At 37.4% G+C, this 57,671-nt stretch carries 50 protein-coding genes and 4 tRNA genes (1 of these 54 running past the window's edge); 47 read left to right on the top strand and 7 right to left on the bottom strand.

Features of this window, described 5'->3' with window-relative positions; genetic code table 11:
* The 4 genes from ACMKPP_RS02850 to ACMKPP_RS02835 all read left to right on the top strand — a co-directional run.
* Positions 1–191, top strand: partial view of a S1C family serine protease gene (locus tag ACMKPP_RS02850; RefSeq protein WP_004698370.1) — the end only. It extends 907 nt beyond the left edge of the window; only the last 191 of its 1,098 coding nucleotides appear in the window; its start codon lies off the left edge, out of view; it ends in the stop codon at positions 189–191.
* 359 nt (positions 192–550) lie between these two features.
* Complete coding sequence (locus tag ACMKPP_RS02845; protein WP_077708187.1) at positions 551–880, top strand: PadR family transcriptional regulator; 330 nt, start codon at positions 551–553, stop codon at positions 878–880.
* Complete coding sequence (locus ACMKPP_RS02840) at positions 867–1,442, top strand: DUF1700 domain-containing protein (RefSeq protein WP_008602778.1); 576 nt, start codon at positions 867–869, stop codon at positions 1,440–1,442. The genes ACMKPP_RS02845 and ACMKPP_RS02840 overlap by 14 nt, the downstream gene beginning before the upstream one ends.
* A 9-nt stretch (positions 1,443–1,451) precedes the next feature.
* Complete coding sequence (locus ACMKPP_RS02835; protein ID WP_077708188.1) at positions 1,452–1,814, top strand: transcriptional regulator; 363 nt, start codon at positions 1,452–1,454, stop codon at positions 1,812–1,814.
* Between the two features lie 276 nt (positions 1,815–2,090).
* Here ACMKPP_RS02835 and pyrE read toward each other — a convergent pair whose 3' ends face one another.
* Positions 2,091–2,678, bottom strand: coding sequence for an orotate phosphoribosyltransferase (gene pyrE, locus ACMKPP_RS02830; protein ID WP_008602774.1), 588 nt, complete (start codon positions 2,676–2,678; stop codon positions 2,091–2,093).
* The gene (gene pyrF, locus ACMKPP_RS02825) at positions 2,675–3,394 is read right to left on the bottom strand and encodes an orotidine-5'-phosphate decarboxylase (RefSeq protein WP_004698328.1); all 720 of its coding nucleotides are present in this window, start codon (positions 3,392–3,394) and stop codon (positions 2,675–2,677) included. The genes pyrE and pyrF overlap by 4 nt, the downstream gene beginning before the upstream one ends.
* Positions 3,395–3,582: 188 nt before the next feature.
* Between pyrF and ACMKPP_RS02820 the strand changes: the two genes are divergently transcribed.
* Genes ACMKPP_RS02820 through ACMKPP_RS02805 form a run of 4 tightly spaced genes read left to right on the top strand, consistent with a single transcriptional unit; the run spans position 3,583 to position 6,671 of the window.
* The gene (locus ACMKPP_RS02820; protein WP_008602770.1) at positions 3,583–4,212 is read left to right on the top strand and encodes a 3'-5' exonuclease; all 630 of its coding nucleotides are present in this window, start codon (positions 3,583–3,585) and stop codon (positions 4,210–4,212) included.
* A 14-nt stretch (positions 4,213–4,226) separates the two neighbouring features.
* Complete coding sequence (deoC, locus tag ACMKPP_RS02815; RefSeq protein ID WP_418369283.1) at positions 4,227–4,889, top strand: deoxyribose-phosphate aldolase; 663 nt, start codon at positions 4,227–4,229, stop codon at positions 4,887–4,889.
* A 53-nt stretch (positions 4,890–4,942) separates the two neighbouring features.
* Complete coding sequence (locus tag ACMKPP_RS02810) at positions 4,943–6,244, top strand: thymidine phosphorylase (RefSeq protein WP_119562163.1); 1,302 nt, start codon at positions 4,943–4,945, stop codon at positions 6,242–6,244.
* Between the two features lie 31 nt (positions 6,245–6,275).
* On the top strand, positions 6,276–6,671 hold the full coding sequence (locus ACMKPP_RS02805; protein WP_472725474.1) for a cytidine deaminase: 396 nt from the start codon (positions 6,276–6,278) through the stop codon (positions 6,669–6,671).
* Positions 6,672–6,710: 39 nt separating this feature from the next.
* Here ACMKPP_RS02805 and ACMKPP_RS02800 read toward each other — a convergent pair whose 3' ends face one another.
* Positions 6,711–7,529 carry a MetQ/NlpA family ABC transporter substrate-binding protein gene (locus tag ACMKPP_RS02800; protein WP_004698373.1) on the bottom strand — a complete coding sequence of 273 codons (819 nt, stop codon included), beginning with the start codon at positions 7,527–7,529 and terminating at the stop codon, positions 6,711–6,713.
* A gap of 142 nt (positions 7,530–7,671) precedes the next feature.
* Entirely contained in the window at positions 7,672–8,574 is a 903-nt protein-coding gene (gene menA / locus ACMKPP_RS02795) for a 1,4-dihydroxy-2-naphthoate octaprenyltransferase (protein ID WP_418369281.1), read from the bottom strand.
* Positions 8,575–8,816: 242 nt separating this feature from the next.
* On the opposite strand from menA, the gene ACMKPP_RS02790 reads away from it, so the two are divergent.
* The 5 genes from ACMKPP_RS02790 to ACMKPP_RS02770 all read left to right on the top strand — a co-directional run bounded on the left by ACMKPP_RS02790 (position 8,817) and on the right by ACMKPP_RS02770 (position 16,950).
* Positions 8,817–9,761 carry a hypothetical protein gene (locus ACMKPP_RS02790; protein ID WP_418369280.1) on the top strand — a complete coding sequence of 315 codons (945 nt, stop codon included), beginning with the start codon at positions 8,817–8,819 and terminating at the stop codon, positions 9,759–9,761.
* Position 9,762: 1 nt separating this feature from the next.
* The gene (locus ACMKPP_RS02785) at positions 9,763–10,542 is read left to right on the top strand and encodes a hypothetical protein (RefSeq protein WP_024061344.1); all 780 of its coding nucleotides are present in this window, start codon (positions 9,763–9,765) and stop codon (positions 10,540–10,542) included.
* 132 nt (positions 10,543–10,674) lie between these two features.
* Positions 10,675–11,046 (top strand): RidA family protein, encoded by a 372-nt coding sequence (locus tag ACMKPP_RS02780; RefSeq protein WP_004698345.1) that lies wholly within the window; start codon positions 10,675–10,677, stop codon positions 11,044–11,046.
* A gap of 1 nt (position 11,047) precedes the next feature.
* Positions 11,048–12,295 (top strand): L-cysteine desulfidase family protein, encoded by a 1,248-nt coding sequence (locus tag ACMKPP_RS02775; protein ID WP_024061300.1) that lies wholly within the window; start codon positions 11,048–11,050, stop codon positions 12,293–12,295.
* Between the two features lie 155 nt (positions 12,296–12,450).
* Positions 12,451–16,950, top strand: a complete 4,500-nt coding sequence (locus ACMKPP_RS02770) for an AAA family ATPase (RefSeq protein WP_413085557.1) — start codon at positions 12,451–12,453, stop codon at positions 16,948–16,950.
* A gap of 211 nt (positions 16,951–17,161) precedes the next feature.
* On the opposite strand, the gene ACMKPP_RS02765 is transcribed toward ACMKPP_RS02770, so the two are convergent.
* The 3 genes from ACMKPP_RS02765 to tadA form a co-directional block, all read right to left on the bottom strand.
* Positions 17,162–18,349 carry an MFS transporter gene (locus ACMKPP_RS02765; protein ID WP_413085558.1) on the bottom strand — a complete coding sequence of 396 codons (1,188 nt, stop codon included), beginning with the start codon at positions 18,347–18,349 and terminating at the stop codon, positions 17,162–17,164.
* Between the two features lie 58 nt (positions 18,350–18,407).
* Positions 18,408–18,498, bottom strand: a tRNA-Ser gene (locus ACMKPP_RS02760).
* The gene (gene tadA, locus ACMKPP_RS02755) at positions 18,452–18,997 is read right to left on the bottom strand and encodes a tRNA adenosine(34) deaminase TadA (RefSeq protein ID WP_004693623.1); all 546 of its coding nucleotides are present in this window, start codon (positions 18,995–18,997) and stop codon (positions 18,452–18,454) included. Before tadA ends, ACMKPP_RS02760 begins: the two co-directional genes overlap by 47 nt.
* Positions 18,998–19,080: 83 nt before the next feature.
* Between tadA and ACMKPP_RS02750 the strand changes: the two genes are divergently transcribed.
* From ACMKPP_RS02750 to ACMKPP_RS02585, 34 genes are all read left to right on the top strand, one after another.
* Entirely contained in the window at positions 19,081–19,707 is a 627-nt protein-coding gene (locus tag ACMKPP_RS02750; protein WP_004693621.1) for a trimeric intracellular cation channel family protein, read from the top strand.
* Positions 19,708–19,855: 148 nt separating this feature from the next.
* Positions 19,856–21,670, top strand: a complete 1,815-nt coding sequence (locus ACMKPP_RS02745; protein WP_004693619.1) for a DUF4127 family protein — start codon at positions 19,856–19,858, stop codon at positions 21,668–21,670.
* A gap of 10 nt (positions 21,671–21,680) precedes the next feature.
* A complete protein-coding gene (locus ACMKPP_RS02740; protein ID WP_004693617.1) occupies positions 21,681–22,802 on the top strand; it encodes an acyltransferase in 1,122 nt (373 codons plus the stop codon).
* 282 nt (positions 22,803–23,084) lie between these two features.
* Positions 23,085–23,942: an aminotransferase class IV gene (locus ACMKPP_RS02735; protein ID WP_004693615.1), complete on the top strand. Its 858-nt coding sequence runs from the start codon at positions 23,085–23,087 to the stop codon at positions 23,940–23,942.
* A gap of 55 nt (positions 23,943–23,997) precedes the next feature.
* Entirely contained in the window at positions 23,998–25,044 is a 1,047-nt protein-coding gene (locus ACMKPP_RS02730) for a methionine ABC transporter ATP-binding protein (protein WP_004693613.1), read from the top strand.
* A complete protein-coding gene (locus tag ACMKPP_RS02725; protein WP_004693611.1) occupies positions 25,025–25,678 on the top strand; it encodes a methionine ABC transporter permease in 654 nt (217 codons plus the stop codon). The genes ACMKPP_RS02730 and ACMKPP_RS02725 overlap by 20 nt, the downstream gene beginning before the upstream one ends.
* 9 nt (positions 25,679–25,687) lie before the next feature.
* Entirely contained in the window at positions 25,688–25,984 is a 297-nt protein-coding gene (locus ACMKPP_RS02720; RefSeq protein ID WP_004693609.1) for a YerC/YecD family TrpR-related protein, read from the top strand.
* A 65-nt stretch (positions 25,985–26,049) separates the two neighbouring features.
* Positions 26,050–26,844, top strand: a complete 795-nt coding sequence (locus ACMKPP_RS02715) for a TSUP family transporter (protein WP_418369279.1) — start codon at positions 26,050–26,052, stop codon at positions 26,842–26,844.
* 11 nt (positions 26,845–26,855) lie between these two features.
* Positions 26,856–27,623, top strand: coding sequence for an SDR family NAD(P)-dependent oxidoreductase (locus tag ACMKPP_RS02710; RefSeq protein ID WP_418369278.1), 768 nt, complete (start codon positions 26,856–26,858; stop codon positions 27,621–27,623).
* A 126-nt stretch (positions 27,624–27,749) separates the two neighbouring features.
* A complete protein-coding gene (locus tag ACMKPP_RS02705) occupies positions 27,750–28,601 on the top strand; it encodes a hypothetical protein (RefSeq protein ID WP_004693605.1) in 852 nt (283 codons plus the stop codon).
* 22 nt (positions 28,602–28,623) lie between these two features.
* Positions 28,624–28,968, top strand: coding sequence for a YkvA family protein (locus tag ACMKPP_RS02700; RefSeq protein ID WP_004693603.1), 345 nt, complete (start codon positions 28,624–28,626; stop codon positions 28,966–28,968).
* Positions 28,969–29,084: 116 nt separating this feature from the next.
* Positions 29,085–29,504, top strand: a complete 420-nt coding sequence (locus ACMKPP_RS02695; RefSeq protein ID WP_004693602.1) for an acyl-CoA thioesterase — start codon at positions 29,085–29,087, stop codon at positions 29,502–29,504.
* A complete protein-coding gene (gene murI / locus ACMKPP_RS02690) occupies positions 29,497–30,300 on the top strand; it encodes a glutamate racemase (RefSeq protein ID WP_004693600.1) in 804 nt (267 codons plus the stop codon). Before ACMKPP_RS02695 ends, murI begins: the two co-directional genes overlap by 8 nt.
* Before the next feature lie 12 nt (positions 30,301–30,312).
* Positions 30,313–30,852 carry a hypothetical protein gene (locus tag ACMKPP_RS02685; protein ID WP_004693598.1) on the top strand — a complete coding sequence of 180 codons (540 nt, stop codon included), beginning with the start codon at positions 30,313–30,315 and terminating at the stop codon, positions 30,850–30,852.
* A gap of 12 nt (positions 30,853–30,864) precedes the next feature.
* Complete coding sequence (locus ACMKPP_RS02680; protein ID WP_004693597.1) at positions 30,865–31,515, top strand: coenzyme F420-0:L-glutamate ligase; 651 nt, start codon at positions 30,865–30,867, stop codon at positions 31,513–31,515.
* 195 nt (positions 31,516–31,710) lie between these two features.
* Positions 31,711–33,423, top strand: coding sequence for a hydantoinase/oxoprolinase family protein (locus tag ACMKPP_RS02675; protein ID WP_418369277.1), 1,713 nt, complete (start codon positions 31,711–31,713; stop codon positions 33,421–33,423).
* A complete protein-coding gene (locus tag ACMKPP_RS02670; RefSeq protein ID WP_418369276.1) occupies positions 33,413–34,837 on the top strand; it encodes a histone deacetylase family protein in 1,425 nt (474 codons plus the stop codon). The genes ACMKPP_RS02675 and ACMKPP_RS02670 overlap by 11 nt, the downstream gene beginning before the upstream one ends.
* 163 nt (positions 34,838–35,000) lie before the next feature.
* Positions 35,001–35,756: a ribonuclease PH gene (gene rph / locus ACMKPP_RS02665; protein ID WP_287540661.1), complete on the top strand. Its 756-nt coding sequence runs from the start codon at positions 35,001–35,003 to the stop codon at positions 35,754–35,756.
* Position 35,757: 1 nt separating this feature from the next.
* Positions 35,758–36,333, top strand: coding sequence for an XTP/dITP diphosphatase (locus ACMKPP_RS02660; RefSeq protein WP_004693587.1), 576 nt, complete (start codon positions 35,758–35,760; stop codon positions 36,331–36,333).
* 66 nt (positions 36,334–36,399) lie between these two features.
* Positions 36,400–36,897 carry a metallophosphoesterase family protein gene (locus ACMKPP_RS02655; protein WP_418369275.1) on the top strand — a complete coding sequence of 166 codons (498 nt, stop codon included), beginning with the start codon at positions 36,400–36,402 and terminating at the stop codon, positions 36,895–36,897.
* Between the two features lie 77 nt (positions 36,898–36,974).
* Entirely contained in the window at positions 36,975–37,757 is a 783-nt protein-coding gene (speD, locus tag ACMKPP_RS02650) for an adenosylmethionine decarboxylase (protein ID WP_008715652.1), read from the top strand.
* A 288-nt stretch (positions 37,758–38,045) separates the two neighbouring features.
* Positions 38,046–39,251, top strand: a complete 1,206-nt coding sequence (locus ACMKPP_RS02645; protein ID WP_120056133.1) for an NAD(P)-dependent malic enzyme — start codon at positions 38,046–38,048, stop codon at positions 39,249–39,251.
* Between the two features lie 380 nt (positions 39,252–39,631).
* Positions 39,632–39,708, top strand: a tRNA-Pro gene (locus tag ACMKPP_RS02640).
* Between the two features lie 10 nt (positions 39,709–39,718).
* Positions 39,719–39,792 (top strand) — tRNA-Gly (locus tag ACMKPP_RS02635).
* Between the two features lie 101 nt (positions 39,793–39,893).
* Positions 39,894–39,970: transfer RNA gene (locus ACMKPP_RS02630), tRNA-Arg, on the top strand.
* Between the two features lie 191 nt (positions 39,971–40,161).
* The gene (tnpA, locus tag ACMKPP_RS02625) at positions 40,162–40,626 is read left to right on the top strand and encodes an IS200/IS605 family transposase (protein ID WP_418369274.1); all 465 of its coding nucleotides are present in this window, start codon (positions 40,162–40,164) and stop codon (positions 40,624–40,626) included.
* A 340-nt stretch (positions 40,627–40,966) separates the two neighbouring features.
* Positions 40,967–41,596, top strand: coding sequence for a DUF1819 family protein (locus ACMKPP_RS02620; RefSeq protein ID WP_418369273.1), 630 nt, complete (start codon positions 40,967–40,969; stop codon positions 41,594–41,596).
* A 15-nt stretch (positions 41,597–41,611) separates the two neighbouring features.
* Positions 41,612–42,169: a DUF1788 domain-containing protein gene (locus tag ACMKPP_RS02615; protein ID WP_418369272.1), complete on the top strand. Its 558-nt coding sequence runs from the start codon at positions 41,612–41,614 to the stop codon at positions 42,167–42,169.
* A 14-nt stretch (positions 42,170–42,183) separates the two neighbouring features.
* Positions 42,184–45,702, top strand: coding sequence for a BREX system P-loop protein BrxC (brxC, locus tag ACMKPP_RS02610; RefSeq protein ID WP_418369271.1), 3,519 nt, complete (start codon positions 42,184–42,186; stop codon positions 45,700–45,702).
* A gap of 10 nt (positions 45,703–45,712) precedes the next feature.
* Entirely contained in the window at positions 45,713–49,240 is a 3,528-nt protein-coding gene (gene pglX / locus ACMKPP_RS02605) for a BREX-1 system adenine-specific DNA-methyltransferase PglX (RefSeq protein ID WP_418369270.1), read from the top strand.
* Positions 49,241–49,259: 19 nt separating this feature from the next.
* Positions 49,260–51,860 carry a BREX-1 system phosphatase PglZ type A gene (gene pglZ, locus ACMKPP_RS02600; protein WP_418369350.1) on the top strand — a complete coding sequence of 867 codons (2,601 nt, stop codon included), beginning with the start codon at positions 49,260–49,262 and terminating at the stop codon, positions 51,858–51,860.
* Positions 51,861–51,877: 17 nt separating this feature from the next.
* Positions 51,878–53,941, top strand: coding sequence for a protease Lon-related BREX system protein BrxL (gene brxL, locus ACMKPP_RS02595; RefSeq protein WP_418369269.1), 2,064 nt, complete (start codon positions 51,878–51,880; stop codon positions 53,939–53,941).
* 49 nt (positions 53,942–53,990) lie between these two features.
* Entirely contained in the window at positions 53,991–54,587 is a 597-nt protein-coding gene (locus ACMKPP_RS02590; RefSeq protein ID WP_418369268.1) for a hypothetical protein, read from the top strand.
* Between the two features lie 585 nt (positions 54,588–55,172).
* On the top strand, positions 55,173–57,671 hold a 2,499-nt coding region (locus ACMKPP_RS02585; protein WP_418369267.1), incomplete at its 3' end, for an ESPR-type extended signal peptide-containing protein.

Raw genomic sequence — 57,671 nt, 5'->3', positions numbered from 1 at the left:
CTGCTGCACAAGCTGGTCTCGTAGAAGGGGATACGATTGCACAAATTGATGGTAAAGATATTACTACATTACTTGAATTAAAAGAACAAATTGATGCTAAGAGCCCGGGAGATACAATTTTGGTATCCTATACTCATAACGGCAAAATGAAGAGTACACAGCTTAAATTAGGGGAAGCGTCTTCAAATTAGAATCTAGTAAATAAAACTTAATTAAGTATTCCAATAATGCACTACTTTCTTTTGTAGTGTTAGAAAATCCTCATCTTTTAGATGAGGATTTTTAGTTATAATAGGGTACTTTAATAGATTTTGTATAAAAAATACCATAAATAAGAAAATTTTTTTGAAAAAATTTTTCCCTATAAACGCAGAAATTAACTGTGTTTATAGATTAGAAATAAGAAAAAATATATTAAATTTCAATATTTTTTTACAAGGTACCTTGCGTTCCGAGGTACCTTATGTTATTATGTATTTGTCAGTACATGATAGTGACCGTAAGAGAGCTTTCACATTGGCAGGCAAGCACAGCCTAAAAGGGAGGAACTATGCAAGTTCAATTAAAAAAAGGTGTTATGGACATGCTGGTGCTAGCATTATTAACACAAAATGATCGCTACGGATACGAAATCGTAAGCACCATTTCAGAATATATTGAAATATCTGAAGGAACGATATATCCATTGTTTAACAGACTGAAAAAAGAAAAGTATGTTGAAACGTATTTAAAGGAGTCTTCTACAGGCCCATCACGGAAATACTATCATATCACGAACGAAGGCCGTGCAGCATATAACAAGATGCGTCAAGAATGGGATGATTTTTCTGTTGTTATCAATATGCTGTTGAAAGGAGTCGATAATAATGAACAAAAATAGCTTTTTGGATGCATTGCGTAATATATTTAAAAAAGCGCGTGTTGCAGATGTGGAGAGTATTATAGAGGTTTATGAAGAGCATTTTGCGGTAGGTTATGAAAAGGGTCTTACCGATAGTGAGATCATTAAATCCTTAGGGACTCCAGAGGAAATATATGCATCCTACGTAGATGCAGGTATCATTACAGACACAATGAATCAAGATGGTAGTGAAAGTAAATCCGTTAATATGCAGGAAATTTATGCACGATTTGATGATTATAAAGAGCGTCTTTTACCTCAATTACCGGGGATGGCTAAAAAAGCATCTAAGACTTTGCTCTCTATTGGAAGTGCCTTATCCTATATTGTAGGTGCTCTTATATTCATTATTACACCGGCTATCTTGTTCTTACTAGGTAGCTCATGGCAACCATTTGAGAATGTTACTGCATTTCCAGTATTGTCCATTGTAACTTTAGTGGCACTTGGTGGTGTAGGTTTATTTGGTGGACTTACATGCGTCTTTGTTGGTACAGAGCTTCGCGGTGTGCGTGAACGTTACTTCCGCAATGTAGATTAAGGAGGTCCTATGAGACGAATTATAATAACAGCGATTTTAACCGTAATTTGTGCTGTTGGGGCATGTACATCTTTTGCCGTTAATGATTTACCTAATTTCGGTGAATGGATGAAAACGAATGAACAACAGTTTAGAAAACCACATAGACATGATGGTCCTAATCAGTATATGGATAAACATATGATGGATGGAAATAATCATATGATGCCTCAAGATGGCATGGGACCAAATAATGGTCAGCATATGCACTCAAATGGTCAAATGCCTCCGCAAGGTCAAATGCCTATGCAAGGCCAACCACCTCAACAACCTAATGGCAATGCACCACAACAACAAACTGATCAAGGTGCACCACAAACTACACAAAACTAACGATACTTTATGAGTTCATTTCTCTCATAAGATTATAGAGTACGTGGTCATGAAAGTGCATTCATGGCCACCATAGAGCCACATACTCTATGTGATATATTCGTATCAGAATCTCTCTCTTACACACAATAACTACACACAAACAAAAAGAGCTCCTCAGTGAAGGAGCTCTTTTTGTATCTATTTATAAATATAGACAGTAGTTGATGGACTGGGAATATTTTATTAACTTCCTAATGAAAAACGACCTATGCATGTATATAGGTCGTTAAAAAATTATTTGATGTGTTTAGAACCGCGTTCTGTCATAGCTACGCCGTCTTTGCAAAGAGGGCATTCTTCAGGTTTATAAGTTGGAACTTCAAGATTAAGTAATGCTTGTACCTTTTCGTGAGGTACACCGAATTCTGCTTTGCCCCCAGAACGGTTAACAAGAAGGCCTACACCTACGATTTCACCACCGGATTGGTTTACAACATTTACTACTTCTTGTACAGAACCACCAGTAGTTACGATATCTTCAACGATAAGTACTCTTGTGCCTGGCTCGATTTTAAAGCCACGACGTAATGTCATAACGCCTTTTTCGCGTTCTGTGAAGATAGCACGGGTGCCAAGCGCTTTACCTACTTCGTGAGCAAGTAAGATGCCGCCGGTCATAGGTCCAATAACAAGTTCTACATTTTGATCGCGGAAGCGTTCAGCTAATTCTTTACAAAGTTTTTCTGTATATTTTGGATGTTGTAATACATTAAATTTTTCAACGTACATTGGACTGTGGAGACCAGATGTCAAAAGGAAGTGACCTTCTAAAATAGCTTGAGTGTCGATCAGTAATTGTTTTACTTCTTGTTCTGTCATCATTTGGATACTTTCTCCATTTCTTCAATAATTAAACGAACCGCTTCACGAGGGTTTTCGGCTTGTGTAATAGGTCGACCGATAACAAGGCGAGATGCTCCATCTTGTAGTGCACTAGCTGGTGTAGCAACCCGTTTTTGGTCGTCTGTTGTTGCAAAGGAAGGGCGAATACCAGGGGTAACGATGAGGAAGTCATCGCCACATGCTTCACGAATCATTTTGGCTTCTAATGCGGAACATACAACACCATCCATACCACAGTCTTTAGCGAGTTTTGCAAGGCGAATGACTTGGTCGGAAATTGGTAGCTGACCACCAATAGCAGTCCAAGATTCATCGTCAAAGCTAGTTAATGCGGTGATGGCTAATAATTTTGGGCGTTCTACGCCTAGTTCTTTGCCACTCTCACGAGCTGCCTCAACAGCAGCTTTCATCATGACAGGACCACCTTGACCATGTAAAGTAATTAAACTAGCGCCGAGACGTGTTAAGGAAGCTACGCCATGGGCTACGGTATTTGGAATGTCGTGCAATTTCAAATCAAGAAATACTTGTTTGTTTTGCTCCTGTAAAAAACGAATTGTTTTTGCTCCTTCGGCGTAGAATAGCTCCATGCCGACCTTGTAAAAGCTAACCGAATCACCGAGGGATAATACGATTTCTTTCACTGCATCCATCGTGGATACGTCAAGAGCAACGATTAATCTGTCATCTGCCATGTTGCAACCTCCATACTACATACATATCTAAATAATTTTCACATACTGAGGGTCTATCTGTCAATTAAAATTGGTATGAATGAGGTGATTATTGCTCACCTTTGAACAGTAGATTATAGTCTATTTCATGCTATAATAAGTAGAGTAAATGAATATAATTCTTATATATAGATTTTGAAAGGAGTCCTATGTTAGATTTTGTTGCATTAGACTTTGAAACAGCAAATAAATTTAAAAATAGTGCGTGCTCCTTGGCGGTTATTACCGTAAAGGACGGACAAATTACCAAAAAGGCATATAGCCTCATCAAGCCTCCGTTTATGAGTTTTGATGATGAATGTATTGAAATTCATGGTATCCAACCGAAGGATGTTCTTCATGAAAAGACCTTTGATCAGTTGTGGAATGCCATTTATGAAAACCATTTAAAAGGGAATATTATGGTGGCTCACAATGCGAAATTCGATATGAACGTATTGCGTGCTACTTTAGATTATTATAAAATCCCTTGGCCAGAACTAGATTATGCATGTACAGTTAAACTTTCACGTGCGGTATGGCCTGATTTAGTTAATCATAAGTTGAATACAATGGCCGCATACATTGGAGTTGAGTTTAAACATCATTATGCACTGGATGATGCAGAGACTTGTGCAAAGGTTGTATTAGAAGCTGCTAAGTTGAAAGGCGTTAATAGTTTACCAGATTTATTAAAGGCTACAGGTGTACCGTTAGAACCATTCATTGATGATAAAAATCGCTCTGCTCAAGATGCATTACATAAAGAGCCAGAACCAGAACAAATGTCGTTCTTTTAGTAAGGAGAGGTACTATGTTGGGGAAAGAATTATTAGCTTATGTAGATCATACATTATTGCGTCCTACAGCTACATGGGATGATATCAAAGAAGTTTGTGAGGATGGTATAAGGTATAAAACCGCATCTGTTTGTATTCCTCCAGATTTTGTAGCATCTGCCCATGAAGCATATCCAGAACTTAACATATGTACCGTTATCGGCTTCCCTTTAGGATATGAAACAACAGAGGTAAAGGTGGCAGAAACGAAACAGGCCATTGAAGAGGGCGCTTCTGAAATTGATATGGTTATTAATCTTGGAGATGTAAAGCAAGGTGATTTTGAAGCGGTAACTAGCGAAATTGAGGCGCTTAAGAAGGCTTGTGGTGATAAGATTTTAAAAGTTATCATTGAAACTTGTTATCTTACAGATTCTGAAAAGGTAGCGCTTTGCAAATGTATTACAAATGGTGGCGCAGACTATATTAAAACATCTACTGGATTTGGTAGCGGCGGCGCAAGCCTTGAAGATATTAGACTCTTTAAAAAGCATATTGGTCCTAATGTACAGATTAAGGCCGCAGGTGGTATTCGCTCTATTACGGATATGAAAGCCTATATTGTAGAAGGTTGTAGCCGAATTGGAGCCAGTGCAGCTGTAGAGTTATTAAAGAATCACTTGAACGAAGAAGTATAATAGAAAACCACCTAGGCTATGCTTAGGTGGTTTCTTAGAATGGCGGTGTAACTATGCGTATGTATGATATTATTCTGAAGAAAAGGGCGAACTTGCCGTTATCAGATAAGGAAATCCGCTTTGTCATAGATGGCTATGTAAATGGAGAAATCCCTGATTACCAAGTGAGTGCACTCTTGATGACCATAGTTTTTAATGGTATGAATGCTCGCGAATTAGGAACTTTGACCTTGGCTATGGCTCAATCAGGTAATATGGTAGACTTATCGAATATTGATGGGATCACCGTAGATAAACATAGTACAGGTGGCGTAGGAGATAAGACCACACTTATTATTGCGCCTCTCGTAGCTGCTTGTGGCGGCAAGGTGGCTAAGATGTCTGGTCGTGGACTTGGTCATACAGGCGGGACTATTGATAAGATGGAATCTATTCCAAATTTAAAGGTATCTTTAGAGAAAGATGCTTTTATCAATCAAGTTAATAAAATTGGTCTTGCTGTTATTGGTCAGTCGGAAGGGCTTGCACCTGCTGATAAAAAGCTATATGCTTTGCGCGATGTGACGGGAACTGTTGATAGTATTCCTCTTATTGCATCCTCTGTTATGAGCAAAAAATTGGCTTCTGGTGCTCAAGCAATTTTGTTAGATGTAAAGGTTGGCAGTGGTGCCTTTATGAAAAACATAGAGGATGCTCGTGAATTGGCTAAAGCAATGGTAGATATTGGAAAGGAAAATGGCCGTTCAGTTAAGGCTATTTTGACGGATATGGATCGACCGCTAGGCCATGATATTGGAAATGCTTTGGAGATTCGCGAGGTTATTGATACGTTGAAAGGTCATGGTCCAGAAGATTTAACGCATGAATGTATTATCATGGCTGCCCACATGCTCGTATTGAGTCATATATGCGACTATGAAACGGCTCTCAGTCGTGTGCAAGAGGCACTCGACTCTGGTGCCGCATTAGAACGATTGCGTATGATGATTGATGCTCAAGGTGGAGATAGCCGCGTTATCGATGATGAAAGTATATTGACAATCGGCCAGTTTACCTATGATGTGATAGCACCTCAAGACGGTTATATTATCCATATGAATACAGAACAATGTGGGATTGCATCCGTTATGCTTGGAGCCGGTCGCACTGTTAAGGATGGTCCTATCGATTATAGTGCGGGCATCTTGATGCACAAGAAAACAGGCGACTCAGTTACAGTAGGTGAATGTATAGCTACCTTGTATGCTTCTGATGAGAGCTTGCTTTCTAATGCTGCAAAGACATATTTAGAGGCGATTACCTTTGGCGAAACTGCACCAATCATGGCGGATACGATTCTTGATATTGTGGAATGAGGAGATCCATATGATAGAAAAGGAAACTCATATGACAGAACAGGAAATTCAAAACCTTATAGATCGCGCCATCGTTGCTCGTGAGAAAACTTATAGTCCGTATTCACATTTTGGTGTGGGCGCAGCCCTTCTTTGCGAAGATGGAACCATCTATGAAGGGTGTAATATAGAAAACGCTTCTTATGGATTAACTAATTGTGCGGAGAGAACTGCTATATTTAAGGCTGTGTCGGAAGGGCAAACAAAATTTAAAGCCCTTGCCGTAGCTGCTGATACGGAAGGGCCTTGTGCACCATGTGGTGCTTGTCGTCAGGTGATTTCTGAATTTGAAATACCTCGTATTATAATGGCGAATTTAAGAGGGGACTATACAGTTGTTGAATTAGAAGGTTTATTACCTTTTAGATTTGGGGCCGATAACATATAAAAAAGAGACCACGTTGATGTGGTCTCTTTTTGGTATACCTTAGAATGCAGGAACAATAGCACCTTGGTATTTTTCTTGGATGAATTTGATAATTTCAGGACTATGAAGTGCAGCCATCAATTTTTTGATGCGAGGGTCATTTTCATTGCCTTTAAGTACAGTTACGATATTTACGTAAGGGGAATCGTTATTTTCAATTGCCAATGCATCTTTGCCAGGGTTAAGACCTGCGTTTAATGCAAAGTTAGTGTTGATAGCGGCTAAGGCTACATCGTCAAGGGAACGAGGTACTTGTGCTGCTTCTAATTCTACGAATTGATATTCGTTAGGGTTCGCAGTAATATCTTGTACGGTAGATAAGATGTTTGTAGAGTCTTTTAATGTAATTAGACCTTGTTTTTGTAACAACAATAATGCACGACCACCGTTTGTAGGGTCATTAGGAATAGCGATTTTAGCGCCTTTTGGAAGATCTTTCAAATCTTTGATTTTACGGGAGTATAAACCCATTGGCTCAAGATGAACACCACCGGCAGATACTAAGTCAAGTTTGTGAGCTTTTGCGAATTCCTCCATGTAAGGTACGTGTTGGAAGAAGTTGGCATCAATCTCTTTGTCCCCTAAAGCCAAGTTAGGTGTGTTGTAATCAGTGAATTCCGTGATTTTTAATTCGATACCATCTTTTGCTAAGATTGGTTTAACTTGTTCCAAAATTTCTGCGTGAGGTACTGCTGTTGCCCCAATTTTTAATACTTGTTTGCCATCGCTAGCAGCTTGTTTGTTGTCGTTACCACAGCCTGCGATTAATAAAGCGCCGCCAAGGATTACAGTAGCTGCCAATGCTAAAAATTTTCTCATTAGACACACTCCTTATACAATAATTACATATAAAATATTAAATCTATAGTACTAAATAATTTCCTATCTATCAAGAAGGAATTATTATAGGTTCTCCATAACTAAAAATTATGGAGAACCTATAATATAAGTATGTTCATTTTTAAAACAATTTGCCCATGATAAGTCCAATCGCCCACATTAGTTGATAAATCATAGCGGCTCCAGCGGTAGTACCCATAGCCTTATCTAATTGGAACTCATCTGTATTGTTAGATAATGTATGAATTGTTTTGAAAGCTAGTGGTGCTGCAAGGAACGCTAATAAGGCGAACCATGTCATATGGCCTACTATAATCCAAGCAATGATCCAAATAAAATTGAAAATATATGAGATACTCATTAAGCTGAGTGCTCTTTCACGACCAAGCACGATTGGCAACGTGTGACGTCCATGGCTTTCATCATTACGAATATCTCGGATATTATTCGTCAACATGATGGAACCAACTAGCAATGTAGATGGAATTGCAGGAATTAACAGGGCTAAGGATAATTCTCGTATCCAGGCATAGCCTGTAATGAGTACGATAGCAAAACCCATGGCGATACCAGAGGAAATTTCTCCAAATGGTGTTCGAGAAATTGGTTTTGGACCGCCAGAGTAAAGGAAACTAATTAGAATACATAGGAAGCCTACAGGAATGTAGTACCAAGTTATAGTAGCAGATAAATAAAGACCAATAATAATGGGTACAAACATGAGTGCTTTAATCATCGTTATAATGAGCTCTGGTGTTATAACGCCACGTGTGATAGAACCAGCATTACCTACCTTTTGACCAGCATCGAGTCCAGATTTAAAGTCTTTATATTCATTCCATAAATTAGCTACAATTTGGGCTGTTACAACAGCTAAAAATATGAGCACTGTATGGAAAATGGCAAGACCTGTACCCTGAGCAGCACCAAATGCATAATAACTAAAGGCGGCACCTAAAATGGTAGGCCCTAATGCAGCAGCTAATGTGCGAGGCCTAGTGAGGGGAATTAATTCTTGTATCATATTAAAAACACACCGAGTGTGCACTCCTTTCCATTTCTCATACATATATCATCTTTACATGTCTATTTATGTATTGTATAGCAGAAAGGTAAGCTTGTAAATTATACTATACAGTTATATATGTCGATATAGTATAATAATTAATATATGCAGTATAGATTATCTTTTAAACTCTTAATATATACTGCACGGATTATCTAACAATCTATACATAGTGTATTGTTAAAAAGGTGAGGTGTCTTATGAGAACTCTCAATAAAAAGTTAATGACATTGGTTTGTGCCATCTGTTTAACTGTGGGTATGGGGGCAGTGGCATGCGCTGATGCGGTAGATTTAGGTTATGGTATGTACGGCAGTACTTCCCCAACTGTGAAAGCTGTAGAAGTTGTGCACATTTCTACTGATGCAAGATTGCGTAATCAAGAACAAGATAAATTTCTCAAAGTAGCAAATAAATCTGCTGTTGATACTATTAATAATGTTGTGAAAGCACAGACTGGTGTAGCTGTTGAACCAGTGAAGGGGGATTTTCTTGATGGTTACTCCTTCTATCAATTGCAAGGTACTGATAAACAAGGACATCATATAGGTGGTTTAATTGTTATTAACTATTCTAAAAATGCAATTGATCAAGTTATAGGTATGAATAAGACTATTTTAGAGAAGGGGTCAGATGCGGAAAAAGCCGCATTAAAGCATTCTATCTCTAAATATGTAGAATCTTACTCCAAAGAGACGGCCCAACAACAATTACAAGGCCTGAAGAGCAATACTATTGAAGGTGCTAAATTAGCTAAAGATCTAAAAACGATAAATGATAAGTTACCTTCTCAAATTATAGGTGTCTTTGATAAAATGCTTGCCACAGATAAGAAATCATCTCCTAAAAGTATAGAAGAGGTCCGTTCTTATGTAGACTTTATGGCAAAACAAGTAAGCCTAGATGCAACGCATGTGGCCTATAAACCTGTTCAAACACGCTATGGTACAGCTGTGACAGGCGATTTACGCGGTAGTCTAAAATATGATGGCTTTAGAAATACCTATTCCTTAATTGGTTATGCTGTTCCTACAGATAAAGGTGTATCTTTACAGCTTTTAATGTCTGATGACTCTAGCCATGATTATTGGGCTAATGAGTTGAATCATATGTATCAAACACAATCTCTCAAGGGAGGAAAATAATATGAAATCTTTGAAAGTATTGGCTTGTGCAGCTTGCCTAATGGGTACTGTATCTGGCGTAGGTTTTGCTAAGAATGTACAAACAATTGCAGGATCCATGGTAGTGCCTAACAATGTAACTGTTGTTTCTGCATCCAAAACAAATACACGTGATTTTGTAGAAAAACAATTAAATGAAGAACCTTCAAAATCTACGATGTCGAATATGATGGCAAAGGAATTTTTCCAAAACTTTGGTACTAATTTTGATATATACCAATTGCAAGGGGCAGATAAAACTGGTCAAAAAGATGCATTCGTAGTGGCTGTAGATGTTAAACAAATAGCGCAACAAGTGGCTAAAGAAAAGGCTAATGACCCTATGTTTATAGCGGCAATGGCCGCTCTTGATAAAGGTCAAATTGATCCTGTAACAGAGCAACTTTTATTAGGAACAATAAATAAACAGATTCCCACTAGCACAACGGTAGTTCCTTTAAATGGACCTATTAATGTATCTAGTCGTGATCCCCAAAAAGCAACGATTATGCCTAAAACACTTAAAACTCTAACCGTAGAAAATGCAGAACAAGTACATCCGGTGGCTGGTACAAAATATCAAACATATGCAGCAAGCTCTCGCTTGTTATATGCAGATGGAAATGTACAAACTCCACTCTATGCAAATGCTGCATTTGTGTTGAAGCCAGGAAAACCAGTGTTGTATGTAGGTATAACAACTGATGTACAACGTGATTATTTCAAACCAATATTTGACAATGCATTCAAATCAATTAAATAATTGGTTATATACGTACTTTTATTTTATATGTGATATATTGAGGTAAGTCATATATATTGAGGCATCAACATGAGTTTCGCACCTTAAATATAGTCATATTAATTTATATTTATTTATAAAAGGAGATTTATCATGAAAACAATTTCTACAGACAAAGCACCAGCAGCAGTAGGCCCTTACTCTCAAGCTAAAGTGGTTGGCGGTTTATTATTTGCTTCTGGTCAAATTCCACTCAATCCTGCAACTGGTACAGTTGTTGAAGGGGGCATTGTAGAGCAAACTGAACAAGTATGCAAAAATATTGAAGCCGTATTGACTGAAGCTGGTACAGACTTCTCCAAAGTTGTTAAAACAACTTGCTTCTTAGCTGATATTGGTGATTTCAAAGCATTTAATGAAGTGTATGCTAAATATTTCACTTCTAAACCAGCTCGTTCATGTGTAGCAGTAAAAGACCTTCCATTAGGCGTTATTGTAGAAGTGGAAATTATTGCGGAAGTATAAGATGGATTATATTTCTTTGTTACAGTCAGAGATGCGTCCTGCCTTCGGTTGTACTGAGCCAATTGCATTGGCTTATGCGGCTGCGAAGGCAGTCTCTGTTTTAGATGAGTTTCCTAACCATATTCACGCAAGATGCAGCGCGAATATTATCAAAAATGTAAAATCTGTAGTCATTCCAAATTCTGGGGGGCGAAAAGGACTAACGGCGGCCGCTACACTGGGTGCTATTGTAGGTCATCCAGAGCGTGAACTAGAGGTGTTGGAATCTGCTACAGACGAAGATCGCAAATGGCTTGGTACATTGCTTGATGCTAACTTCTGTACCGTTTCACTTGCTGAAGGCGTAGATAATCTATATATAGAAATCACTGCAGAAACAGATGAACATACAGCGGTTGTTCGCATTGAAAATGACCATACGAATGTAACCTATGTATCAGTAGATGGTGAGATTGTCTCTGAAACAGTCAATGAAATTAAGAAAGCGGCTAAAACAGAATATGCCATGACCTTCGATAGCATTTACGAATTTGCTTTAACAGGTGATATTTCTGGTATCCTACCTCAAATTAAACAGCAAGTTGAGTATAATACTGCAATTTCTAAGGAAGGTCTGTCCAATGATTATGGATCTAATATTGGACAATTGTTATTGTTAGATGAAGAAAATCCATCTCTCGAAACGAAATGTAAGGCTCGTGCCGCAGCTGGCTCTGATGCGCGTATGAGTGGTTGCCCATTGCCTGTCGTTATCTGCTCTGGCTCTGGTAATCAAGGTTTAACCGTGTCTGTACCAATCATTACGACTGCCGATGAACTTGGTAAAAGTGATGATGAATTGTATCGCGCTCTCGTCTTTGCTAACTTGTTAACGCTTTACGTTAAATCTGGTATTGGTAAATTGTCTGCATACTGTGGCGTTGTATCTGCCGGTGTGGTAAGCGTAGCAGGCATAGCCTTTTTGAAAGGTGATAGTAAAGATATAATCGAGAACACTCTTGTAAATGGTCTTGCAAGTTTATCTGGTATCGTATGTGATGGTGCGAAACCATCCTGTGCAGGTAAAATTGCAATTTCCCTTGATGGCGCCTTTATGGGATATAAACAAGCTCGCCTTAACAAAAACTACCAAAAAGGCGATGGCCTTGTAGCATACTCCGTTGATGAAACTATCCGCAGTATTGGTGCTGTGGCACAAGGCATGAAAGAAACGGACGTAGTTATCTTGAATGAAATGCTAAAACATTAATTTAGCTAAATATATAAGCCCCAATATTGTTAGCTGTAAGTTGACAATGTTGGGGGTTTTATTTTCTTATATACAATAAAAATCGGATTGTATTCTATGGTGCTTAACTATGCTACAATTAAAGTCAGAATATATAATCTTTTAGGGGGAATATTATGTCTTTAGAGCGTGGTGGAAAAGCAGATAAAGATGGTAATCGGTATGAATATGAATGGGTTTTATATAATGTATTATCTGTGATAAATAATGATATTCAATCTTTTATCTGGGAGCCTATAGGCCCCAATGCTGATGGTGTCGATATTACGGTTGTAACTAATCATAATAATTATCAACAATGTAAGGCAAGTAATGGTGATAGAGATTATTGGCGTCTTAGTGATTTGATGTCTCATAAAATATTAGACCGTTGGAAAAGCCGTTTATCTGAAAATGAAGATAATGAAGTAAGTTTAGTATCACCAATATCGTTTAGAGGTTTAACTGATTTAATTTTGCGTGCAAGAAATTCAAATAATTTCGGTCGAGATTTTTATACATGTCAGATAGAGAAGGCAGGTCAGAATACAAAAAAATTATTTGAGGATATTTTTAAAATATTTATTGGAGAATTAACCAAAGCAGATGAAGAGGATTATAATCGAATACTATCCTTTCTCAAACGGATAAATATTAAAACTTATAGTTATGAAGCACTTCATAATCTCAATATTGTTAGAATAGAAAATCTTTTTTTAAAAAATCGAGAAGAAGTTTATAGCTGTCTTCTTAAAGCCATACTAGATCAAGGTAATTATTCTCATGAAATTGATTCTAATATTATAAAAACATGGTTAGAATTAAATAATTTACAGTTACGAAATTTAAGTTCCGATGGGCAAACTATAGGAAAAGTTATGGCCCTGAATGAACAGTTTAAGGATAAATTTTTATTTTGGGGTAGAGGTTTTATAGATAGAGATTGTTATCATGATTGCTATAAAAAACTTAATGATGCTATTGTTACTATTGTTCATGGCGAGGCTGGAGTTGGTAAGTCAGGTGCTATTTATGGTTTAATACAAGAGTTTGAAAGCCTAAATCGACCTTTTGTAGCTGTTAGTGTTGAAAACTGTGTTCCTGAGAAAAGTGTAGATACATGGAGTAGAGAAAAACTTAACTTACCGATTAATGTCATTAACGTTATTGATCAGTTGTTTAAAAATGATTCGCCAGTTATTATTCTTGACCAATTTGATACAATGCGATGGAGATCTACTAATTATAGTGAAGCGTACTCTATTTGTAAAACTATAATTAAGCAGGTGGAGGAGCTTAATGAGACTCGAAAGGAACATCCAATAAGAATAGTTCTTGTAACCCGAACGTATGACTTGGAGCATAATGAATTTCTTCGGTCCTTGTGCCACAGAGATAATTATTTAAAATTTGAAATACTCCAATTAACCAATGAGGAACTTTATACGATTATAGGTGAGGACTTTACTCTATTAGATAATAGGACGAGATTATTGTTAGGACGATTTATCAATCTCTATATATGGAATCAAATTCAAGAAAATCAAGATGATAAAGAGAAGAATTTTAAGACACAGAGTCATCTTATATATAAGTGGTTTTCTCAGGTTAAATGTCACATCCACAATAGCATAAAATGTTCTGATAAAGAAATTATAGAATGTAATAAAAAATTTATTGATTATTGTAAAAGTCAAAATACATTAAGTGTTCCAGCTTTTATAATGGAATCCTACGAGACGATTATGAATCAGTTTGCGTCTGAAGGATTCTTTGTTTCTAATCAAAATCACTATTCATATATACATCAATCTATTTTTGATTATTTCATAGCTAGCGATATGTTAAGATTATGGTTAAATGGAAAAAGCATTGAAGCAGTTATAGGTGGAATAGATAGTCAAACTCCATGGCGTAGGTATCAAATACAAATGATGTTTGATCAACTTTATGAGATTTCTGTTGATGGATTTTTATCTTGTGGAAAAAGTTTATTAGATTCAGATGGTATTCGCTTTTATATTAAATATGTATTTTTTGAAACCCTTGGAAAATTAGAACGTATTGATGCAAAATTAGAGTCTTATATTTCTGAGCAATTTTTTGATACTACATGGGGTGTTTATTTAGAAGATGCTATAAAGGGTAACTTAGAGATAGTTGAATTATTGATTAATTCAGGGGTATTAGATCGATTCATTTTTGAAAAAGGTGAGATTGATAGAGGGATAGCTTTATTGCAAAGTGTAGATTGTAATAAAAGCCTTTTATGTACGGATTTGATTAATAAAATATATTATAAATTACCTGAAAATAGATCTAATATAAGTTTTATATTTTATAAGGATTGGATTAAAGATTGTGATTCATTTTTTGATTTGCGTATAGCGTATTACAATGAATATTGGGATACTGTTAGCTTAGATATAATGTTAGAGCAGTTAGTACAAAATAACTTTTATGGCTTTTCAAGATTAATAAAGTTGATAAGCATAGGGGTATTACATGACGCCACTGTTAATTTTTCTTATGTAGAATGTACTGACTTACAAATCTCTATATCTCAACAAGAACTTAAAGACTTGATTGATATTATTCCAATAAAACTTAATCGATATAAAGATAGAGACTGGATTGCGAATCCTCTTCGTATGACATATAAACGACTGTTAGTGGAACTTATTAAGTCTTCTCTTGTAGATTGGTGCAATAATGATGAGCAATTTGTCTGGCAGTTAATAGAACGGATTAGAAATCAAGATAATTATATATATAATGAAATAACTCTTTGGGCATTTACATTTTTATCTAGTAAGTATAGTAATAGAATATTTGAATATTTTTGCGATAATTTACGAGATAAGGTATTTGAGTATTCAAGTACTTGTGATACCTATTTGGAGCTGGTTACTGTTGTAGTTACTAAACACGTTTGGAATATCAGTCAACAATTATTAAATCGTTTTTTATCTCTTGTAATAAAGTATACAAATAAAGATCTTATTAAGAGCGTACATAATGAACGCTTGAAAAGCATAAATAGATATCATTTTAATGTTTATAATAGTTATTGGGGGGCTTTTCAATATATATTTTTTAATTGTATTGATTCGAAGTTATTAACAGATGAATATAAAGCAATTAAATTGATGTTGAATAGGATGTATCCTAATGGTATAAGTTTGTATAATAAATCAAGAATAACTTCTGGTTTTGTAAACTCATCGATTCCATTTAATAATCTATCATTAAATGCATGGAAAAAGTTATTGTGTGATCAATTTATAGACAATAAAGGTAAAAACCGTTTGAATAAAAGAGGGTTATTAATTGAAAATAGTACATCGACTATTATTAGTGCTGTAGCAAATCGAATTGAAGATAAAACCAAGCAGTTTTTGGAGTTGATTATCTCTTGTGGAAAGAGTATTAATATAAAGTATGTTGAAACTGCAGTTCTTAAATTAACAGATGAGCAGGTATTGTCAAAACTATCAGATATAGAGCTGTTTAGATTTATAAAATATATTTTAGAAATTGATATTGATTTATATGCTAAATATTTATTTGAGATTATTACAAAACGACCAGAATTATATCTGTATGATGAAGTAAAAAGTTTTATAATACATTTTTGTGATAAAGATAAATTAGAATGCTTATCTGACTCTGATATTAGTTCTTTCGATTTAACTGATAGTTTTTGGATGCAAGAAGTAAATAGTATAAAAGGTCGTTTTATTAACTTATTTTTTGTTCTTATTAAACAAAAATATGTAGTACTTGAGGATTGGGAGACAGATATATTATCGATATTATCAGCGAAGAAAGATTTTGATTTATATTTATATAGTAAGATATTAATTGCAGAATATTCTTTGAACAAATCTATTGGAAAATCTATAGTTGAGCTATTATTAGAACATTATAATGTTTTAAATATAGAATATGGATTGTCTTTGTTATGGAACTTATATAATGATGGTTACCAAAATGAGGTTAAGACTATAATAAGAAAATGTTATTCATCTTTAAATGATGATTTAGTCCGATTATCAAGCTATTTTGTTGTTGATATGTATATGCGTGACATGACATCAACAGAGGTTTATTTTAATGATGTAGAGACGCTAAATAGTAATGGTCATTTATTAGATATGATGGAATTGGTTAATGTTTATTTCTCTAATGAAGTCTTTAGGGAAAAAGCTAAGTTGTGGTATATAAAGTTAATGAATCAAGGTCTTAACATATCTCATGGTGTAGCTAATTTATTTTATCAAAAACTCTTAAGCCTTTCTCAAGACTATGATTTCATTAAGGATAATATATTTGCTTATGATGTTAATCGTCAGGTATTACGAGAGTTTATTGAGTTCTTAAAAGATGATTTGAATAGAATGATAGCGGCTTCAGATATAGTTATTAGTATTATTAGATTTGTTGTTGATCATCGTGATGAACAAGAATATATGTTAATGAGTCATCTCATTGATGAGTTATTGGTTGATTTGTATGAAGCTTCGTACAAGACAAATAATGTTGAGTTACAACGGACTTGTCTTGATTTATGGGATAACATGTATAAATACCGTGTAGGTAGTATGAGAGTTATGATGGATAAAGTTATTCAATAAGAACTCTACTATTATAATTTTAAAGAAATATTGCTATTTAGTTTTTATGAATATATTATCTTGATTTAGGCAGAAGATATAATACGATAATTTGGAATAGTATGATATTTCGCTGTGGTAATGAATACTATAATGTATTTAGTGTATGAAGAAGCATAAGTTTTTTATATTAAAAAAGCAGTTGTTTCAAATTTAGAAACAACTGCTTTTCTCATTGTAATTTTTTAGGATCTTTAAGTATCAATGAAGCCCCAAGACCTACTACTAGGAATGGTACGAGTGTCATCATAGCGGCAGGTAAAGTATAGGTATCCGCAAGGTTACCTACTACAGGTGCGATGATACCGCCGATAGTTTGGCTCACACCGAGGGTGATACCGGACGCAAAGCCGATGCTTTTAGCAAGGTAGGTTTGACCTAGTACGATAACTGGGCTGTAGCTAAGAGCTTTAGCAGCGCCAATCATGAGTAGTAACATATAGGCTACAGGCATCATGATAACAGGGGAGAAGGTTGGCACTTCTGTTAATAGGAACATAGCTGGCAACCAAATCAATAGGGATAGTCTAATGATTTTGACGGGACCATATTTGTCGCCTAATAGACCGCCAATATATGTCATGAAGATACCGATACTAAAGAATATGGTTAATGCAAAGCTCCCTTGCTCTGGGCTAGTGCCGAGTTCACGAGTCCAGAAGATAGGAATAAATGCATTGATAACGCGGAAGTTTACTGATTGGCTTAGGATGATAATAAACAAGATACCAAAGTATTTCCAGTAATTCTTTAGCGGCTTAGCCACTAGTGTAGGGTTTTCCATAGCTACCGCTTGGTCGATAGTGCGTGCTTGAGTTACTATGCGCGGCATGAGGACGAATAAAACTGTTGAGATAATAAGACCTACTATGGTGAAAGCTGCCAGTCCATGAGGTCCTACTGTATAGGCAATAGAGCCCGCAAAGAGTGGACCGATGGCAAAACCAGAGCTACCACCGATGGCGAAGGTACCCATGGCTTTACCTTTTTTACCACCTCCCAGGCGATTCATGATTTTCGCTCCTTCAGGGTGGAAGATAGAGGAGCCTACACCAGCTAAGGTAGCACAAACAAGCAAGCTTTCATAAGAGGTTACAAAACCCATGGCACCTGTGCTACAAGCTGAGAGCAGAACACCTAAGGCGATTAGCCGTGGCTGATTGATCTTGTCAGAGACATAACCTAATAATGGCTGTAACAATGAAGATAATGCTGTATTGGCTAATATGAGAAAGCCTGCCTGCTCTAAACTAAGTCCATAAGTGTAGATAAATAATGGCAAGAGGGCAGGTAATACACTTTGACAGGAGTCGTTAATCATATGACTCACCGTAATGAGATAAGGGTAATATTTTTTCATAGTAGTGGTCCCTTCGCAAAAAAGCGCTAACCATGGTTAGCGCTTTATATATTTTATATGGCAGAGGAGGAGGGATTTGAACCCCCGCGCCGGTTGCCCGACCTACCGCATTTCGAGTGCGGACCCTTCAGCCTCTTGGGTACTCCTCCGTGTTTTACGGCGCTCTTTAAAAAAGTCTTTCATGATTTGACTACATTCATCACCAAGGACCCCCGATGCTAATTCGGGTTCATGATTTAAACCAGGGTGAGAGAGTACATTGAAAAGAGACTCTACAGCGCCTCCTTTGTAATCACTTGCACCATATACAACACGGTCAATACGACTGTTGATGATGGCTCCAGCGCACATCGGACACGGCTCTATCGTAACATACAGGGTACAACCAGTCAACCGCCAACGCTTGAGTACATCGCATGCTTCGCGGATGACGAGCACTTCTGCATGAGCCGTTGCATCGTGATCTAATTCGCGGCGATTATGGTGGCGTGAAATGATTGTATTGTTTTGAACTAAAATGGCGCCGATAGGAATTTCTCCTAGAGCATAAGCTTTGTGGGCCTCCTCTAGGGCAAAACCCATAAAATATTCATCACGGCTACGCTCATCCATATTTTTAATCTCTATAGGTGTAATGTTCTTTGTCATTCTCATACCTCTTAATGTATAATATCTTACATAAAGTCTATCATAGTGTGCGCAGTTATGCGAATAGATTGTGTGAGGGTATTATGGATATTATTTGGTATATATTTGATATGATTGGCACTATTGCCTTTGCTATCTCCGGAGCACTTGTTGGGGTGGCGCGGAGAATGGATATATTTGGTATGGCTGTATTGGCACTGGCTACGGCAATCGGTGGTGGAATTGTACGTGATGTTCTCTTGGGGTATTTTCCGCCGAATTCGTTACGCAATATTGTATATGTAACTGTGGTTATTTCCGTAACAATTATCGTATTTATTATCTATAACAGCCGTTATCGCAAGCATGCTATGGGCCCTCGTAGCCGAGCAAGCTATTTATTAGCCGATGCAGTCGGGTTGGCATCTTTTACAGTAACCGGAGCATCTGCAGGGTTTAAACTATATCCAGAGTTGCCAATTTTCATTGTTTTATTAGGAACTATTACTGCCGTTGGAGGTGGTATTATCCGAGATATGCTGGCTCAACGGATTCCGTCTGTTTTGAAAGAAGATGTGTATGCTCTACCTAGTGTTATTGGGGGCATCGTTTATTACTTAATGGTTATTTCTAACTGGGTTGGAGAGGCTGTATATGGTGCGTTTACCGTTGTACTAGTTATCCGTTTACTAGCTATTAAATATAATTGGAGCTTACCCAAAGTGCGCTAAAGCTAAAGGCACTGCATTTGAGAAATAACAGGTAAATGATATAATTATACTATTAAGTATTTCATAAAAGTGTCAGAAAAAAAGAGTATTATATAAGAGTTAATTTTCGAGTCGAGAGTACTCGTGTACACAGAAGGAGATTTGCTTTATGACAAATAAATGGTTGAAAGTAGCATTAATGGTTACAGCCATTGCTACAGGTACATCCATCAAAATTGATGCAGAAACCGTATTATATGTACCTCAAGATGATCGTCCTGTAAGTTTGCAATATACAGTTGATACAGCTCGTGAGGCGGGTATGACTGTGTTGACACCACCTCAACACTTGATTTCTGGTAAGACGTACCAAGGTCAAGCTGATCAAATTATGGCTTGGGTAGAGCAAAATGCAGGTCGTGCTGATGTTATGGTATTAAGTACAGATACTCTTATTTATGGAGGTCTTGTAGATTCTCGTAAACATAATATTCCTCTTAGCACATTGCAAAATCGCTTGAAACGTATTGAAGGTTTAAAAGCGCGTAATAAAAATGTACGCATCTATGGATTTGGTACCGTAATGCGTTCCCCACGCGCGAGTGGTGGTGGTACTGAACCGGCCTACTATGCGGAATATGGCCCAACTATCTTCCAAATCGCTGCATTACAAGATAAATTAGATTCTGGCTCTTTAACGCAAGAAGAAACTCAAAAATTGATGAGCCTACAAGCCTCTGTTCCTGTGGAATACTTGCAAGACTGGTTTGACCGCCGTCAAAAAAATATGAAAATCAACAAAGAGTTGATTGATGAAACTCGCAGTGGTGTATTCGACTACTTTGCATTAGGTCATGATGATACATCTCAATTATCTCAATCCGCTCTAGAAGGTCGTTACCTTAACAAATATTCCAAGGATATTTCTGTTGAAAAATACGGTAGCTTCCCTGGTGCTGACCAACTTGGTCTCTTATTGATGGCGCGTTCCCGTACCGATGTGAGCACAGAAAAACCTACATTCTCCGTAATTTATCCACTCGGTGGCGGAGGTAAAACATTACCAGGTTACGAAGATCAAACGATTGATAAAACAATTGCTCAACACGTTGAGGCTGTAGGTGGCACGATGGTGACACAAGGTAAACCAACTGTATTATTGGCTGTTAATACACCTCTTACTACGAGTACAGGCGAGTCTGAAAACTTCGAAAACTTCCCAATGATCTCCAACTCTACAAATGCTTTCGTAGATCGCATTCAGCAAGCTGTTGACTCTGGTGTGAACGTAAGCGTTGCAGATATTGCTTTCAATAATGGCGCAGATAATACATTGGTATCCGCTATGTATAAACGAGATTTGTTGTACAAAATCGGTGCGTATAATGGTTGGAATACAGCAAGTAACACAGTAGGTTACGCTATTGCTCAAGGATTATTGCTTAAATCTATGAGTCCAGAAGGTCATCGTGATATGTTGACGCAACAATATTTGGATAACTGGGCATATCAAGCAAATATCCGTAAAGATATTTATCGTATGCAAGATTCTATCAGAACAGACAATGTTCGTTACTCTGGTGAATTAAATGAACGTCTTGAAAGTTATTTAGGTGAACGCATTCAAGATTTCGCTGAAAAATACCTTAAAATCAATCCTCGTACAGTAAAAGCTACATTCCCATGGGGACGTCTATTTGAAACGGATATCACTGTTTATGACAAACCAGTGGTACCACTTGAAAAAGAATTACGCTTGAAACGAGAAGCTGAAGCAAAAGCTAAGGCTGAAGCAGAAGCTAAGGCTAAGGCAGAAGCGGCTGCTAAAGCAAATGGTCAGGCTGTACCAGCACAAGCCGCACAACCTGAAAAAGCTGCAACGCCTCAAACACCTACATCTACCCCTCCTGTAGTTAAACAACCAGCTACAGAGTCTCAAGGTCCACGTGTGGTACCGACACCTGCAGTGGCACCTGGTCAATAGTGAATAGGCAATGGCTATGAAAAAAGCGTTTTTACCGGAAATTACTTATATGCGAGGCCTCTGTATGCTCGGTGTTATCGGCATTCATGTAGGATCTTACGCATTGCAAAATCCTTTTGTAAATTTAGAACTCATCAGCGTGTTAGAAATTCTCTCTCGCTTTGGAGTGCCTGCGTTTTTCTTCCTCTCTGCATTTGGCTTGTTTTATCATACCTCGGTAGAGGGACCATTCTCATATAAGGAATTTATGCACCGCCGCATTCAGGTGGTGCTATTTCCATATATTACGTGGTCCATCTTTTACTTGCTATATACAGGGATGACAGCTCATAACCTTGGCAATTTACATCCAGGGCCGTTGGCGATAAATCTACTCTTTGGTACCTCTATGTATCATCTATATTTTATGGTTATTTTGCTATGGTTCTACGTGATGATGCCATTATGGCGGGCCATGGTGAAAGTCATTTTAAAACGGCCTGTATTTTGGCTGGTGTTACTATTTGTCATCCAAGTTGGTATCGATTATGTTTCGTCTTACATGCTTGGCCGTTGGGTAACAGAAAATCTAAGCAATCAGCCAGTTCTTAAATATCTTTTTGATATGCGACTCAACTATTGGGTTATTCATTATGTGTGGATTTTCCTTTTAGGTGCCGTATGTGCTGAACGATATGAAATCGTCTGCGAATATATGTGGCGTTATCGTTACCTTTTAGGCGTCAGTGCGGTAAGCTCTATATTATTAATGCTTGGCTCTTATTACTATGTCATGGACGTATGGCATTACACTGTGTTGGAAGCAATTTATACGGTACATCAAATGAGTCCTATGGGCGTTCTTTATACAGGATTGGGAACGATGTTTAGTTTGTTCCTATTCCAAAGGCTACCTATGAACGTGACGATGGAGTCCATTTGGTCTGAGATAGGCGATAAATCGTATGGTATTTATTTAGCGCATCCATTTTGGTTGTTAATCATTTTTGGTGTGATGGCTAAATATAATCTCTTGTATACGGTGACCAACGTGCTAATTATGTATGGTATGGCGTTAGCATTATCTTATTTGACTACAGTGGGCCTTAATTATGTGCCTAAATCTATCCGTAAATTTATACTGGGGCATTAGTTTAGTATGAGAACTATTTTATTGAGAGACCTAATTGGTGCTAGTACGTTAATGGTGTATGCAGTTTTAGTTAGTTTTGTAGTGCTGATTTAGTATAAACATAATATTTGTTATACATCCGCTAGGATATAGTTTTTAACTATGGTATCCTAGCGGATTTTTGTATATCGAATTATTATCTTTCACAAAGTAAAGTGTGAAAATTTGAAAGTAATTGTGTTATAATAAGTCCATGATGATTACCACTTGATAGAGTAACGGAATAGAAAAAGAGGTGCTCCTATGCAAGAATTAACATATTTTAACGGTGAATTCGTCGAACCAGGTGCTAAAGTTATCAGCATTGATGACCGTGGCTATTTATTTGGTGACTCTGTATATGAAGTTGTTCGCGTCGTAAAAGGCCGTTGCTTCGCTTTGTCTTACCACCAAGATCGCTTGTATCGCTCTATGCGTGAAATGGATATCCCTGTAAAAATGACTCCTGATGATTTGACAGAATTGCACGAAATTTTGATCGAGCAAAGTGAAATCAAAGAGGGCTATATTTATTTACAAATCTCTCGTGGTGTAGCACCACGTCATCATGCTTATGATCGCTCCAAATTAGAACCACAAATGCTTATGTCTATCCGTACTTTGGATTTAGATGAAGTCAATAAATTGGGTGAAGGTGTAAAAGCGATAGCTTTACCTGATGAACGTTGGAATCATGTAGATATTAAGACTACAAACTTGATCCCGAATATTTTGGCGCAAACAAAAGCAGAAAAGAAATTTGCCTATACAGCCATCTTGTTCCGTGATGGCATTTGTACAGAGGGCGCGACATCTAATGTGTTTGCTGTTAAAGATGGTATCTTGTACACGCATCCAGCGGATAATCATATCTTAAAAGGCATTACGCGCCAAATGATCTTAACCCGTGTAGCACCATCTTTAGGTATTACCATTATTGAGAAAGAATTCGATCGTAACTTTGTGGATGATGCGGATGAACTATTCTTTACCGATACAATTGGTGGTGTCATTCCAATTACTAAGCTAGACAGAAATCCAGTATCTGGTGGTAAACCAGGTACTATTACACTTCGTCTACGCGAAGCTCTAGAAAAATTGATGGAAGAAGGACTACCTTGATAGATAAGCTGCTTTCATCAAATGTTAAACATTTACCTTAAGAAAGGAAATTATTTTGATACAATTAGAACACATTAGTAAAGTCTATGAAGGCGCTACTCGTGTGGAAGCGTTGAAAGATATTAGCCTAAATGTGAAAGAAGGCGAAATCTTTGGCATTATCGGTCAATCCGGTGCCGGTAAATCCACATTGATTCGTTGCATCAACATGCTCGAAGCACCTACATCTGGCTCTGTTATCGTAAATGGTACAGATTTAACAACACTTAGCAAATCTGATTTGCGTAAAGCGCGCAAAGATATTGGCATGATTTTCCAACATTTTAACCTATTGTCCTCTCGTACCGTATATGACAATGTGGCATTTCCGTTGGAATTACAAGGAATGAGCAAATCTGAAATCAAGGAACGCATTACGCCAATCCTTGATATTGTAGGCCTTACTGAGCGTATGAACAACTATCCATCTCAATTATCTGGTGGTCAAAAACAACGTGTTGGTATTGCTCGTGCTTTAGCGTCTAATCCAAAGGTCCTCCTTTGTGACGAAGCTACCTCTGCCCTTGATCCTCAAACAACAGATTCCATTTTGAAATTGTTGAAAAATATTAATGAGAAGATGGGGCTCACTATTGTGCTCATTACACATGAGATGCACGTTATCCGTGAAATCTGTGATCGCGTGGCGGTTATTGAAGGTGGTGTCATCCTCGAAGAAGGTAGTACTATTGAAGTATTCACACATCCTCGCGAAAATACGACAAAAGAGTTTATTAGCTCTGTAGTGAGTGATAACTTACCTCCAGAAGCATTGGAACATCTAGAGTTGCATGATCAATGGATTGCAGGGACCGCGCCCTTAGTTCGTCTCAAATTTACAGGACAAGCAACAGATGAGCCTGTAGTAGCAGGCCTTGTAAGACGCTTTAATTTAGATGTAAGCATCCTTTTTGGCGGCATTGATTACATCCAAAATACGAGCGTTGGTCGCCTCATCGTTATCTTGAATGGTGACCCAGAAAATGCGCAAGAAGGTTTGGACTACATCAAAATGTTACCAATTGAAAGCGAGGTGATCGGTTATGTCAGAGCAAATCATTAATCTACTCATAACTGGTACCCTTGATACATTGCAAATGACGATAATTTCTACCGTAATGGCAATGTTATTAGGTATTCCTCTTGGTGTTGTTTTGGTTGTTACTTCTAAAGGTCATATCTTAGAAAATGTAGCACTCAATAAAGTATTGGGTGCCATTGTCAATGCTACACGTTCTGTACCTTTCATCATCTTGATGGTTGCTATCATTCCGTTTACTCGTATGGTGGTAGGTACATCCATCGGTACAACTGCAGCATGTGTGCCGTTGACCATTGCGGCAATTCCGTTTTTGGCACGCCTTGTAGAAACGTCTATTAAGGACATCAATTTTGGCGTTATCGAGGCGGCTCAATCTATGGGGGCAAGCCCATTACAAATCATTTGGAAAGTATTATTACCAGAAGCATTGCCAACAATTATTGACAATGTAACGGTTCTTATCGTTAACCTCATCGGGTACTCTGCGATGGCTGGTGCTATTGGTGGTGGTGGCCTTGGGGATATTGCTATCCGATATGGTTACCAACGTTTCCAAGCCGATATTATGATCGCTACAATCATCATCTTGATTGTATTGGTACAAGTTGTACAAATGATTGGTGATGCTTGGTCTAAAGCGATGAATAAGAAGTAGGAGGATCCTATGAGTATCAATGAAAAATTGAGAAGTCAACAAAATGACGAATTGTTCACCGCCATTTTAACGCTTGAAAATACAGAGGAATGCTATGCATTTTTTGAAGATATCTGTACGATTAACGAATTAAAAGCATTATCTCAACGCTTACAAGTAGCAAAAATGCTTCGCGCAGGGGATAGCTATGAGAAAATCGTAGAAGAAACGGGTGCGAGTACTGCTACGATTAGTCGTGTAAAGCGCTGTTTAGTATATGGTGCGGATGGTTATACATTGGCCCTCGATCGTCTAGGTGCAAAATAAAATAAATTAGCATGACAACGGTGGCCTTTGGCGACCGTTGATGTGCTATCTGTAGGAGGTTTATTATGGAGTGGCTCATTGCGGTAACAGGTTTACCATTTGATATCCTTATACTCGTTTTACTTGCCGTAGCTGGTGCGTTTGCTGGCTTTGTAGACTCCATTGTAGGCGGGGGAGGCCTCATTTCTGTACCTGCCATGTTATTAACAAATCTTCCACCTAGTGTGGCTCTAGGCAGTAATAAATTATCCAGTATCTTTGGTGCTGGTAGTGCATCGATTACATTTTTAAGAAATCACATGGTTGATTTTTCCCTAGTTCGCAAATTACTGCCTTTTACCTTTGTGGGTTCTATGCTTGGTACCTTGGCGGTTGTTTCTTTACCACCGCTATATGTAAAGCCTATTATTATCATATTACTTGTTTGTGTAACACTCTTTGTGGTGTTCAAAAAAGACTGGGGTGAAATCAATCGTACATCTCAGGTAACAGGAAAAGCGCTATATATTTGTATGGCTTTTGCTCTTGGCATTGGTATATATGACGGCTTTATTGGTCCTGGTACAGGTACATTTCTGATTATGGGATTTATCTTTACAGGCTTTGATTTTTTACATGCATCTGCTAATGCAAAAATATTGAATTTTACTAGTAATTTGGCATCTTTATTGGTATTTTTATATTTAGGACACGTCAATAATACGTATGGTCTTGCCACCGGGGCAGGTCAAATTATAGGTGCTTATTTAGGCTCGCATTTGGCAATTGCGAAGGGCTCATCTTTGGTGCGAGTTGTATTCTTGTCGGTAACGACAGTTATGTTGTTGAAATTAGTCTATGACTATATTTCAACATTATAGGAGGGCAAGGTATGCCTCATAAAAGTGATGTTCAAGTGGCCTTGATTAGTGGTGGTACATCGGGTATTGGATTTGCTACGGCAAAGCTTTTACTTAAAGAAGGTTGGTGTGTAGTCATCAATGGTCGAAATGAAAAAGTTGGTCAAAAGGCTAAAACTAAGCTACGTCGTTATTCCTCTAAGGTACAATATATTCAAGGTGATGTATCTAAAATTGAGGACTGTCAGCGAATTGTAAAAGAAACAGTAGATTTATTTAGTGGGGTGTCTGCTCTTGTAACAGCTGCAGGCTATTATGAAGAAGAGTTACTAGCTGATGTTACAGAAGCAGCTTTTGATGAAATGTTTGGGACCAATGTAAAAGGTACTGTATTCTTATGTCAAGCGGCGCTTCCCTATTTACGAGCCTCAAAGGGCAGTATTGTAACAATCGCTAGTGATGCAGGTTTACAAGGTAATGTAGCGTGTTCTGTATATGGTGCGTCAAAGGGAGCTGTAGTGAGCTTTACAAAATCTCTATCCCTTGAAATGGCACCTCACAGTGTTCGTGTAAACTGTGTGTGTCCTGGTGATGTAGATACATCATTAGTAGATAAACAGATTGCTAATGCCCACCAAGATGCGGCGGCTGCTAAGGCTGAAATGGGCCAACATTACCCATTAGGTCGTATTGCTAAGCCTCATGAAATTGGAGAAGTAATTGTATTTTTGTTGAGTAATAAGGCGTCTTTTGTGACAGGTGCAGCCTGGACAATCGATGGAGGACTCACAAGTTGGTAATATAGAAAATATTAGAAGCTGTTATATATGGATAATTAGAAAAATTCATTTCACTTCTATCAATAGAATGGTATAATAATACTAATAATAAGACCTATAGTTGGTTTACAACAAAGGAGAATACTTATGGCAGAATATAATGGCGTAACACTTGAGCCCCTTACGGATGGATCTCAAGATCGTGACTATCAAGTTGAACAATTTATCTTCTGGGGGGCAGGTCGTGCGGCAGCATTGGCATTATCCTCTAAATTCAGCAGTGTCGCTTTGTGCGCCAATGCTACGTACATGGTAACTCGCATTGCTCATCTTTATGATGTAGAATTGCAAGCAGGTGCTGTAGTTGGTTTAGTAGGTGGTCTTAGCACAGCTGTAGGTACAGCTGCAGTATCCCTTCTAATTCCAATTAAAGCTGTTCGCGTTCCTGTAGCTATCGGTTTAACTTATGCTATTGGTAAAATTGCACATATTTGGATTCAAGATGGTATGCCTTCTGATATCGAACGTTACAAACCGATGGTTGCTGAATTCTTTGAAAATGGCAAAGCTATTGCTTCTGAAATCGTTCGTGATGCAAGTGCTAGCATTCCTTTCACTCAAGGTCAACGTGACGTATGGGCTGGGATTGCTAACGAAACAGGTCTTGCTAAAGAATCTTTAAAGCAAGTTTACGATGAAAAAGTAACACCTGCCATCAATAAATGGAATAATGAAACAAAATACCAAATCCATGATAACGCAGCAGAGGTTGTAGCAAAGGTTTCTGATGCAGCGAAAGAAAAAATTGATTCTGCTAAAGAAGGTATTGAAGTAGCCAAAGAATTCGCAAAAGGTGGTGTAGAAGTGGCAAAAGCTTCTGCACAAGTAGCAGTAGAAACTGCAAAAACTAAAGCTTCTGATGCTGTAGAGACAGCAAAAGATGTTGCTACAAACACTGTTAATACAGCGAAAGAAAAAATTGACGGTTTGCGTAAATAAACGCTGAAGGATTATTATTACTATGAATCCATTTAATATTATTAAGTATGGTAAGTATTTTAGCGAATCAAGATTTTTAGGGTTTCTTGGTCGATATGGTAAGAAACTTGCCTTTGTACAACAAGCAGTAACCTTGTTCCTTTGTTTTCGTGACAAGGATACTCCCAAATATGTAAAAGCGGTCATTGCAGGTGCCTTAGGGTATTTGGTATTACCTATTGATATTGTGCCGGATGCGATTGCTGTATTAGGTTGGGTAGATGATGTGGCAGTACTCGGATTAGCCTTTAAGATTGCGAATCGTTATATCAAAACGAGTCATCAAGAAGAGGCAAAAAAATTCTTTCCATTTGGTAGCAGTCGCTAACTTTTACCATTTTAGGCAGTTTGATCCACAGTGATTGAACTGCCTTTATTTATTTGACACACTAAAGTAATAGATATAGAATAAAAATTGTATACTATTTAAAAAGGACAGAATTTATGCATATTGCTTCAGTAAATGTACGATTTTATGAAACTGATATGATGGGGATTGCTCACCATAGTAACCATTTTAGATGGTTTGAAATGGCGCGCATTGAATTCCTTCGTAAAATCGGTGTCACTTTGTGGGATATGATGAATGAGGATATTGTATTTCCTATCATGAATGTATCTTGCAATTATAAAGAACCTGCGAATTTCGATGATGAACTTCACATCGAAACGTATTTGGTTAAGATGACGAGGGCTCAAATGGTGTTTCGCTATCGCATGCGCCGTGCTAGTGATGGTGCGTTACTTGCTACGGGAGAAACTAAGAACGCCTTTATGTCAAAGTTAACAGGAAAAATTGTGCGATTAGACGATACTTTTTATCTGCCTATGTTAGCAGCTGTTGAGGAGATGCCGCATGAGTAATGTACAACAATTGCCTATCGGTGTATTTGACTCTGGTGTAGGCGGATTATCTGTGTTAAAGGTGTTACAAGAACAATTTCCTAACGAAGATTTCATTTATATCGGTGATAATGCGAATAATCCTGTAGGTAATCGCAGTGATGATGAAATCACTTATTTGGCGTGTCGTATTGCGGAGACGCTAGAAAAGCAGCCTGTTAAGTTGATGGTGATTGCCTGTAACACCTTCACCGTTGTGGCTCTTGATGCGGTACGTGAACTTGTATCTGTGCCGGTTATTGGTGTATCACAAGGTGTGAAAACAGCCATTAATAAAAGTAAAAGCAAGACTATCGGTATTATGGCAACCGTAGCCACTGTAAATAGTCATATTCATAAGCATGTGGCTTTAGAAGTTGATCATGAGGTTTTGGTTTGGGAACAACCTTGTCCAGAATTGGCGGGGCTTATTGAACAAGGTCATTTAGATGATTACTTTGTTCGTGAAATATGCAAGGAGTATTTAGAACCTTTATTATCTCGAGAAATTGAGGTAGTCGTTTTGGGCTGCACCCATTTCCCATTTGTACAACCTTTACTAGAGGAACTTACTTCAGGTCGAATTCGGTTCATTGACCCTGCTTTTGAAACAAGTGAATTGGTTCGTCACAGACTAGAGAGTAAAAATCTTTTCAATCCTCAAGATACTGTAGGTACCGTGACATTGTATTTTACAAAGGATGTCGAACTTGGTGATGCATTGAGTGCATCCTTCCTTGATACAAGCCGTCGTACCATTGAACATATTACATTATAAAGGAGATACCCTATGTGGTTTTATAACATCCTCAGTGCAGTAATAGCTATTATTGTGGCTGTTGCAGCTCTGTACTTATTATTCCGTTTGTTTGTATTGAAACAAGGTAATGAAAATATTGTCTTATTAGCGAAACGAGCAACGAACTTTCAAGTATCTGATCGTAGTTTTGAATCCATTACGTTGTTCTGTGATATACCATTTGTAAATAAAGGGCGCCAATTGGGCACAATAATGGACTTATTTCCACGTCCATTATTACCTGAAGAACATTTTGATGCAGTTAAGGTAAATGCTTGGGCTATGGATATTAATCGTCCGCGTCAAGATGGATACTTTGAAGCTATAATTATCAAACCACGCAAAGGTGGCACAATTCGTGTATATGTTACATTAACAGGTAAAACTGGCAATATTCGAGAAGATATTAAGGGATTCCCTTATATGGACATCGATATTTACTACCAAATCGTAGGTCGGACAGACTATCATATCGATAAACAGCGTATTCGTTTGACTGCTGAAGAAGTTCAAGCAGCAATGGTTCAATAAGGAGGCATAACAATGGCAGAATTAGAGTTAGTATGTGTGCCAACACGTATTCTTACAGATAATGATGACATCGTTGATGCTATCGTTGAATTTGGCGGTCATAATATTGGACCTGAAGATATCGTATGCGTTGCTGAATCTGTAGTGGCTATTACGCAAGGCCGTTTTACACGTCCTGAAGAGTTAAATGTGTGCTGGCAAGCTCGTTTAATTAATCGTTTTATCCATCCAGATGGCTCTATGGCATCTATTTATGGTATGCAATCGGCTATGAATTTGGACGGTAAATGGAAGGTGTTAGGTGCTTTTATTTTAGGTGCTATTGCTAAAATTTTCCGTAAACCTGGCGTGTTCTATGCAATTGCTCGTGCTGCATCATTAACCGATGATGTAACGGGGACTATGCCTCCATTTGATAAGCACATTGTATTTGGTCCAAAGGATCCTGATAAAGTGGCTGAGAAAATTGTATCTCGCACAGGTTGTTATGGTGCCGTTGTAGCTGACGTTAATGACTTGAAACGGTCCGCTATTTTAGGTACAAGTCGTGGCATTGACGCTAAAAAAATTGCACAATTGCTGATTGATAATCCATTTGGTAATGATAGTCAAATGACTCCGATTGTTATCATCAAAAATTACGCATCTGTATCTGGTAAATAACAGAAGGCTGTACTCATCACATAGAGATGGGTACAGCTTTTTTATATATAATGAGACTGAATACGGACTATACGCAGGTTTGAAGAAGGCTTGTATATTAGTTCAAATAGAGATTATATGCTAGCTTAAATTGAGTTTTCTTTACTTTGTTTTGAGTTTGTATAGATTCTTTATTAATACTAATAAGGAGGTTATATGTTACTAGGGTTAGACGTAGGTGGTACTTTTACCGATGCTGTTATCATTGATGGCCATCGTGTAGTGGCAACTGCCAAGAGGCGGACTACAAAGAATAATCTAATGAATGGTATAGGTGAGGCCTTAGATGCAGTTTTGGAGGGTTATGATGCATCAAATATTGAACAGGTAACTTTATCTACTACCGTGGTGACTAACACTATTGTAGAAGGAAAGGAGAAGCCTGTAGACCTTTATGTAGTAACAGGGCCTGGGCGAAACGTTGATGATATATTTCCTGTAAGCCCTATATATCTTCAAGGTTATACAGATCATAGAGGTATCGTTGTAGAGCATACCCCTGTTGATGCGGTACGTGGCATAGCCAACATGGTTCAAGCACGTAGTGGTACTGATTTGGCTGCTGTATCAGCTAAATTTGGTGTACGGAATCCTCAGGAAGAATTATCTATTACAGAGGAATTGAAAAACACATATCATACAATTTCTAATGGCAGTTTATTAAGTGGCTCTTTAAATTTCCCTCGGCGTACTATTAGCGCTTACTTTAATAGCGCTGTGACACTCGTATTTACGGTATTTAAGGAAAATGTCGAAGACGCTCTCCGTGCTCGAAATATAGTGGCCCCACTTCACATTTTAAAAGCAGATGGAGGCTCTCTTCCAATAGAACACATGGTGAGTCGCCCGGTAGAGACCGCCTTTACAGGCCCTGCCGCAACAGTTCTTGGACTATCTGCTCTTGGCGTTATAGGTAATCAGCATACAGTGGCTCTAGATATTGGAGGTACTACAACGGATATATCTCTTTGGAAGCATGGTAGACCATTGATGACAAAAAATGGTGTATCTATTCGTGAGTATCCAAGTGCAGTACGATCCTTTGCCGTTACCTCTGTCGGCATTGGTGGGGAATCTGTAGTTCGCTTTAAAAATGGTAATCTTACCGTAGGTCCTGAACGAGTGGGACCATCGGTAGCTCTAGGGGGTATAGAACCTACCTTGGGGGATGCACTTATCGTGCTCGGTCAAGCGAACTATGGCGACTTTAATCTAGCAACACGAGCTTTACAAGATTTAGCAGATGCTATCCAGGCTACGTTTCAATCTAATAATGTAAATATCTCAAATAATCAACTAACTCTTATTAAGACCGCCTCTGATGTAGCAAGACTAATCCTACAAAATGCGTTGGAAACGATTCAACGTGGCGTAGATGAGGTCATAACGGTTGAGAACAAACGCCCTATTTATGTGGTGGCAGATATTGTAAATCCTGATATATTTGTGCCTGAACATATTGTTGTAGTAGGGGGCACGGCTCCAAGTCTCGGAGCGAGCATTGGAGAATATATGGATTTACCTATTACGATTCCAGAAAATGCAGCCGTAGCGAATGCTATTGGTGCTGCGCTAGCTCTATCTACCATCGAACTCACTGCTCATGTAGATACAAAACGTCGTTTACTTGTCATTCCGGAATTAGGTATTAAACAGCAAAATTGTACTTTAAAACGAGCGGAGCAAGTTGTAGAACGAGCTAAGGAGGCTCTTAGTGAAGAGGCTTTTCGTTTAGGTTTAGATACGTCGCAAGAAATCGAGATCATTAGCATTGAGGATTTCCCTGTTGTAGAGGGCTGGCAATCTATGGAGCGTTTAATTACGGTGAAAGTACAACTAGCGGCGGGGGTGAAACACTATGTGGAATAAAGGACTATCCTATCGTGAGCGTCATGGTCTTATAGAAACAGTTATGAACACGAAACTGAATGACGACGTGAATTCTACTATTGATAAAGCTAAATATCATCACAGTTTAGGTCTTGTCTTTTTCCCTGCGTTTGACTGGAAAATTTCTGAAACACATCCTGAACGACAAGAGCGTTTACTCTATACGCGTGATCAAATTGTAGAGGAAGGTTTGTTAGATATACCGAATATTAGAGAATATAATCCAATAGTAGCGGATTGGGATACAATAGAGCGAGTTCATGTTGGTGCTCCAAATTTAGAGTCTTGGGTGACTGAAGCTCATCGAGTATCTGCTGGAGGTGCTATTGCGGCAGCTGATGCGGTTATGCGCGGTGAAGTAGATCGTGCCTTTGCGTTAGTAAGACCACCAGGTCACCATGCGATGGCTATGGTTCATGGTATTCGTGGCTTCTGTACGATTAATATTGAAGCCGTTATGATTCAACACATACGTCAAACCTATGGAATTAAACGCGTTGCCGTAGTAGATACTGATGTACATCACGGTGATGGTTCTCAAGATGTGTTTTACCATGATCCTGATACGTTGTATATTAGCTTCCATCAAGATGGACGTACTTTATATCCTGGCACAGGCTTTATGGATGAATTTGGTGGACCTCAGGCCATCGGTGGTAACATCGATATTCCACTACCGCCTGGTACGGGTGACGAAGGCTTGATGAAGGTCATGCGTGAGCTTGTATTGCCTATCCTTGAAGAGTTTAATCCAGATATCGTCATTAACTCGGCTGGGCAAGATAATCACTTTAGCGATCCATTAGCCAATATGCAGGTAACTGCAAAGGGCTATGCAGAGTTAGTCGATTTATTACAAGCAGATATAGCAGTCTTAGAAGGGGGATATTCCGTACAGGAAGCATTGCCATATGTGAATACAGGTATCATTTTATCCATGGCAGGCCTTGATTACAGTAAGGTCGTAGAACCTGCCTTTGACCCTGTTAAATATAAACAAAGTCAAAGTGTAACAAATTATATAGATGAGCTTATCGCTAAGTGGAAGGTACAATGGGCTAACCGGCATAAGATGGCCAAAGACGAGCGCGTAGGTGTAGGTGACATTTGGTCTAATCATTATAATGTGTACTATGACGAAACAGGCGTACAAGAGGAGCGCCTTGAAAAGGTGCGTATGTACGAAGACAAGGTAGGCTGGCATAGTGTACTTTCACGAGGACAATATGGACCGTATGGACTGCAAAGCGTATATGCTATGTTCATCCCTTGGCAAGCAGATGAAGGAACGCGTCAAGATGCTATTGTAGAAGCAAAACGAGCCAAAGCAGAAGGGGGAGCCAGCCGTTACGTTGTGGTAGATCCACTCGGTGACGGACAATATGAATTATAATGTTAATCTCCGTAAATAATAATGCGAGTTATCATGTTAGAATCGTAAATTATAATATGATTCATAATGCTGAAAAATAGAAAAATTATGATATAATATAAGAAATAACGCCCCTTTGTGTAAGGGGCGTTCTAATATTTAGTTTTAGAATGGTGAGGTTCCTATGCGCAGCGATAATAGAACAGCGGGCCAATTGAGGCCTATTAAAATAACACGGAATTTTACAGAGTATGCAGAAGGTTCTGTACTCATTGAGTGTGGTAAGACCAAGGTTATCTGTACAGCTACTGTTGAGGATTCTGTGCCACGCTGGCTAAAAGGTTCTGGGCAAGGATGGGTAACCGCGGAATACTCATTATTGCCACGTTCTACGCAAACTCGTGTGAGCCGTGAGGCTGCAAAGGGAAAACAAACAGGACGGACTGTAGAAATTCAACGCCTTATCGGTCGTGCATTGCGTGCTGTCGTAGACCTTGAAGCACTCGGTGAACGTTCTATCACTATCGACTGCGATGTGATTCAAGCGGATGGTGGTACACGAACAGCCTCTATTACGGGTGCCTTTGTAGCCCTCGTTGATGCAGTGGACTTCACCTTTGGCGGAGCTGGCAAATTTCCAATTACTGACTTCTGTGCAGCCATCTCCGTAGGTATTGGTCCTGAAGGTCCCATTACGGACCTTTGTTACGAAGAGGATAGTGCCGCCATTGTAGATATGAATGTAGTCCGTACCGGTTCTGGTAATATGGTTGAAGTACAAGGTACAGGTGAACACGGTACATTTAATCGTGATGAGCTCAACGCTTTACTTGATTTAGCAGAGGCTGCTACAGATGAGCTCATGGCTAAACAACGTGAAGTACTTGGTGCGACAGCAGATAAAGTAGGTAAAGAGTATCCTACAGCTCCGGAGGTATAAAATGGAACAAATTGTGCTTGCTACAGGCAATAAAGGAAAAATTCGTGAGTTCTCTGAGGCTTTTTCCCATTTATCTATCGATTGTGTACCTGTAAAAGCTGTGATTTCCATTGAGGAGCCTGAGGAAACTGGTACAACCTTTATGGAAAATGCTCTGTTGAAGGCTCGTTACTATGCGAAGGCTACGAATCGCCCATGCCTTGCTGATGATTCTGGCATTACTGTCGATGTCCTCAATGGTGCACCAGGTGTATATTCTGCGCGTTATGCAGGTCGTCATGGTGATGACAATGCAAACAACGAGAAGTTAATTCGTGAACTACAAGGGAAAAGTAACCGTACAGGTCATTATGTATGCGCTTTAGCACTTGTTTATCCTGATGGCCGAGAAGTTACTGCGGAAGGCTATTGTGATGGACTCGTTCAAGATGAGCCAAAAGGGGAGAATGGCTTTGGCTATGATCCGTACTTCTATGTGCCTGAGTTTAAAAAGACGATGGCAGAGCTAAGTATAGAAGAGAAGGAAACGATTAGTCATCGTGGCCGTGCACTACGTGAATTAATTAACAAGCTTTGATATTTTCGAACTATATGGTATAGTTCATATAAATATATAATATAGTGGCATTAGAGATTAAATACAATGAAACGAATTGGCATTTTAAGTGACACTCATGGGTATCTAGAGGATATCGATCTCGTCTTGGCTGCTACCGCTGATCAAGACATCGATATGTGGCTTCACGCTGGTGATTTTGGAGATGACGCACGCTATATGCAGGCACATACTGATATTCCTGTATATAGCGTGCGTGGGAATAACGACCGTGTGCAACCGCTTGAACCACGAGAGCAATTAATTCCTCTTGAAGATACCTATATTTACATGACACATGGACATGAGGTATCATATTATAATCGAATACAAAAACTGATTGAGTTAGGAACTGACATGGGTGCGCGACTCATCGTGTCCGGTCATAGCCATCATCATGGGGAGGTTCGTGCCCGTGATGCTGTATTTGTAAATCCTGGTAGTATTTCTTTGGCTCGTGATCGCTCCGGTGGTACCTTTGCCATCGTTACCTACGATAATGGACAGTTTGATGTAGAGTTTGTGTATAAACAAGATATTGTTTAGTTATATGGTGAAAGCTTCGTTTGCGAAACTTTCAAAAGAAATAGTAAGTCTATACATGGAAAGGGTTATGACATATCATGGATACACCAGTTAAAGCAAAGCCTAAAATGAAGTTATATGGTTTTAACAATCTCACAAAGACATTGAGTTTTAATATTTATGATATTTGTTATACTCGTACGGAAGAAGAGAAAAAACAATACATTCAGTACATTGATGAAGTATACAATGCGGATCGTTTAACGGCTATTTTGACGGAAGTTAGCCATATTATTGGCGCTAACATCCTTAATGTAGCGAAACAAGATTACGATCCTCAAGGTGCGTCTGTTACGATTTTGATTTCTGAAGAGGAAATTGAAAAAGAAGATGTAGTTATGCATCTAGATAAATCGCATCTCACTGTACATACGTATCCTGAAAGTCATCCGCACAAAGGGATTAGTACATTCCGTGCCGACATTGAAGTTTCTACATGTGGACAAATCTCTCCACTAAATGCACTGAATTATTTAATTCAAAGTTTTGACTCTGATATTCTTACCTTAGATTATCATGTGCGTGGTTTTACTCGTGACGTATCTGGTAAGAAAATTTATATCGATCATCGCATCAATTCTATTCAAAACTACATCAGTGCGAAAACTCGCAATATGTACAACATGATTGATGTAAATGTATATCAAGAAAATATTTTTCATACAAAGATGATGTTAAAAGAATTTGATTTAGATAATTATCTCTTTGGCATCACTGAGTCTGAGTTGAGCGATCGTGAAATCAAGCAAATTAAACATCAATTAAAACAAGAAATGATGGAAATCTTCTATGGACGCAATTTGCCATCTGTAAAAGCTTAAAGACCGCTTTTATAACATTGGTGTGACAGCTTTTATCGTATAATACGAAGATCGACTTGAAGTAGATAAGCCTTATATGGTTTATCTACTTTTTTATAATTTACTTTATTACTATTGGAGCTTAATCTTTATTACTACTGGAGCTTAATGATAGTTGTTTTTAAAAAATTCGAAAAACTATATCGAAAAAACTTGAATTATGATTTAGCATTTTGTATAATACAATTAGTTAAAGGTATAAATTACCGACTCTAAAGAGTCCGAGTGTATCCACAAAGGAGAATTGTTATGGACGTACGTGAATTAGCTGTACAAAAAAAACGTGAATTAAAAGGTTTCCTTACTGTAGGAACTAAATATGAATTAAAAGACGCTCATGATTTATCTGTAGCTTACACACCAGGTGTAGCAGAACCATGTTTGCGTATTAAAGATAATGAGGCAGAATCCTTCGAATTAACTTGCCGTTCCAACATGGTTGCCGTTGTATCTGACGGTACTCGTGTACTTGGTCTTGGTGATATTGGCGCTGCAGCAGCATTGCCAGTAATGGAAGGTAAATCCTTATTGTTCAAAAAATTCGGTGATGTAGACTGCATTCCATTGGTTGTAGATACAAAAGATGCTGATACATTGATCAATACAGTAAAATTATTGCAAAAAAACTTTGCTGGCATTAATTTAGAAGATATTTCCTCTCCTAAATGCTATGAAGTTGAAAATCGTTTGAAAGAAGAATTGGAAATTCCTGTATTCCATGATGACCAACACGGTACTGCAATTGCATGTTTAGCTGGTGTAAAAGGTGCTCTTCGTTTAGTTAAAAAAGATTTAGCTACTGCTAAAATCGTTGTAAACGGTGCTGGTGCTGCTGGTGCAAACATTGCTCGCTTATTGTACCTTGCAGGTGCTCGTGATATCACATTGTTGGTATCCTCTGGCGTATTGCACAAAGACTACAAACGACTTGACTCTTTGCAAGCTGAATTGATTGATTTGCTCAAACTTGAAGAAAAACATGGCAACTTGGCTGAAAATGCTAAAGGCGCCGACATTCTTCTTGGTGTATCTGCAGCAGGTGCTTTCACAAAAGAAATTTTGGAAAACTTGGCTGACGATGCAATCGTATTTGCAATGGCTAACCCTAACCCAGAAGCTACATATGCTGATATGAAAGCTGCTGGTATCCGCGTTGCTGGTACAGGTCGTTCCGACGCTCCTAACCAAATCAACAACGTAGCAGTATTCCCAGGCGTATTCCGCGGTGCTATCGACGTTCGTGCGTCTCAAATCACTGACGAAATGAAATTAGCTGCTGCTGACGCTTTGGCTCACTTGATTCCTGATAGTGAATTGAACGAAGAAAACGTAATGCCATCCGTATTCGATCCTCGTGTAGCTCCAGCTGTTGCTAAAGCAGTTGCTGAAGTTGCTGTAAAACAAGGTATCGCAAAAAATCCTCAAGTAGTAGAAGATGGTAGCTACGAAGGTTAATCTATTTGCTTTACTAGCATTTTAAAATCTTATATAACTATAGAACAATACAACATGCACCTCGAAAGGGGTGCATGTTTTTATATGCTCGATTTAGCATATGATTGGCTTTATACTATTAGGGCGAATAATTTATAGATTAAAATGATATGGAGGCGTAGGCGTATAGGATAATAGAAGTAAGGATAGATATATATTAAAGAATGTATTAATGTATAAGTAAAAAAATTAATGAAGTTGTAAAAAAGTACTTGTCACTAGTTTCTATCAATGATATAATAATTTTCGTTGCAGAGCGATACTCGAGAGAGTAAGAACTCAGCAAGAGTAGTGGTTGACATCAACTACCGGGTTTGCTATAATAGCAAAGTAATTAATGACGGGGCATAGCGCAGTTTGGTAGCGCACCTGGCTTGGGACCAGGGGGTCGCAGGTTCGAATCCTGCTGCTCCGACCATTTTTTATTTGCGGGTGTAGCTCAATGGTAGAGCCCCAGCCTTCCAAGCTGGTCGCGAGGGTTCGATTCCCTTCACCCGCTCCATTTTTTTTTGCCTTTTTTAGGGTATACTAAGATAGGGTGTAGTTGACGATACATAGTACATAATTTATACTATAATAGATAATTATATAGGGAATCCACATGGTTCAGTAGCTCAGTTGGATAGAGCAACGGCCTTCTAAGCCGTGGGTCGGGGGTTCGAATCCCTCCTGGATCACCATAATAAATGCAGTAGCTGCAAGGGTTTATGACCTTTGCGGCTACTTTTTTTGTACGCCGAATAGGCATGACTAACCCCCCAGTTAAACTGGGGGTCAGTAAAATTTCTTAGAGAAAAGGAAAGAACCTCCTAGTGATAAAATGAAGTTGGTCTGGCAACCACAACATTTCAACATAGGAGGTTCACTGTCAATGAATGACGTAAAAAGCTTATCACATAGTAAATGGAGATGTAAATATCATATTGTTTTTGCTCCAAAATATAGAAGACAAATAATTTATGGTCGGATAAAAGCTGATGTAGGTAAAATTCTAAGAGATTTATGTAAGAGAAAAAATGTAGAAATTATCGAGGCAGAATGCTGTCCAGAGCATATCCATATGCTAGTAACGATTCCACCACATTTAAGCATATCGAGTTTTATGGGATATTTAAAAAGCAAAAGTAGCCTCATGATATTCGATAAACACGCAAATTTAAAATATAAGTATGGAAATAGACATTTCTGGTGTAGAGGATATTATGTGGATACGGTGGGACGATATGAAGGAGCGATAAAAGAGTATATTTGCAATCAACTACAAGAAGATATAGCGCAAGACACATTAAACTTTAAAGAGTATACCGACCCATTTACGGGTGAGCCAGTAAAATAGGCAAAATAAAAGCCCCCGAGTAGGGGGCAGCCAGTGGTAATAGAGTGGTTGTCAGAACATTCAATGCCCTCTTTAGAGGGCCACCACTAGAGAAGGACCCTTATAGGGTCAGAGCAAACCACTCGTTCTACGGGTGGTTATGATTTTTTGACTATGACTATATATGAAGTTAATTATGGTTAAGGTATAGAAAAATTGTAATGTCAGGACCTTGACTTGGATCGGAAAGTGTTGTAATAAAGCATGACATAAGTCGTATAAATAGATATAATAGATATTGATTAACTAATTGAAATGTGATATACGAAAATCTATTTTTATACATTGGAGGGCTAGAAAAATGGCATGGAAAAATCTATCGGAACTTGACAGCCCATATATTGGTTGTGGGGCTTTAACTCGTGAACAGTTTTTGTTTCATGAGATGCGTGCTACAGCTAAACTTTATGCACAGGGATTGAGTAAAGAAGAAATTGTAAATCGTATTGTTGACGAAAATATATTTCAATTTCCAACAGAAAAATCTATACGGAATATAGCGAATGCATGTATTCGTCGATTAAATACATTGGATGATGAGTATCTTGTTAAAGCTATTGCAGATGAACCATCAGATATTGCTAAACAAGTTTGTTTGTATGCGATGATGAAGCACTATCGATTGATTAGTGACTTTATGCTTACTGTTATCGGTGAAAAATATAGGTTAAAAGACACCTCTTTTTCAAAAGCTGATATTAATATCTTCTTTTTACGGCTACAAGAACAAGATGATTATATTGCAGCACTGAGTGACTCAACCATTAATAAGATTCGACAAGTAATCAACAAGATGCTAGTAGATACGGAGTATATTGATGATCTAAAATCTGACAGGCTTAATCCTGTTTTAATAAGCTGGATTTTAGAAAATGCTATTCGTGATAAAGGTGATACCGCAGCACTAATAGCATTTAACTGTTTTGGATAAAGGGGAATTATAAGCATGAGTGATATAGGTCCGCGCTTAGATCAAGTGCGCGAGTTACTTCAAAATAAGGATTTCCTTGCAGGAAAAGGCTTAAGTAATGAGGTCAATATTCGTATATTTTGCTATCATCCTGAAGATGAAATGGAGGTGCGACACTTCTCTAATAAAATTAGCAGTGAAACAAAGGTAGCATGTAAAATCAAAGAATGCAATTTATATAGACTTTTTTTAAAAATTTGCGAAGATAAGCGTATACTCAATCGCATTCCTGAGATGGAAGAAAAAAAGGGGAAAGCATTTTTGCTAACACAATTGGAAAAAGGGATTCTAGTTGAGTTGTATGTAGATAAAATCTGTAAAGATAGATTTGAAGATGATGAAGTCCTATTTTTAACAGGGGTTGGGGATGTATTTCCATTTATGCGCATTCATAAACTGCTAGAAGCACTGCAACCAAAGATGGGGGCAACACCAATTTTAGTAATGTATCCAGGTACATTTGATGGTAGATACGTAAAATTGTTTGAAAGATTAACTGCGAATCCTTATTATCGTGCATTCAATGTAGTTTAGGGGAGTAAAATAGTATGAAAATCCAAAATATGTTCGTTGATGATATTAATCGTAATATCAATGGTGTTGTAAAGGTAACACAGGATGACAATGAGTTTTTGGCTCAGGAATTGAAGGAATATGTAGTAACAAAAGAACTAAAAAAACATTTCATTACATTTTTCACCAATTATAGTGAGTCCTTTGATGTGCCTACCAGTGAAATCGGTGTATGGATTTCAGGCTTCTTTGGTAGTGGTAAATCTCATTTTTTGAAGATTTTATCTTATATTTTAGATAATGAAAATGTAACAGGAGAACCTACGTTAGAAATTTTCCGCAAAAAATTTGAAGGTGACTCTGGTACATTTTCTTTGATTGAAAAATCAGTTCAGCATAAAACGGAAACAATTCTATTTAATATTGATATTGCTGGCTCTATAACAAAGGATAAGACAGCGGTATTACGTGTATTTGCAAAAGTTTTTTACGACCATTTAGGCTTCTATGGGGATGATTTAAAGGTTGCAAAACTAGAGCAACTAATTGCAAAACAAGGTAAAACAGAAGAATTTAGACGTGTGTTTGAAGAAAAAAATGGTGAAAGCTGGGTATCGACACGATCTAGCTTTGCCTTTTTCGAAGATGATGTTGTTGCAACTCTAACAGAAGTTCTTGGCATGAGTGAAACTGCAGCACATCACTGGTTTGATGGTACAGAAACTACTGAAATGAGCATCGAAAAATTAGTATCTGAAATTAAAGAGTATGTTCAAACCAAGGACCCTAATTTTAGACTTTTATTTATGGTCGATGAAGTAGGGCAATATATTGGTGCAGATACAGATTTATTGCTTAATTTGCAATCAATCATTGAAGAAATAGGCAGTAAATGTGGAGAACATGTTTGGGCCGTTTGTACAGGCCAAGAGGCTATTGATGAAATAATCAAAACACGTCAAAATGAATTCTCTCGTATTCAAGCACGCTTTAATACAAGACTTTCACTATCTTCATCAGCGGTCGATGAAGTAATTCAGAAACGTATTTTAAGCAAAACACCTGAAGCTACAGAAACGTTAACAGCAGTTTATGATAAAAATGAGGCTGTGCTTCGTAATTTGTTCAGTTTTTCGGAGTCAGTATTAGATATTAAAGGCTATAGCAGTGCGAATGAATTTGTCGTGGATTATCCGTTTGTTCCTTATCAATTTATTATTATACAGAAAGTGTTCTCTGAAGTTAGGAAGCACGGTAATGCTGGCAAACACTTCTCTGGGGCGGAACGGTCTATGTTGTCTGGGTTCAAAGAAGCCGTACAACAAATTCAAAATGAAAATGAATATACACTTATTCCGTTGTTTAGATTCTACGATACCGTACATTCATTCTTGGATGGATCTATTAGACGTGTTATCGAGCGATGTGAGCGTGCTGCCGAAGACAAACTCGGTGTTGAAGCTTATGATGTAGAGGTATTAAAACTACTTTACCTCATTCGCTATATTGATGACATTAAATCTAGTATAGATAATATTGCTATTTTGATGGCAGATAAAATTGATGTTGATAAAGTAACGTTACGTGAAAAAGTAACAGAATCGCTAGGTCGCTTAGAAGGCCAAAATTACATTGGTCGAACAGGGGATACATATAATTTCCTTACCGATGAAGAACAAGATATAGCTAGAGAAATTAAAAATACTATTGTCGATACGGCAACAGTTGTAAGTCGTATTGGGGATATTATATTTGGTGATATTTACAGTTCTAAAAAATATCGCTTTGGCAAATATGATTTTAGTTTTAACCAAATGGTGGATAATACGGCAGTTGGTTCTACTACTGGTAGCATGACATTACAATTTTTAACAGTTGCTAGTGATCCTGGTGTTATTCAAGATTTATATTTAATGACTGCATCCAAAGGGCGTGCTATCATTGTACTTGCAGAAACATCATACTTTGATTTACTTGAAAATGCAGCTAAAATAACAAAATATAAAAAACAAAGAAATGTAACGCAATTAGCAAAATCGGTACAAGATATAATTCAAGCGCAGAGTGAAGAAGCTCGTAATTATGAATTACAAGCGAAAGCAAAGCTTGAAGAAGCTATTTTGAATGGGGCGTTTTATGTTGATGGTGAAAAAGTTGCGGTAAAAGGCGCTTCTAGTGAAAATAAAATCAACCAAGCATTAGAATATCTTGTTTCGCATGTATATTCGGATTTGGCCCTAATAACTAAGAATGTAGAGACGGATGCAGATATAAAAGAAATTCTATTAGGCACAACGCCGCAATTTGAAGGTACTGAAGATAATATTGAGGCGGCAGCTAAAGTAGAAGAATACTTAGAGATGCAACAACAAAAACATATGCCTACATCAATGGACGATATTCAAAGTCGGTACCAAGCGGTTCCTTATGGCTGGAGAGAAATTGATATCGCAGCAGTAGTAGCTTTATTAATTAATCAACAGAAACTTACGTTGAAGTACAGTGGTGAAACCGTGCAACCTAATAACCCTAAATTGGTTGATATGCTACGTAAAAAAAGTGAACGCGGTAAAGTTAGTGTTTCCAAGCGACAAAGTATCTCTGCGAGTAATATAAAACGTATAAGGGGTATTTTGCGCGATTATTTCGAAATAAGTGCTATTCCTAGTGATGAAGATGGATTAATTGTATTTATTACGGAAGAGATTAATAGGCAGAAAACTCATTACGAACAATTGTTAGAGAAATATGCCGGACATAAATACCCAGAGAAAAATAAAGTACAAGAAGCGATTACTCTATTAGATGGGATTTTATCACAACAAAAAGACAATATTGCATTAGTTACTCGTGTATTAGACAAAGAGACGGAACTTTTGGATAGTAAAGATGACCTTCAAAATGTAGAGGATTTCTTTAAAAATCAGGTGTCTATATTTGATGCTGCGGTTAAATTAGAGACAGATATGCGTAATGATTTGACTTATCTTGAAAACTTGGAAGAAGCAAATCAGGCATTAAATCAAATTCGATTGATTACGATGAATGATACTAAAGCGGTATATCGTCGTATACCAGAATTAAATGACCTTATGGAGTGTGTGCGAACAGGACATAATGCTCTATTAGAAAAAAAACGTGAATCATTATATGAAATAGTGCGACAATGCCTAGAGTCCATTCATACAATAGCAGATACAGAGAATATCCAAAAAGAAATTGTGTCAAAAGCTGATAGCTATTATGTTGATGCAAAGGAACGCATTAGTAAACAACAAAGTTTAGCATTATTAGATGGAATGACTTCTGGACTTTGGGATGTCAGAGATCAGTTTGAACGCAAAATAAATGCGATAATAAAGCCACAACCAGATAAGGTTAATAAGCCAGAAGGTCAGAAAATAGTAAAGAAAAACATTAAGGCGGTACATCGACAAATCGTATTCCCAGCAAGCGTATTAGAAAATAAAAATGATATCGATGCATATGTAGAATTAATACGTAAATCGTTGGAAATGCAATTAGACGATTGCGATGGAATACAAATCAAATAGGGAGAAATCCATGGATAAGAACGCAATTAAAAAGTATGCAGTATGGGCACGTAATGAGCTGATTGAACGGGTTAGACAACGCGCGGTAAAGTTTGACATAACTGTAAATTCTAACATCGACGCGGACAGTTTCAATGGTTATGTTTTTACTGATATGGAAAAGTCACAACGTGAATCCGCAATTAAACGAATGATTGAAAAAGGCGAAGATGCCGTAATTGAAGAAGTAGCATATACTTGGTTCAATCGTTTTGTAGCATTGAGATATATGGAGGTGAATAATTATTTACCTTCACGACTCCGAATATTCACTAATGAGTTAGGTGAATTTAAACCTCAGATTTTGACAGAGGCAATACATTTAGATTTGGAGGATATCGATCGTGATAAAATCTTTACGTTGAAAGAGTCAAATGCTAACGAGGAATTATATAAGTACTTGTTGTTAACTCAATGCAAGTCATTAAGCAAAGCATTACCGGTAATCTTTTTACCTATTGATGGTTCCTGTAAATTTGAAGAAAACGACTATACAATACTGTTATTCCCTGATAATCAACTTCGTGAAGGTAGCATAATAGAACAGATGATATCCATGATACCTGAAGACAGCTGGGTTGATGCTGTACAAATTATTGGTTGGCTTTATCAATACTATAATACAGAACCTAAGGACCAAGTTTTTTTGGATTTGAAGACAAATGCAAAAATTACAAAAGAGAAAATTCCTGCAGCTACGCAGTTATTTACTCCGGACTGGATTGTTCGTTATATGGTCGAGAATAGCTTGGGAAGATTATGGTTAGAAGGCCATCCTGATAGTGAAGTATTACCTAAATGGGAGTATTATTTATCTGATGCAAAACAAGATGACAAAGTAGAAGCACAATTAGCGGCTGTTCGAGCTAAAGCTAGTGAATTAAAGCCAGAAGATATCCTATGTATTGACCCTTGTATGGGGAGTGGACATATTCTTGCCTATCTATTTGAAGTTTTAATGCAAATTTATACTGACTATGGTTACTCTATCAGAGATTCTGTTCAAAACATTATTCAAAAGAATTTGTATGGATTGGATATTGATGACAGAGCAGCGCAATTAGCTTATTTTGAAATAATGATGACTGCCGTTAAATATGATAGCCGCTTACTTCAAAGGGATAAAGTACCACAACCTCATGTTTATGCAATTCAGGAGAGTAATCATATAAAATATAATTACGAGCTTGGAGAATTTTTGTTATCAAAAGAGCATCGAGAAACTTTGAAATATTTATTGGAGGTATTTCAAGATGCAAAGGAATATGGTTCAGTACTAAAAATTGAGAATCGAGATTATGAAGGCTTTTTGACAGCATGGGAATTAACAGCTGAATCGACTTTGAATGATGTATTTATGATTGGATGGTATATAAATGCTAAAGATCGAATCAAGGCATTAGCACTTCAAGCGATTTTATTGAGTCGTAAATATCATGTTGTAATAACAAATCCACCATATATGGGCCGACGAAATATGTCTGACAAGTTGCAAAAATATTTGTCTGAAGAATACCCTAACAGTAAAACAGATTTGTTTGCAGTATTCATTGAGCGATGCAATGAATTTTCGAAGAAGTATTTTTATAGTGCTATGATTACCCAACAATCATGGATGTTTTTAACTAGTTTCAAATTATTAAGAGCAAAGTTGTTGCAGAGTGATATCGTAAATATGATACATTTGGGCGCGAGGGCTTTTTCTGAAATTAGTGGAGAGGTAGTTCAAACAACTAGTTTTATTACACGTAATACTAATTTTTTAGATTATATGGGTAAATATTGTAGATTGATATCTCCTAATACAGAAGATGATAAAAAAGAAATGTATTTGCGTGGAGAGAATCAATTTATAACAAAAAAATCTAATTTTGATAAAATTCCAGATTCTCCCATTGCTTATTGGGTTAGTGATGCAATTTATAATGCCTTTTCTATGGGAGTAAGATTAGGTGATATTGCAGACTCCAAACAAGGTATCGCAACTGCTGATAATAATCGTTTTTTGAGAATGTGGTATGAAGTAGATCTTAACCGTATAGCTTTTAATATATCTAGTGCTGAAGCTGCATTAGATAGTCAGAAAAAATGGTTTCCTTATAATAAAGGTGGAGAATTTAGAAAATGGTATGGCAATAATGATTATGTCGTTAATTGGGAAAATGATGGGTTTGAGATAAAACATTTTACTGATGACAAAGGGAAATTACGTTCCCGACCACAAAATTTAGAATATATCTTTAAGCCCTCATCAACATGGTCTTTAATCTCGACAGGGGCGCCTTCCTTTAGATTTAAGCCTAAGGGTTATATTTTTGATGTTGCAGGGATGAGTGTTTTTTCTGATCAATATTTGTATTATTTATTGGGGTTATGTAACTCTAAGGTCGTAGAACCAATATTAGAGATTATTGCACCTACAATTAACTATCAATGTGGTGATATTGCTAATATACCTGTTATTTTTGTTGAAGATAATAAGTCAAATGTAGAAACATTAGTAAAAAATAATATAGAAATCACCAAGAGCGATTGGGATGCATTTGAGATATCGTGGGAATTTAATAGGAGCCCATTAGTTGCGAATGTCCATGAACGTAATAACGGTGAAACAATTAGTCGCATTTCAGATTGTTATAATACTTGGATGGAGACCACTAAAAAAAATAGAGACGTATTAAAAGCAAATGAAGAGAAGCTAAATGAGATTTTTCTTGAAATGTATAATTTGCAGGATGAAATAGAAGCAACAGTCAAGGAAGAATTAATTTCTATTTATAGGCCTGATGCTACAAAGGATATTAAAGCATTAATCTCATATGCTGTCGGCTGTATACTGGGGCGCTATTCACTTGATATAGAGGGCATAGTATATGCAGGTGGAACCTGGGACACCTCCAGATATCAAACTTTCAAAGCTGACAAAGATAATATCATTCCAATTTGTGATGATGATTACTTTGATGATGATCTTACTGGTTTATTCGTGAAATTCGTTGAGACTGTGTATGGTAAAGATACATTAGAAGAGAATTTGCAATTTATTGCAGATGCTTTAGACGGTAATGGAGCATCTCGTGAAATAATTCGCAATTATTTCTTGAAGGATTTCTTCGCTGATCATTGTAAGATGTATCAAAAACGCCCAATCTATTGGTTGTTTGATTCTGGTAAAAACAATGGGTTCAAAGCTCTAGTGTACATGCATCGCTATGAACCAGATTTATTAGCACGTATGAGAACAGATTATGTTCATGAGCAACAAAGTCGATATAGAACGGCAATAGAAGATATTGGAAATAGATTGAATAATGCAACTGGCTCTGAACGAGTTCAGTTAAGTAAGAAATTAGGCAACCTTACAAAACAAAGTGATGAAATTCACGCATACGAAGAAAAGATTCATCACTTGGCGGATCAATATATTGCAATTGATTTGGATGATGGTGTGAAGGTTAATTATGCCAAGTTCCAAGATGTATTAGCGAAGATTAAATGATAAAAGGAAGGTGCCAATTATGGCTGTATTAGATGCTGAACAAGTAACAAAAGATTTGAATGGTCGATTTGCGGCACCTTTAAAGGATTTCTATCAACGTAGAATTATCTTTTGGAAAGATGAAGAACAGGAATTTATTGATAAACTTGATGAACTTTCATTGGAAAATGCTAAGTTAATTAAGCTAACAGAAACCAATAATTTTGCTGTCAAAAAACTACTGACTGTTGACGATACCACATCTAATTACTTGGTGTATTGTCCTGTACGTTACTCTGATGAAGAGAATTGGTTATTACCTATTGAATTATATAGTGAAGAGTTCCGTGTTGATTTAATTTCCATTTGGATTAGTGAAATGGGAATTGCGGATTCTGTGGGCATACGTAATTTAGTAAGAGGCTATAAGAAATTCTTTAACACAAAGGCTCATCGCACCAAAATTTCTAACTTGTCACAGTCTATAACAAGCCCCGCGCAACTGCATCTCGGGGTAATGGCTGTCTTATGCGGATTAAAAGACTTTCAACCAAATGCAATATTACAGGCTGTTTTCAAGTCATATATTGCTAATGATAATGGTTTGTATGAGAGCTTTGAACGTTTTGATGTAAAAACGGCTTTTTGGGCAATGGTTGCACAAGGTTCGGGCTATCGAGCTGAGGAACCTGAGCTAGATCAATTGATAGCGCATGTTTTGCTCACGGCAGCAACAAAAACACTTTCTATTGAATGGTTAGAGGGGTTGGATGTATTCATATCGATGCCTCATCAAGCATACTGTTACAACTTCATAGCAGAATGGATAAATAGCAATGATAATAGTCATTTGTATGATTTGTCACGTCTAGTAGAGGCTGAACTTAGTCTATCTAGACGATTCGCTAAAACACCTGTCGAAGCACTAGTTGATTGTGAAATATTCCCTTGCATCGATAAGTGTATCTTGACGCAATTGATGAATGATATAATACACCAAATTATTGATGTGGAAAAAATACGCAAAGTGGTTGAAAAACGACGTACGTATAATTGGTATTCGTTAGTTCGGCCTTATTATGAAGGGTTACAACAAGTAGCCAATATGCAAGAATTTATGTTGGATCATGGAGCTGGATTCCATACTGTTGAAGCCTATAAAGTTTGGCAACAGTATACGGATGATTACTATAAAATGGATACCTACTATCGTCAGTTTCATTGTCATTTTTCTGAATGCCTCAAAAATACAAATGAGATTTTAGAGGATGACTTTAAGAATCTTGCTGAACAAGTAGAAGGTCTATATGAAAACTGGTATTTGCGTGGGTTAAGTGAAAATTGGTCTACTGCAGCTGCTGAAGAATTAGCTCAATATGGTCGTATTTTAGAAGTGCCACAACAGGTTGATTTTTATCGAGATAAGGTTGCTAATTCTGAGAACAACATATACGTGATTATTTCAGATGCATTACGTTATGAAGTAGCCACAAGTCTCACTGAGCAATTAAGGCGGGAAACTCAAGCTGAGGTTAAACTTAATAGTTGCAGTGCTATTTTCCCTACAGTGACTAAATTTGGGATGGCAGCATTATTACCCCATAAAGAGTTAACTGTAGTTGAAAAATCTAATGGCTTAGCTGTTTATGCAGATGGAAAAAGTACAGAGGCTAGTTATCGTGATAGTGTATTGAAAGATACAAATGCCGATAGCATTGCAGTAAAATATAAAGATTTAGTGCTATTAAAACGTGAAGAGCGTAGAAGTCTTGTAAAAGGGAAAAAAGTTGTCTATATCTATCATGATAAAATTGATGAAACCAGTCATACAAATGAATCATTAGTATTCCCTGCGTGTGAAGAGGCGATTGATGAAATTAAAAATATGATTCGTATTATCGTCAATGACTTTAGTGGTGCCAACATTATTGTGACTGCGGATCACGGATTTTTGTATACGTATACACCTTTATCTGAAGACTCTAAAGTAGATAAAACTACTGTTAGTACAGATGATGTAGAAGTGGATCGTCGTTACTTGATTACACGAAAAGGTGCAAAACCAGATTATCTGATGTCGGTTAACTTTGCAGTTGGGGCAGATGAGTATGATGCATTTTCTCCACGTGAAAGTATTAGAATCAAGAAAAAAGGTGGCGGACTTAATTTTGTACATGGTGGTGTTAGCTTACAGGAAATGGTTGTTCCAGTTGTTGAATATCATTATTTACGTAATCAAAGTAAAGCTTACCAAAAAAATAAGCAGAAATATGATACAAAACCAGTTCCTTTAAACTTGCTTTCGGCTAGTCGTAAAGTAAGTAATATGATATTTAGTTTAGACTTTCACCAAGGGGAAGCTGTAAGTGATAATCGTGAATCTGCGAATTATTTGATTTATTTTGAAGATGCAGAACGTAATCAAGTTAGTGATGTTCAAAAGATTATTGCAGATAAAACTTCTGACAATGCACCTGATAGAAAGTTCCGTTGTACCTTCAATTTAAAACCACTAAAGTTTAGTAATAGCGAATTATATTATCTAGTTATTGCGGATGAAAGTGGTATTCAGGCTCCTCAGCGTGAAGAGTTTACAATAGATATTGCCTTTGCAGTTGATGAATTTGATTTTTTTAGTTAGTGTCGGGAGGTAATATTATGGAGCCAACAGAGGTTGTTGAAAGCTCTCGTGAGATTATAAAAGACAAGTTGCGCCAACACTTTGATGGCAAAATTGTTCGTAAAGATTTAACGAAAAAAATCAAAGAAGGGGCGAATGTCCCTATATATGTTCTAGAATTTTTACTAGGTCAATATTGTAGTTCTGACGATGATGGTATCATTGAGCAAGGCGTAAAAAAGGTAAAAAGAATCCTAGCCGATAATTTTGTGCGACCTGATGAAGCACAAAAGATTTTATCCATGCTACGTCAAAGTGGTAGTCATACGGTAATAGATAAAATTACGGTGCAATTGAACATAAAAAAAGACTGCTATGAAGCAGAATTTTCAAATTTAGGCCTAAAAGGAATTCCTGTGGATGAGTCATATCCTACTAAGTATGATCGCCTATTATGTGGTGGTATTTGGTGTATTATTCAATTGGAATATGAGTATGTTGAAGAAGATAAGAAAAATGGGACACCTATTCAAGTATTGAAACTAACCCCTATTCAAATGCCGCATATAGATATCGACATGTTAAAATCTGGGCGTGAAGCATTTTCAAAAGAAGAATGGATTGATGTTCTATTACGATCCATTGGGATGGAACCCGATGTATTAAGGTACAGAGAAAAGTGGCTTTTACTAGCACGAATGATACCATTGGTTGAAAACAATTTTAACCTCTGTGAATTGGGACCGCGTAGTACAGGTAAATCTCATTTATTTAAAGAAATTTCGCCGAATTCTATATTGGTATCTGGTGGACAAACAACAGTTGCGAATCTGTTCTATAATATGGGCCGTAAAACTGTAGGTCTTGTAGGGCTATGGGATTGTGTGGCATTTGATGAAGTAGCTGGTATCAATTTTAAGGATAAAGATGGCATACAGATTATGAAAGACTATATGGCATCAGGTTCCTTCGCACGTGGTAAAGAAGAAAAAGCAGCATCTGCATCCATGGTGTTTGTTGGAAATATCAATCAAAGCGTAGATGTATTATTGAAAACATCGAGCTTGTTTGAACCGTTCCCTCCGGAAATGGGAACCGATACAGCATTTCTTGATCGTATGCACTGCTATATTCCAGGTTGGGAAATACCTAAATTTAGACCAGAGCATTTTACTAATGACTATGGTTTTATAACGGATTACTTAGCTGAATTTGTTCGAGAGCTTCGTAAAGAGCAATATGGTGATGCGATTGATCAATACTTCCGTTTAGGTTCAAATTTAAATCAACGCGATACTATTGCGGTGCGTAAAATTGTTGATGGGTATTTGAAACTTGTCTATCCAAATGGTCAGTTTAATAAAGAACAGCTAGAAGAAATTTTACAGCTTGCATTAGAATTACGTCGTCGAGTAAAAGAGCAGTTGAAGAAACTTGGTGGGATGGAGTTCTATGATGTGAATTTCTCGTATACGGATAAAGAAACCTTTGAAGAACACTATGTATCGGTACCTGAACAAGGTGGTGGTAAGTTGATTCCTGAAGGTATGTGTAATCCAGGTCAAGTTTATACCGTTTCACAAGGTAAAGGCGGCATGATTGGTGTATTCCGACTAGAAAGCCAAATGCTTCCAGGCAGTGGTAAATTTGAACGAACTGGTATAGGCTCTGATCGTGAATGTAAAGAAGCTACGAATACGGCATTTAACTTCTTGAAAGCCAATGGTAAACGCGTTAGTAATTCCATTAGTACGACTACAAAGGATTACATTATTAACTACCAAGACTTGCAAGGTATTGGTATGACTAATAAACTCGCACTACCAACACTGATTGCATTGTGTTCTATTGCATTAGGAAAACCAGTGCAAAGTTCTCTTGTTGTACTCGGTGAAATTAGTATTAGTGGCACTATGATGACTGTTGATGAACTAGCTAGTGTCCTTCAAGTATGTCTTGATAGTGGCGCGAAAAAAGTGTTATTACCAAGCACCTCATTTGTTGATTTTTCAACAGTACCAAGTGAACTGATGAGTGCGTTTCAGTTGATACCATATCAAAGTGCGGAGGATGCTGTGTTTAAAGCACTTGGAGTGGAATGAGGTTGCTATGCGTAGAAAATAAGTTGTTAGTGTGTAAATAGGAGTCCTTATGGAAGAGGTTTTATTATCGTCCCTTGTCGGTGCTGTAGTTGGTACTATTAGTCAAATCTTTCGAGAATGGTGGATTCAAAATAAAGCGGAAGACAAGGCACGGGATTTTGCAATATTTTGCTTAGTTAATGAATTAAAGCAATTTCGATATGGATGTTTTGCTTTTCTTGATAGTCATAATGGTGCTGTAATAAGCAACAAATATGACTCATTCGAATCTGAGAATACAACCTGGGGGGAAATCCAAGAACCATTGTCTGTGCCTAGTTTGAGTTTAAATATAAGTCATGTTAATCTTATTAATATGACTCTGGTCGCTGAATATCATGCATTGAGTCGTGAGTGTGAATATATAAAACATAGATTTACTCTTAATGAAGAAGCTGATAAGCTATTTTTTATTGAATATGATTATTTTAAGTCGATGACAGAATTAGCTGATAAAGCGGAAGTATTAGAAAATCGTATTGTAAAGTGTTATGGTATCAAATTTAAAATTGAACGATGGGAAGAAGAGTGGAAAAGCCTTCGTCTGGAAATTAAGGATAAATATATTAATATTGGCAAAGTAATAGCCCAAGATAAAAATATATAGTAGGATTTTATGGATGAGAGTAACTAGAATTGTAGCTGTTTCTATAAATGTAATTTAGTGTGCGTAGATCTCTCGTGATTGCGATAAAAAATAAAGAAATTGTACCTTTAAATATGCCATCACAGATAGGGTCGAACCCGAAAACCGCATGGTTGAGGCATTGTCTTAAATACTTCTAAGCCGTGGGTCGGGGGTTCGAATCCCTCCTGGATCACCAAAGAAATAAGCGGATAGTTCGTAATGAGCTATCCGCTTTTTGTTGCGTTTTTTGCATAACTACTCGTAAATAATATGTAAAAAGATAAATTACTTTTAAAAATGAATAAATTTTCATAAATTAGCACATAGATGAGTAAAAAAATGTACTTTTAAAGTAGTAAAAATATAAAAAAATCTAAAATAATGTTGTAAATACTGCATTCTCATATGATGAGAATATATGAACAAAGAATGAAATTTGCTTGATTGTTATATTGAAAATTTTATATAATATAGATATTATGATTAATTATAAGCCTTCATATGTAAGTTATGAGGTTTTATAAATGGACGTTTAGGTTATAGTTGTTGAAATAGGAGTATTTAATGAATAAGATTTTCAAGGTAATTTGGAGTAAAAGCAAAGAGTGTTATGTAGTTGTATCTGAGATTGCTAATAACTACAGTGCTAAGAAAGCTGTATTGACAAGCGTTTTTGCCGTGTTAGCGTTAACTGGTAGTGCAGCTCATGTTATGGGGTCCACCTTACCGACGGAACTAACTGACAAAGGCTCTATTAAAATTGGTCAATATGCAACTACTAGTAATCAATCCAGTATTGTTATTGGGACAAGTAGCGAATTTAGGTCTTCTTCCGCTGACGGGTATAGGGCAATCGGTATTGGCTCTGGGGTTATTGCTAGTGGTAATAATAGTGTTTCTATCGGTGGTCATTCTCGTGCGACACAAGATCAGGCGATTGCTATCGGTGGAGCTTCTGATGATAGTGGTGCTAAGGCGACAGGTTCTCAATCTATTGCTATCGGTGGTAATACTGTAGCTAGTGGGGATTCCTCTATCGTAATCGGTGGTGATGATGTGGAGGTAGCGTTTGCCCAAACTGTAACCTATACAGATATTAACACTGGACAAGCGAAAACGGGGACATTGAGACAGGCATCTATAGATTTGGCAAATATCCAGCTGCCTCAATATATAACTGCTACAGCTAGTCATGCAGGGACTGCCATTGGTATGAAAACTAAAGCTGGTGACTTGGGTCTTTCTCTCGGCATGGGGGCGGATTCCGCTACTCGACTAGATGGTAAGGCTGGTAATGTAGTTAATGCTATCGCTATCGGTGCCGGTGCAAAAGCTAATCGGGATAACTCCATTGCTATCGGTGGTGGTGCTAATACTGATGCAGCAGGTGTGGCACAAACAAGCTATACTATGAGTAATGGAGATACGGTTCACTGGGCCGGTGGTGAAAATGTGTTGCCTGGTGACGTTGTATCATTTGGTGCTCCTGGGTATGAACGTCAGCTTAAAAATGTAGCTCCTGGTAGTGTCAGTGCAACTTCTACAGATGCGGTGAATGGCTCTCAGTTATATGCTATAGCTGAGAAGACTTTATCTAAATATATTTCTATTAAATCTGATTTGGCTGGGAATAAATCTAATAAAGGTGCAGAAGCGACTGATTCTATGGCTATAGGTCCGGATGCTTCTACAACAACTGCTGCTACTAAAGGGACTGCTTTAGGTACTGGTGCAACTGTTACTGTAGCGAATGGTGTTGCTGTAGGTTCACAGTCTAAAGCAAGCATAGCTAGCGGTGTAGCAGGCTATAATGTAAATGACTCTAGAACCGATAAATATGGATCTTTATCCGGTAAAGCGTTGACATCTACTTTAGGTGCCTTTTCTGTAGGTAATGAGACTAATACACGTCAAATCACAGGTGTGGCTGCTGGTACAGCTGATACAGATGCTGTAAATGTGGCACAGTTAAAGAGTGTGAATTTGAAAGTAGCTGGAGATACTGGTACAGGTGATGTTAATCTTGCTAATAGTACTTTAAATATTAAAGGTGCTGGTATTGCTAAGACGACTGCATCTGGTAAAGATGTAACGGTAACTGTGACAGAAAAAGCAGTTAAACAAGAAGCTGTTAAAGCGGTTACAATGGCTGCGGCAGATCCTAATGGTGCGATTACTGTTACACCAGAGGTAAGTGCAGATAAAGATACAGCAACTTACAAAGTTGGTATCGATCCAACTAAAGTAGCTGAGACTACTAACTTGACCTATAAGGATAATGATGGTGCAGATAAGATTGTTACTTTAAAGAAAGGCTTGAACTTTAAAAACGGTGCTATGACGACTGCAACAACTGCTGCAGACGGAGTAGTAACTGTTGATATCAATGATGATACAAAGGCTAAAATCAATAACGCTGCAACAAATAAGCTAGATAATCTTACATCAGATGGTGAACAAAAGGTTAAAAGCTTATCTGCATGGAAGGTGAAGGCTAATAATAGTAATGCTGAAACAGTAACAGGTGGAGATACCGTTACATTTAATGATGGATCCAATATTGCTATAACTCAAAATGGCAAGACCTTTACTGTAGCGACTAAAAATGATGTAAACTTTAATACTGTAACAGCTACGACAAAGGTGACAACACCTGCGGTAGAAGGGCTTACTAATACGTCCTGGACACCGGGTACTACAACTCCTGTTAGTGGTCGTGCGGCAACAGAAGATCAATTGAAAGCCGTTGATACACAAGTAGCAACAAATAAAGATGCTATTGCTAAGAATAAGGATAATATCGATAAGAACAAGGATAATATTGCAAAGAATGCCGATAATATCACGAAGAATGCTACAGAAATTGTCACAAATAAAGGTAATATTGCAACTAATACGGCAGCCTTGGCTCGTAAGATTTCTTTAGGTGGCGATACAGGTAATACAACAGAGAAATCCTTAAGTACAGGTGATGTGAAGTTTAATGTAAAAGGTGCGGGCCTTGTAACGACTTCTGCAGCTGGTGATGATGTAACAGTAACTGTGACAGAAAAAGCAGTTAAA

This window comes from Veillonella parvula (assembly GCF_048309325.1).
Taxonomy (GTDB): domain Bacteria; phylum Bacillota; class Negativicutes; order Veillonellales; family Veillonellaceae; genus Veillonella; species Veillonella parvula_T.
Note: the sequence above shows the minus strand (reverse complement) of the source record. Positions and strands in the feature narration are given on the sequence as shown.

Bases quoted from the DNA above. Each gene is read 5' to 3' on its own strand.
- tadA (WP_004693623.1), bottom strand. From the start codon at position 18,997: ATGACAAAGAACATTACACCTATAGAGATTAAAAATATGGATGAGCGT.
- ACMKPP_RS02710 (WP_418369278.1), top strand. From the start codon at position 26,856: ATGCCTCATAAAAGTGATGTTCAAGTGGCCTTGATTAGTGGTGGTACA.
- ACMKPP_RS02620 (WP_418369273.1), top strand. From the start codon at position 40,967: ATGGCATGGAAAAATCTATCGGAACTTGACAGCCCATATATTGGTTGT.
- ACMKPP_RS02660 (WP_004693587.1), top strand. From the start codon at position 35,758: ATGGAACAAATTGTGCTTGCTACAGGCAATAAAGGAAAAATTCGTGAG.
- ACMKPP_RS02805 (WP_472725474.1), top strand. From the start codon at position 6,276: ATGACAGAACAGGAAATTCAAAACCTTATAGATCGCGCCATCGTTGCT.
- ACMKPP_RS02655 (WP_418369275.1), top strand. From the start codon at position 36,400: ATGAAACGAATTGGCATTTTAAGTGACACTCATGGGTATCTAGAGGAT.
- ACMKPP_RS02615 (WP_418369272.1), top strand. From the start codon at position 41,612: ATGAGTGATATAGGTCCGCGCTTAGATCAAGTGCGCGAGTTACTTCAA.
- tnpA (WP_418369274.1), top strand. From the start codon at position 40,162: ATGAATGACGTAAAAAGCTTATCACATAGTAAATGGAGATGTAAATAT.
- ACMKPP_RS02590 (WP_418369268.1), top strand. From the start codon at position 53,991: ATGGAAGAGGTTTTATTATCGTCCCTTGTCGGTGCTGTAGTTGGTACT.
- ACMKPP_RS02695 (WP_004693602.1), top strand. From the start codon at position 29,085: ATGCATATTGCTTCAGTAAATGTACGATTTTATGAAACTGATATGATG.
- ACMKPP_RS02720 (WP_004693609.1), top strand. From the start codon at position 25,688: ATGAGTATCAATGAAAAATTGAGAAGTCAACAAAATGACGAATTGTTC.
- brxC (WP_418369271.1), top strand. From the start codon at position 42,184: ATGAAAATCCAAAATATGTTCGTTGATGATATTAATCGTAATATCAAT.
- pglX (WP_418369270.1), top strand. From the start codon at position 45,713: ATGGATAAGAACGCAATTAAAAAGTATGCAGTATGGGCACGTAATGAG.
- ACMKPP_RS02745 (WP_004693619.1), top strand. From the start codon at position 19,856: ATGACAAATAAATGGTTGAAAGTAGCATTAATGGTTACAGCCATTGCT.
- ACMKPP_RS02750 (WP_004693621.1), top strand. From the start codon at position 19,081: ATGGATATTATTTGGTATATATTTGATATGATTGGCACTATTGCCTTT.
- ACMKPP_RS02675 (WP_418369277.1), top strand. From the start codon at position 31,711: ATGTTACTAGGGTTAGACGTAGGTGGTACTTTTACCGATGCTGTTATC.
- ACMKPP_RS02735 (WP_004693615.1), top strand. From the start codon at position 23,085: ATGCAAGAATTAACATATTTTAACGGTGAATTCGTCGAACCAGGTGCT.
- ACMKPP_RS02645 (WP_120056133.1), top strand. From the start codon at position 38,046: ATGGACGTACGTGAATTAGCTGTACAAAAAAAACGTGAATTAAAAGGT.
- ACMKPP_RS02725 (WP_004693611.1), top strand. From the start codon at position 25,025: ATGTCAGAGCAAATCATTAATCTACTCATAACTGGTACCCTTGATACA.
- ACMKPP_RS02845 (WP_077708187.1), top strand. From the start codon at position 551: ATGCAAGTTCAATTAAAAAAAGGTGTTATGGACATGCTGGTGCTAGCA.
- ACMKPP_RS02740 (WP_004693617.1), top strand. From the start codon at position 21,681: ATGGCTATGAAAAAAGCGTTTTTACCGGAAATTACTTATATGCGAGGC.
- ACMKPP_RS02705 (WP_004693605.1), top strand. From the start codon at position 27,750: ATGGCAGAATATAATGGCGTAACACTTGAGCCCCTTACGGATGGATCT.
- ACMKPP_RS02670 (WP_418369276.1), top strand. From the start codon at position 33,413: ATGTGGAATAAAGGACTATCCTATCGTGAGCGTCATGGTCTTATAGAA.
- deoC (WP_418369283.1), top strand. From the start codon at position 4,227: ATGTTGGGGAAAGAATTATTAGCTTATGTAGATCATACATTATTGCGT.
- brxL (WP_418369269.1), top strand. From the start codon at position 51,878: ATGGAGCCAACAGAGGTTGTTGAAAGCTCTCGTGAGATTATAAAAGAC.
- murI (WP_004693600.1), top strand. From the start codon at position 29,497: ATGAGTAATGTACAACAATTGCCTATCGGTGTATTTGACTCTGGTGTA.
- ACMKPP_RS02785 (WP_024061344.1), top strand. From the start codon at position 9,763: ATGAAATCTTTGAAAGTATTGGCTTGTGCAGCTTGCCTAATGGGTACT.
- ACMKPP_RS02790 (WP_418369280.1), top strand. From the start codon at position 8,817: ATGAGAACTCTCAATAAAAAGTTAATGACATTGGTTTGTGCCATCTGT.
- ACMKPP_RS02800 (WP_004698373.1), bottom strand. From the start codon at position 7,529: ATGAGAAAATTTTTAGCATTGGCAGCTACTGTAATCCTTGGCGGCGCT.
- speD (WP_008715652.1), top strand. From the start codon at position 36,975: ATGGATACACCAGTTAAAGCAAAGCCTAAAATGAAGTTATATGGTTTT.
- ACMKPP_RS02700 (WP_004693603.1), top strand. From the start codon at position 28,624: ATGAATCCATTTAATATTATTAAGTATGGTAAGTATTTTAGCGAATCA.
- pyrE (WP_008602774.1), bottom strand. From the start codon at position 2,678: ATGATGACAGAACAAGAAGTAAAACAATTACTGATCGACACTCAAGCT.
- rph (WP_287540661.1), top strand. From the start codon at position 35,001: ATGCGCAGCGATAATAGAACAGCGGGCCAATTGAGGCCTATTAAAATA.
- ACMKPP_RS02715 (WP_418369279.1), top strand. From the start codon at position 26,050: ATGGAGTGGCTCATTGCGGTAACAGGTTTACCATTTGATATCCTTATA.
- ACMKPP_RS02680 (WP_004693597.1), top strand. From the start codon at position 30,865: ATGGCAGAATTAGAGTTAGTATGTGTGCCAACACGTATTCTTACAGAT.
- ACMKPP_RS02810 (WP_119562163.1), top strand. From the start codon at position 4,943: ATGCGTATGTATGATATTATTCTGAAGAAAAGGGCGAACTTGCCGTTA.
- ACMKPP_RS02685 (WP_004693598.1), top strand. From the start codon at position 30,313: ATGTGGTTTTATAACATCCTCAGTGCAGTAATAGCTATTATTGTGGCT.
- menA (WP_418369281.1), bottom strand. From the start codon at position 8,574: ATGATACAAGAATTAATTCCCCTCACTAGGCCTCGCACATTAGCTGCT.
- ACMKPP_RS02770 (WP_413085557.1), top strand. From the start codon at position 12,451: ATGTCTTTAGAGCGTGGTGGAAAAGCAGATAAAGATGGTAATCGGTAT.
- ACMKPP_RS02780 (WP_004698345.1), top strand. From the start codon at position 10,675: ATGAAAACAATTTCTACAGACAAAGCACCAGCAGCAGTAGGCCCTTAC.
- ACMKPP_RS02820 (WP_008602770.1), top strand. From the start codon at position 3,583: ATGTTAGATTTTGTTGCATTAGACTTTGAAACAGCAAATAAATTTAAA.
- pglZ (WP_418369350.1), top strand. From the start codon at position 49,260: ATGGCTGTATTAGATGCTGAACAAGTAACAAAAGATTTGAATGGTCGA.
- ACMKPP_RS02840 (WP_008602778.1), top strand. From the start codon at position 867: ATGAACAAAAATAGCTTTTTGGATGCATTGCGTAATATATTTAAAAAA.
- ACMKPP_RS02765 (WP_413085558.1), bottom strand. From the start codon at position 18,349: ATGAAAAAATATTACCCTTATCTCATTACGGTGAGTCATATGATTAAC.
- ACMKPP_RS02835 (WP_077708188.1), top strand. From the start codon at position 1,452: ATGAGACGAATTATAATAACAGCGATTTTAACCGTAATTTGTGCTGTT.
- ACMKPP_RS02775 (WP_024061300.1), top strand. From the start codon at position 11,048: ATGGATTATATTTCTTTGTTACAGTCAGAGATGCGTCCTGCCTTCGGT.
- pyrF (WP_004698328.1), bottom strand. From the start codon at position 3,394: ATGGCAGATGACAGATTAATCGTTGCTCTTGACGTATCCACGATGGAT.